This is a genomic window from Duganella aquatilis (assembly GCF_009674565.1).
Taxonomy (GTDB): Bacteria; Pseudomonadota; Gammaproteobacteria; order Burkholderiales; family Burkholderiaceae_D; genus Rugamonas; species Rugamonas aquatilis.
The window spans coordinates 1-54381 of the sequence record NZ_WKJL01000026.1; the positions used below are offsets into that span (position 1 = coordinate 1).

The 54381-nt window shown below is 63.3% G+C and carries 52 protein-coding genes, 3 tRNA genes and 2 pseudogenes (1 of these 57 only partly in view); 23 read left to right on the forward strand and 34 right to left on the reverse strand.

The window, feature by feature from the left end; all coding sequences use genetic code 11:
- The 4 genes and pseudogenes from GJ698_RS25045 to GJ698_RS25060 all read right to left on the reverse strand — a co-directional run.
- A pseudogene (locus GJ698_RS25045) lies at nucleotides 1-287 on the reverse strand (GGDEF domain-containing protein); the annotation flags it as partial.
- Nucleotides 288-340: 53 nt separating this feature from the next.
- Nucleotides 341-1252 (reverse strand): ribosome small subunit-dependent GTPase A, encoded by a 912-nt coding sequence (rsgA, locus tag GJ698_RS25050; protein ID WP_154360595.1) that lies wholly within the window; start codon nucleotides 1250-1252, stop codon nucleotides 341-343.
- Nucleotides 1249-1596: a 4a-hydroxytetrahydrobiopterin dehydratase gene (locus GJ698_RS25055; protein ID WP_154360596.1), complete on the reverse strand. Its 348-nt coding sequence runs from the start codon at nucleotides 1594-1596 to the stop codon at nucleotides 1249-1251. The genes rsgA and GJ698_RS25055 overlap by 4 nt, the downstream gene beginning before the upstream one ends.
- The gene (locus tag GJ698_RS25060; protein WP_154360597.1) at nucleotides 1593-2861 is read right to left on the reverse strand and encodes a M48 family metallopeptidase; all 1269 of its coding nucleotides are present in this window, start codon (nucleotides 2859-2861) and stop codon (nucleotides 1593-1595) included. Before GJ698_RS25060 ends, GJ698_RS25055 begins: the two co-directional genes overlap by 4 nt.
- A 56-nt stretch (nucleotides 2862-2917) precedes the next feature.
- Between GJ698_RS25060 and orn the strand changes: the two genes are divergently transcribed.
- The 3 genes from orn (at nucleotide 2918) to GJ698_RS25075 (ending at nucleotide 4727) form a co-directional block, all read left to right on the forward strand.
- Nucleotides 2918-3511, forward strand: a complete 594-nt coding sequence (gene orn, locus GJ698_RS25065) for an oligoribonuclease (RefSeq protein ID WP_208023443.1) — start codon at nucleotides 2918-2920, stop codon at nucleotides 3509-3511.
- An 87-nt stretch (nucleotides 3512-3598) separates the two neighbouring features.
- Nucleotides 3599-4465, forward strand: coding sequence for an alpha/beta hydrolase (locus GJ698_RS25070; protein ID WP_154360598.1), 867 nt, complete (start codon nucleotides 3599-3601; stop codon nucleotides 4463-4465).
- Nucleotides 4466-4481: 16 nt separating this feature from the next.
- Nucleotides 4482-4727, forward strand: coding sequence for a hypothetical protein (locus GJ698_RS25075; protein WP_154360599.1), 246 nt, complete (start codon nucleotides 4482-4484; stop codon nucleotides 4725-4727).
- On the opposite strand, the gene GJ698_RS25080 is transcribed toward GJ698_RS25075, so the two are convergent.
- Together GJ698_RS25080 and GJ698_RS25085 are read right to left on the reverse strand one after the other, a co-directional pair.
- The gene (locus tag GJ698_RS25080) at nucleotides 4716-5621 is read right to left on the reverse strand and encodes a cupin-like domain-containing protein (protein WP_154360600.1); all 906 of its coding nucleotides are present in this window, start codon (nucleotides 5619-5621) and stop codon (nucleotides 4716-4718) included. The two genes, GJ698_RS25075 and GJ698_RS25080, sit on opposite strands and share 12 nt — an antisense overlap.
- Nucleotides 5622-5633: 12 nt before the next feature.
- Nucleotides 5634-6029 carry a MerR family transcriptional regulator gene (locus GJ698_RS25085; RefSeq protein WP_154360601.1) on the reverse strand — a complete coding sequence of 132 codons (396 nt, stop codon included), beginning with the start codon at nucleotides 6027-6029 and terminating at the stop codon, nucleotides 5634-5636.
- Between the two features lie 62 nt (nucleotides 6030-6091).
- Between GJ698_RS25085 and GJ698_RS25090 the strand changes: the two genes are divergently transcribed.
- Nucleotides 6092-7033 (forward strand): aldo/keto reductase, encoded by a 942-nt coding sequence (locus tag GJ698_RS25090; RefSeq protein WP_154360602.1) that lies wholly within the window; start codon nucleotides 6092-6094, stop codon nucleotides 7031-7033.
- A gap of 6 nt (nucleotides 7034-7039) precedes the next feature.
- On the opposite strand, the gene GJ698_RS25095 is transcribed toward GJ698_RS25090, so the two are convergent.
- The gene (locus GJ698_RS25095; RefSeq protein ID WP_154360603.1) at nucleotides 7040-7462 is read right to left on the reverse strand and encodes an STY0301 family protein; all 423 of its coding nucleotides are present in this window, start codon (nucleotides 7460-7462) and stop codon (nucleotides 7040-7042) included.
- 91 nt (nucleotides 7463-7553) lie between these two features.
- Here GJ698_RS25095 and GJ698_RS25100 point away from each other — a divergent pair, with 91 nt between their 5' ends.
- Nucleotides 7554-8003: a CPBP family glutamic-type intramembrane protease gene (locus tag GJ698_RS25100; protein WP_154360604.1), complete on the forward strand. Its 450-nt coding sequence runs from the start codon at nucleotides 7554-7556 to the stop codon at nucleotides 8001-8003.
- Nucleotides 8004-8007: 4 nt separating this feature from the next.
- Here the strand turns inward: GJ698_RS25100 and GJ698_RS25105 are convergent, their stop codons facing one another.
- Nucleotides 8008-9336 carry an Nramp family divalent metal transporter gene (locus GJ698_RS25105; RefSeq protein ID WP_154360605.1) on the reverse strand — a complete coding sequence of 443 codons (1329 nt, stop codon included), beginning with the start codon at nucleotides 9334-9336 and terminating at the stop codon, nucleotides 8008-8010.
- 51 nt (nucleotides 9337-9387) lie between these two features.
- A complete protein-coding gene (locus GJ698_RS25110) occupies nucleotides 9388-10083 on the reverse strand; it encodes a UPF0149 family protein (RefSeq protein WP_154360606.1) in 696 nt (231 codons plus the stop codon).
- A 54-nt stretch (nucleotides 10084-10137) separates the two neighbouring features.
- Here GJ698_RS25110 and GJ698_RS25115 point away from each other — a divergent pair, with 54 nt between their 5' ends.
- Together GJ698_RS25115 and GJ698_RS25120 are read left to right on the forward strand one after the other, a co-directional pair.
- Complete coding sequence (locus GJ698_RS25115; RefSeq protein WP_154360607.1) at nucleotides 10138-11136, forward strand: serine/threonine protein kinase; 999 nt, start codon at nucleotides 10138-10140, stop codon at nucleotides 11134-11136.
- 103 nt (nucleotides 11137-11239) lie between these two features.
- Nucleotides 11240-13534, forward strand: a complete 2295-nt coding sequence (locus GJ698_RS25120; RefSeq protein ID WP_154360608.1) for a coiled-coil domain-containing protein — start codon at nucleotides 11240-11242, stop codon at nucleotides 13532-13534.
- Between the two features lie 98 nt (nucleotides 13535-13632).
- On the opposite strand, the gene GJ698_RS25125 is transcribed toward GJ698_RS25120, so the two are convergent.
- The 3 genes from GJ698_RS25125 to GJ698_RS25135 all read right to left on the reverse strand — a co-directional run bounded on the left by GJ698_RS25125 (nucleotide 13633) and on the right by GJ698_RS25135 (nucleotide 16142).
- Nucleotides 13633-14586, reverse strand: coding sequence for a hypothetical protein (locus GJ698_RS25125; protein ID WP_154360609.1), 954 nt, complete (start codon nucleotides 14584-14586; stop codon nucleotides 13633-13635).
- A 92-nt stretch (nucleotides 14587-14678) separates the two neighbouring features.
- Entirely contained in the window at nucleotides 14679-15050 is a 372-nt protein-coding gene (locus tag GJ698_RS25130; protein ID WP_154360610.1) for a DUF8785 domain-containing protein, read from the reverse strand.
- A gap of 33 nt (nucleotides 15051-15083) precedes the next feature.
- Nucleotides 15084-16142 (reverse strand): DUF475 domain-containing protein, encoded by a 1059-nt coding sequence (locus tag GJ698_RS25135; RefSeq protein ID WP_154360611.1) that lies wholly within the window; start codon nucleotides 16140-16142, stop codon nucleotides 15084-15086.
- A gap of 107 nt (nucleotides 16143-16249) precedes the next feature.
- Between GJ698_RS25135 and GJ698_RS25140 the strand changes: the two genes are divergently transcribed.
- The 4 genes from GJ698_RS25140 (at nucleotide 16250) to GJ698_RS25155 (ending at nucleotide 22922) form a co-directional block, all read left to right on the forward strand.
- Nucleotides 16250-16672, forward strand: a complete 423-nt coding sequence (locus GJ698_RS25140; protein WP_154360612.1) for a divergent PAP2 family protein — start codon at nucleotides 16250-16252, stop codon at nucleotides 16670-16672.
- Nucleotides 16673-16882: 210 nt separating this feature from the next.
- Entirely contained in the window at nucleotides 16883-18052 is a 1170-nt protein-coding gene (locus tag GJ698_RS25145) for an efflux RND transporter periplasmic adaptor subunit (protein ID WP_154360613.1), read from the forward strand.
- A gap of 14 nt (nucleotides 18053-18066) precedes the next feature.
- Nucleotides 18067-21294 (forward strand): efflux RND transporter permease subunit, encoded by a 3228-nt coding sequence (locus tag GJ698_RS25150; protein WP_154360614.1) that lies wholly within the window; start codon nucleotides 18067-18069, stop codon nucleotides 21292-21294.
- Nucleotides 21295-21500: 206 nt separating this feature from the next.
- A complete protein-coding gene (locus tag GJ698_RS25155; protein ID WP_154360615.1) occupies nucleotides 21501-22922 on the forward strand; it encodes an OmpP1/FadL family transporter in 1422 nt (473 codons plus the stop codon).
- Nucleotides 22923-22982: 60 nt separating this feature from the next.
- Here the strand turns inward: GJ698_RS25155 and GJ698_RS25160 are convergent, their stop codons facing one another.
- Entirely contained in the window at nucleotides 22983-23201 is a 219-nt protein-coding gene (locus GJ698_RS25160) for a hypothetical protein (RefSeq protein ID WP_154360616.1), read from the reverse strand.
- A 73-nt stretch (nucleotides 23202-23274) separates the two neighbouring features.
- Nucleotides 23275-24675, reverse strand: a complete 1401-nt coding sequence (locus GJ698_RS25165) for an L-cystine transporter (protein WP_154360617.1) — start codon at nucleotides 24673-24675, stop codon at nucleotides 23275-23277.
- 197 nt (nucleotides 24676-24872) lie between these two features.
- Between GJ698_RS25165 and GJ698_RS25170 the strand changes: the two genes are divergently transcribed.
- Nucleotides 24873-26606, forward strand: a complete 1734-nt coding sequence (locus tag GJ698_RS25170) for a methyl-accepting chemotaxis protein (protein WP_229260163.1) — start codon at nucleotides 24873-24875, stop codon at nucleotides 26604-26606.
- Between the two features lie 6 nt (nucleotides 26607-26612).
- Here GJ698_RS25170 and GJ698_RS25175 read toward each other — a convergent pair whose 3' ends face one another.
- From GJ698_RS25175 to GJ698_RS25200, 6 genes are read right to left on the reverse strand one after another with little or no spacing between them, the layout of a single operon-like run.
- Nucleotides 26613-27944, reverse strand: a complete 1332-nt coding sequence (locus tag GJ698_RS25175) for a sensor histidine kinase (protein WP_154360618.1) — start codon at nucleotides 27942-27944, stop codon at nucleotides 26613-26615.
- Entirely contained in the window at nucleotides 27941-29341 is a 1401-nt protein-coding gene (locus tag GJ698_RS25180) for a sigma-54-dependent transcriptional regulator (protein ID WP_154360619.1), read from the reverse strand. The genes GJ698_RS25175 and GJ698_RS25180 overlap by 4 nt, the downstream gene beginning before the upstream one ends.
- Before the next feature lie 3 nt (nucleotides 29342-29344).
- Nucleotides 29345-30541, reverse strand: coding sequence for an ABC transporter permease (locus tag GJ698_RS25185; protein WP_154360620.1), 1197 nt, complete (start codon nucleotides 30539-30541; stop codon nucleotides 29345-29347).
- The gene (locus GJ698_RS25190) at nucleotides 30541-31782 is read right to left on the reverse strand and encodes an ABC transporter permease (RefSeq protein WP_154360621.1); all 1242 of its coding nucleotides are present in this window, start codon (nucleotides 31780-31782) and stop codon (nucleotides 30541-30543) included. Before GJ698_RS25190 ends, GJ698_RS25185 begins: the two co-directional genes overlap by 1 nt.
- A gap of 9 nt (nucleotides 31783-31791) precedes the next feature.
- Nucleotides 31792-32454, reverse strand: coding sequence for an ABC transporter ATP-binding protein (locus GJ698_RS25195; protein WP_154360622.1), 663 nt, complete (start codon nucleotides 32452-32454; stop codon nucleotides 31792-31794).
- Nucleotides 32455-32466: 12 nt separating this feature from the next.
- Nucleotides 32467-33714, reverse strand: a complete 1248-nt coding sequence (locus GJ698_RS25200) for an efflux RND transporter periplasmic adaptor subunit (RefSeq protein ID WP_154360623.1) — start codon at nucleotides 33712-33714, stop codon at nucleotides 32467-32469.
- Nucleotides 33715-33951: 237 nt separating this feature from the next.
- Here GJ698_RS25200 and GJ698_RS25205 point away from each other — a divergent pair, with 237 nt between their 5' ends.
- Both GJ698_RS25205 and GJ698_RS31305 read left to right on the forward strand, forming a co-directional pair.
- Nucleotides 33952-34743 (forward strand): transporter, encoded by a 792-nt coding sequence (locus tag GJ698_RS25205; protein ID WP_154360624.1) that lies wholly within the window; start codon nucleotides 33952-33954, stop codon nucleotides 34741-34743.
- 12 nt (nucleotides 34744-34755) lie between these two features.
- On the forward strand, nucleotides 34756-36297 hold the full coding sequence (locus GJ698_RS31305) for a methyl-accepting chemotaxis protein (RefSeq protein ID WP_154360625.1): 1542 nt from the start codon (nucleotides 34756-34758) through the stop codon (nucleotides 36295-36297).
- 63 nt (nucleotides 36298-36360) lie between these two features.
- Here GJ698_RS31305 and GJ698_RS31310 read toward each other — a convergent pair whose 3' ends face one another.
- A complete protein-coding gene (locus GJ698_RS31310) occupies nucleotides 36361-38022 on the reverse strand; it encodes a methyl-accepting chemotaxis protein (protein ID WP_154360626.1) in 1662 nt (553 codons plus the stop codon).
- Between the two features lie 245 nt (nucleotides 38023-38267).
- Between GJ698_RS31310 and GJ698_RS25220 the strand changes: the two genes are divergently transcribed.
- A complete protein-coding gene (locus GJ698_RS25220; RefSeq protein ID WP_154360627.1) occupies nucleotides 38268-39425 on the forward strand; it encodes a DUF418 domain-containing protein in 1158 nt (385 codons plus the stop codon).
- Nucleotides 39426-39442: 17 nt separating this feature from the next.
- Here GJ698_RS25220 and GJ698_RS25225 read toward each other — a convergent pair whose 3' ends face one another.
- Nucleotides 39443-40051, reverse strand: coding sequence for an IMPACT family protein (locus GJ698_RS25225; protein ID WP_154360667.1), 609 nt, complete (start codon nucleotides 40049-40051; stop codon nucleotides 39443-39445).
- A gap of 137 nt (nucleotides 40052-40188) precedes the next feature.
- Here GJ698_RS25225 and GJ698_RS25230 point away from each other — a divergent pair, with 137 nt between their 5' ends.
- Both GJ698_RS25230 and GJ698_RS25235 read left to right on the forward strand, forming a co-directional pair.
- Complete coding sequence (locus GJ698_RS25230; RefSeq protein WP_154360628.1) at nucleotides 40189-42159, forward strand: helicase-related protein; 1971 nt, start codon at nucleotides 40189-40191, stop codon at nucleotides 42157-42159.
- 2 nt (nucleotides 42160-42161) lie between these two features.
- Nucleotides 42162-42452, forward strand: a complete 291-nt coding sequence (locus GJ698_RS25235; RefSeq protein ID WP_154360629.1) for a hypothetical protein — start codon at nucleotides 42162-42164, stop codon at nucleotides 42450-42452.
- A gap of 53 nt (nucleotides 42453-42505) precedes the next feature.
- Here the strand turns inward: GJ698_RS25235 and GJ698_RS25240 are convergent.
- Nucleotides 42506-42581 (reverse strand) — tRNA-Lys (locus GJ698_RS25240).
- 179 nt (nucleotides 42582-42760) lie between these two features.
- Between GJ698_RS25240 and GJ698_RS25245 the strand changes: the two genes are divergently transcribed.
- Nucleotides 42761-43930, forward strand: coding sequence for an acyltransferase family protein (locus tag GJ698_RS25245; RefSeq protein WP_154360630.1), 1170 nt, complete (start codon nucleotides 42761-42763; stop codon nucleotides 43928-43930).
- A gap of 65 nt (nucleotides 43931-43995) precedes the next feature.
- Here the strand turns inward: GJ698_RS25245 and GJ698_RS25250 are convergent, their stop codons facing one another.
- The gene (locus tag GJ698_RS25250) at nucleotides 43996-44466 is read right to left on the reverse strand and encodes a hypothetical protein (RefSeq protein WP_154360631.1); all 471 of its coding nucleotides are present in this window, start codon (nucleotides 44464-44466) and stop codon (nucleotides 43996-43998) included.
- Nucleotides 44467-44552: 86 nt separating this feature from the next.
- Here GJ698_RS25250 and GJ698_RS31455 point away from each other — a divergent pair.
- Nucleotides 44553-44675, forward strand: a pseudogene (locus GJ698_RS31455) (BPSL0067 family protein); the annotation flags it as partial.
- Nucleotides 44676-44682: 7 nt separating this feature from the next.
- Nucleotides 44683-44877, forward strand: coding sequence for a BPSL0067 family protein (locus GJ698_RS31460; protein ID WP_371865437.1), 195 nt, complete (start codon nucleotides 44683-44685; stop codon nucleotides 44875-44877).
- A gap of 105 nt (nucleotides 44878-44982) precedes the next feature.
- Here the strand turns inward: GJ698_RS31460 and GJ698_RS25260 are convergent, their stop codons facing one another.
- A complete protein-coding gene (locus GJ698_RS25260; protein WP_154360632.1) occupies nucleotides 44983-45240 on the reverse strand; it encodes a hypothetical protein in 258 nt (85 codons plus the stop codon).
- A gap of 86 nt (nucleotides 45241-45326) precedes the next feature.
- The gene (locus GJ698_RS25265) at nucleotides 45327-46232 is read right to left on the reverse strand and encodes a LysR family transcriptional regulator (protein ID WP_154360633.1); all 906 of its coding nucleotides are present in this window, start codon (nucleotides 46230-46232) and stop codon (nucleotides 45327-45329) included.
- Between the two features lie 143 nt (nucleotides 46233-46375).
- Here GJ698_RS25265 and GJ698_RS25270 point away from each other — a divergent pair, with 143 nt between their 5' ends.
- From GJ698_RS25270 to GJ698_RS25280, 3 genes are all read left to right on the forward strand, one after another.
- Complete coding sequence (locus tag GJ698_RS25270; protein WP_154360634.1) at nucleotides 46376-47125, forward strand: SDR family NAD(P)-dependent oxidoreductase; 750 nt, start codon at nucleotides 46376-46378, stop codon at nucleotides 47123-47125.
- Nucleotides 47126-47195: 70 nt separating this feature from the next.
- Complete coding sequence (locus tag GJ698_RS25275; protein ID WP_154360635.1) at nucleotides 47196-48617, forward strand: MFS transporter; 1422 nt, start codon at nucleotides 47196-47198, stop codon at nucleotides 48615-48617.
- Nucleotides 48614-49603 carry a quinone oxidoreductase family protein gene (locus tag GJ698_RS25280; protein ID WP_154360636.1) on the forward strand — a complete coding sequence of 330 codons (990 nt, stop codon included), beginning with the start codon at nucleotides 48614-48616 and terminating at the stop codon, nucleotides 49601-49603. The genes GJ698_RS25275 and GJ698_RS25280 overlap by 4 nt, the downstream gene beginning before the upstream one ends.
- Before the next feature lie 62 nt (nucleotides 49604-49665).
- Here GJ698_RS25280 and GJ698_RS25285 read toward each other — a convergent pair.
- From GJ698_RS25285 to tolQ, 8 genes are all read right to left on the reverse strand, one after another.
- Nucleotides 49666-49741: transfer RNA gene (locus tag GJ698_RS25285), tRNA-Lys, on the reverse strand.
- A 31-nt stretch (nucleotides 49742-49772) separates the two neighbouring features.
- Nucleotides 49773-49848 (reverse strand) — tRNA-Lys (locus GJ698_RS25290).
- A gap of 59 nt (nucleotides 49849-49907) precedes the next feature.
- Nucleotides 49908-50663 (reverse strand): tol-pal system protein YbgF, encoded by a 756-nt coding sequence (gene ybgF, locus GJ698_RS25295; protein ID WP_154360637.1) that lies wholly within the window; start codon nucleotides 50661-50663, stop codon nucleotides 49908-49910.
- Nucleotides 50664-50770: 107 nt separating this feature from the next.
- A complete protein-coding gene (gene pal, locus GJ698_RS25300) occupies nucleotides 50771-51301 on the reverse strand; it encodes a peptidoglycan-associated lipoprotein Pal (protein ID WP_154360638.1) in 531 nt (176 codons plus the stop codon).
- 27 nt (nucleotides 51302-51328) lie between these two features.
- On the reverse strand, nucleotides 51329-52594 hold the full coding sequence (gene tolB / locus GJ698_RS25305) for a Tol-Pal system beta propeller repeat protein TolB (protein ID WP_154360639.1): 1266 nt from the start codon (nucleotides 52592-52594) through the stop codon (nucleotides 51329-51331).
- A gap of 1 nt (nucleotide 52595) precedes the next feature.
- Entirely contained in the window at nucleotides 52596-53525 is a 930-nt protein-coding gene (gene tolA / locus GJ698_RS25310) for a cell envelope integrity protein TolA (RefSeq protein ID WP_154360640.1), read from the reverse strand.
- Between the two features lie 15 nt (nucleotides 53526-53540).
- The gene (locus GJ698_RS25315; protein WP_154360641.1) at nucleotides 53541-53978 is read right to left on the reverse strand and encodes an ExbD/TolR family protein; all 438 of its coding nucleotides are present in this window, start codon (nucleotides 53976-53978) and stop codon (nucleotides 53541-53543) included.
- 5 nt (nucleotides 53979-53983) lie between these two features.
- On the reverse strand, nucleotides 53984-54381 hold the 3' portion of the coding sequence (tolQ, locus tag GJ698_RS25320; RefSeq protein WP_154360642.1) for a protein TolQ. Its footprint extends 295 nt past the window's final position; 398 of the gene's 693 nt are visible here — the last part of the coding sequence; its start codon lies beyond the right edge, outside the window; it ends in the stop codon at nucleotides 53984-53986.

Sequence of the window (54381 nt, forward strand, 5' to 3'; positions counted from 1 at the left end):
GCCTGCAGTGCCAGCGCGTCGGCGGGCTGCAGCTGGCCGGACAGCCAGGCGGCTTCCGCCCGCACCAGTTGCAGGCGCACCGCGGCGGCGCCGGCGTCGTCAGGGGAGAGGGCGGCGGCCGGCAGCAGCGCTTCGGCTTCGTCCGCCAGTTGCAGCGCGCGGCCGGTGTCGCGCTGGCGCAGATGCCAGGCCAGCGGCAGCAGCAAGGGCAGGCGCGCAGCACCGCGCCGGGAGGGCAGGGCGGCCTCCCATTCGGCTAACGCGTCGTCCAGCGCAAACATGTCCATCACATTCCCCAGGAGACTTGCTCTTAGGCATTATAGACACAAATGCCTTGCTTTTAATACAGTGTTTGTGACGATTCGTGCAAGAGCTGTCCGTACAGGGTGTGGCGCATCCTGGCGATCTTGCCTTCTTCGACGGCAGCCAGTATCGCGCATTGCGGCTCGATCAGGTGGCGGCAGTTGTAGAACTTGCAGTGGCCGAGGTAAGGCTCGAATTCTACAAAGGCGCGCTCCAGCATGCCCTCGGTCAGATGGTAGAGGCCGAACTCCTGGAAACCCGGCGAATCGATGATCGACGATTCCGGTCCCAGGTCCGGCAGCGTGTACAGCCGGGTGAAGGTGGTGGTGTGCTTGCCGGTGTCGAGCGCGGCGGAGATTTCGCGCACGGCGATGTCGGCGTCCGGCACCAGCAGGTTGATCAGCGACGACTTGCCCATGCCGGACTGGCCGATCAGGATCGACGACTGGCCCGCCAGCAGCGGCCGCAGCGTGGCGACCGCGTGTTCCGGCTCGGCGGTGGCCGACACCTCGTGCACCGGATAGCCCAGGCTGGCGTACAGTTGCACCCGTTCGCGCGCGCGCGGCAGGGCGGCGGCGACGTCGGTCTTGTTGAGGATCAGGTGGGCCTTGATGCCGGCCGCTTCGGCCGCCACCAGCGAGCGCGACACCAGGTCGTCGGTGAAGCCCGGCTCGGTGGCGACCACGATGAACAGCTGCGTCAGGTTGGCCGCCAGCAGCTTGGACTTGTACTGGTCCGAGCGGTACAGCAGGGTCTTGCGTTCCTCGATCTTGTCGATCACGCCCTGGTCGGGCGAGGTCATGGTGATGCGCACGAAGTCGCCCACCGCCACATTGGTCTTCTTGCCGCGCGTGACGCATTGCAGCTTGACGCCGTCCGCTTCGGCCAGGTAGTGGCGGCCGTGGGCGGCGATGATGACGGCGCTGCGCTGTTCCGCTGCGCCGCTCATGCCGGCACCGCCGCTTGCTGGTACAGCGCGTCCGCCCTGGCGGCGCAGATGAAATCGTTGTCGGTCAGGCCGTGGGCGGAGTGGGTGTCGTAGTGCACGACGCAGGTGTTGTAAGTGACGGTCATTTCGGGGTGGTGGTCTTCATTGTGGCTTACGTATGCCAGGGCGTTGACGAAGGCCATGGTGCGATGATAATTCCTGAACGTGAAACTGCGGACCAGGCGGCCGTTGTCGATCGCCCAGTCCGGCAACAGCGCCAGCAGGCGCGCGGCCTCGCCGGCCTCCAGCGCGTCCTTGCGCGGACGGCAGCGGGCGGCCAGCAGGTCGGCGCGGGTGGCGATCATGAGGCCGCCAGCGTCAGTTGGCGGATGCGCACGCTGGCCGGCGGATGCGAGTCGTAGAAGGCCGAGTGCAGCGGGTCGGGCGTCAGGGTCGAGGCATTGTCCTCATACATCTTGACCAGCGCCGACACCAGGTCGCGGGCGTCGGTGTGCTGGGCGGCGAAGGCGTCCGCCTCGAATTCATGCTTGCGCGAGCCCAGCGAGGTCAGCGGAGCGAACAGGAAGGTGAACACCGGCAGCACCAGCATGAACAGCAGCAGCGCCATGGCGTCGTTGCCCTGGCCCGGCAGCAGTACCGGGTTGACGCCCAGGCCGTCGTAGAACCATGGCTGGGTCTTCAGGTAGCCGAGCAGGGCCAGGAAGCCCAGCGAGATGGCGAACATCATGCCGATGCGCTTGATGATGTGCTTGAGCTTGAAATGGCCCAGCTCGTGCGCCAGCACCGCCTCGATTTCCTGCGGCTGCAGGCGCGCCAGCAGCGTGTCGAAGAAGACGATGCGCTTGTTGGCGCCGAAGCCGGAGAAGTAGGCGTTGCCGTGGGCGCTGCGCTTGGAGCCGTCCATCACGAACAGGCCCTTGGAGGCGAAGCCGACGCGCTGCATCAGGCCTTCGATGCGGGATTTCAGCGACTGGTCTTCCAGCGGCGTGAACTTGTTGAACATCGGTGCGATCACGGTCGGGTACAGCACCATCATCAGCAGCTGGAAGCCGCTCCACACCACCCAGGTGTACAGCCACCACAGGTTGCCGGCCTGGTTCATCAGGGTCAGCACCAGCCACGCCAGCGGCAGGCCGATGGCCGCGCCCAGCAGCGCGCCTTTGATCATGTCGCCGAAGAACAGGCCCTTGGTCATCTTGTTAAAACCGAAACGTTGCTCCAGGCTGAATTGCTTGTAGTAGTCGAACGGCAGGTCGATGGCGCCGGAAATGGCGGCGAAGGCTGCCAGCAGCGCCAGCTGATAGGTCATGCCGGGGCCGGTGAGCTGGAAAATCTGCAGCGACAGCCATTGCAGGCCGCCCAGCAGCGTGAAGCCGACCAGCACGGCCGTGTTCACCAGCAGCGTCAGCAGGCCGTACTGGGTGCGCGCGATGGTGTAGTCGGCGGCTTTCTGGTGCGCGGCCAGCGGTATCTTTTCGGCAAATTCCGCCGGCACGGCGCTGCGGTGCGCCAGCACATGACGGAGTTGACGCGACGCCAGCCAAAAGCGGACCAGCAGCGTCAAAATGATGAAAGATACGAACAAAATCGAAAACGCGAGTGAATACATTCTATGCCTGTGAGAAAATGGCGGATTCGGATTAATTTAGCCAAGAGAAGAGAATTATGTCACAAGCTACTGATTTGCCAGAAGGTTCCGCAGTTCCCGCCGCGCCGCGCCAGAACGAATTCAACCTGGTGTGGGTCGATATGGAAATGACCGGCCTGGAGCCGGACACCGACCGCATCATCGAAGTGGCGATCGTGGTCACCGACATGCACCTGAACGTGCTGGCCGAAGGCCCGGTGTTCGCCATCCACCAGTCGGACGAAACGCTGGACAAGATGGACAACTGGAACAAGGGCACGCACGGCCGCTCGGGCCTGATCGACCGCGTCAAGGCGTCGACCGTGACCGAGGCGCAGGCCGAGGAAGAACTGATCAAGTTCATGAAGCTGTGGGTACCGAAGGGCAAGGCGCCGATGTGCGGCAACACCATCGGCCAGGACCGCCGCTTCATGGTGCGCTACATGCCGAAGCTGGAAGCCTATTTCCACTACCGGAATATCGATGTGTCGACGCTGAAAGAGCTGGGCAAGCGCTGGAAGCCGGAAATGGTCAGCGGCTTCAAAAAGGCCCAGATGCACACCGCGCTGGCCGACATTGTCGAGTCGATCGAGGAGCTGAAGTACTACCGCGAGCACTTCATCAAGCTGTAATGCCTCCCGCGCCGGCCCAGCCGGCGTTTTTTTTGGCCGTGCTGTGGCGCACGGTGCGCGCCGCGCAGGCGGGCTAGAGTGGCGGGCATGACACGTCCGACTCTCCTGCTGGCGGTAAGCGTACCGCTGTTGCTGCTGGCGCTGGCCGCCTGTTCGCCGCTGACGGCGCTGAACGCGCTGACGCCGGCCGGCGGCGCCGAACGCACGGCGGACCTGGCCTATGGCGACGGTCCGCGCCGCAAGCTCGACGTCTATCGTCCGCGCGACGCCCACGGGCAGGCGCCGGTGGTGGTGTTCTTCTACGGCGGCAACTGGGTGGCCGGCGAGCGCGCCGACTATGCCTTTGTCGGCCGGGCGCTGGCGTCGCGCGGCATCGTCGCCGTGATTGCCGATTACCGGCTGTATCCCGAAGTGCGCTATCCCGATTTCCTGAATGACGCGGCGCAGGCGGTGGCCTGGGCCCGGCGTGAGGCGCGCCGCTACGGCGGCGATCCGGCCCGGCTGTACGTGATGGGCCACAGCGCCGGCGCCTACAACGCCGCCATGATCGCGCTCGACGGCCGCTGGCTGGCGGCGCAGGGGCTGTCGCCGGCCGACCTGCGCGGCTGGATCGGCCTGGCCGGTCCGTATGACTTCCTGCCGATCGAAAATCCGACCACCAGGCCGGTGTTCCACTTCCCGGACACGCCGCCCGCCTCGCAGCCGATCAACCACGTCAGCGCGGCGGCGCCGGCGGCCTTGCTGATCGCCGCGCGCAAGGACGATCTGGTCGACCCGGCGCGCAACACCGGCGGGCTGGCCGCCGCGCTGCGCGCGCAACAGGTGCCGGTGCAGGAACTCTATTACGACAAGGTGCGCCACACCACGCTGGTGGCCACGTTGGCCGGACCGCTGCACTGGCTGGCGCCGGTGCTGGACCAGGTCGAGCTGTTCGTCGCCGATCCGCAACCATAATGGCCGGGGGACGCCTTTGGACGCTATCTTCACTACCGAGTACCTGGGCTGGGATATCGTCATCCATTGCATCTGCAGCGAGCAACGCTATACCGCCACCGCGCACGCCTCGCTCACCGTGCAAAGCGAAAGCGGCGAGCTGTGGATCGATGCGCGCACGCAGGTGGTCACGCTGGCCAACCGCCATTTTTCCTCCAGCCATGGATGCATCGATGCGCTGCTGGCCGACGTCAAGGAACTGATCGACGCGCTAAAGAAGTGACGCGGGCAGGATCGCCGGATCGCCTTGCAACGCCAGCGGCACCGCGCGCGCCCAGCGGTTGGACGACAGCGAGAAGGTCAGCGCGCGCACCTGGTGATACCAGCCGGCCGGCACATACAGCATGTCGCCCGGCTGGACGATGACCTCGATCATGGCGGCCTGGCGCGCCAGCGGGAATCGCTGGTAATCCGGCGCCTCCGGATCGAAGGGCGAGCCGAACAGGATGGCGTTGGCTTCCTTCGGATACAGGAATTCATCATGGTGGGCCGGCGACAGGAAAATCCGCTTGCTGCCCCAGATCTGGGCGAACACATTGTCGTCGTAGTCGCAATGCAGCGGCGTCACCGTGCCGGCCGGGCCGATCCAGAAGCGCGGCGGCCCCATCTTGTCGAAATAGGTGGGCCAGTGGCACATGCTGTTCAACTCGCGCAGTTCCAGGTTGCCAAGGTAGGGCGGCAGGCCCTCGGTGCGGTCGGCCAGTTCCAAGTAGTCGCGCATCGACATGTCCTGCATCGCGCGGTCCGGCGCGAAGGCGGTGTTGATGTAATCGCCGACGCGGGCGCGCACCGGCATGTGGCCGTGGCGTTCGCGCAGGATGTCCGGCGATTCCTTCGCCAGTGGCCAGCGGCCGACGATGCCTTCGATCAGGAACGGCAGGCCTTCGGCGGCGCGGGCGCGGAAGTCTGCGGGCGTCAGCCTGGCGACGCGTGGCACTTCGGTAATCGCCGGCAGCCGGCGCGAGGCCTGGCGGATAGCGTCGCGCATGGCCTGCACCGAGCTGACGCCGCGCACCTGCGCATCGCGCTGCTCGCGCGCCAGCCTGTTGGCGGCGGCCTGCTCCGGCGTTTCCTCCGCCAGCACGCGCGGCGGCAGGGTTTTTTGCTTTCTTAACATGGTCACAAACTTCTAGCAGTAATAGTCTTCAAGGTGGGGCGCATCGCTGGGCTTGCCATCTTCCACCCATTGTAGCTTGGCGCGCAGGAAGGCGAGGGCGGCGTCGATGTTTTGCTTCTTGTCGTCCAGCCGGGCGATCTGCTTGCGCAGCGCGGCGGCGGTGCGCGCGGCGGAACTGGCGCCGCTGCGGTATTCCTTGTTCAGCGCGGCAATCTCCGCCAGCGAGTAGCCGAGCGATTGCTGCAGGCGGATCATGCGCGCGGTGGTCAGGTCGGTGTCGTTGAACATCTGGTACGGCCGCGAGCCGCCCTTGGCGCTGCGCGTGGGCTTGAGCAGGCCTTTGTCGATGTAGAAGCGGACGGTGTCGACCGACAGGCCGGCGGCGCGGGCAAATTCGGATATCAGCATGGGAAACTCTTGACTATGGACTTAACTCCGCAGTTATAACATGGACTTTCAAGGAGAAGTCTATGAATGAGATCGATTGGGGCGTGCAGGGCCTGGGATGCATGGGCATGAGCGAGTTTTACGGCGACACCGATACGGCCGAAGCGCGCGCCACGCTGGAACTGGCGCTGGCCGGCGGCGTGCGCATGTTCGATACGGCCGATATGTACGGCCTGGGCGCCAACGAGACGTTTCTGGCGCCGTTTGTGCGCGCGCACCGCGAGCAGGTGGTGATCGCCACCAAGTTCGGCTACACGCGCACGGCTGGCAATCCGGATGACTGGAGCCTGGACAACCGGCCTGCGTACATTCGTGAGGCGGTGGAGCGCTCGCTTCGGCGACTGGATGTGGAGGTCATCGATCTGTATTACATGCACCGCCGCCAGCCGGATGTGCCGATCGAAGACGCGGTTGGGGCGATGGCGGATCTGGTCAAGGCCGGCAAGGTGAAGTCGCTGGGCTTGTGCGAGGTGAGCGCCGGGGAGTTGCGCGCGGCGCAGGCGGTGCATCCGATCGGCGCCTTGCAGTCGGAGTGGTCGGTGTTCAGCCGGCGGATTGAAGACGGCGTGCTGGATGCGGCGAGGGAGGGCGGCACTGTCATCGTGCCTTTTGCGCCGCTGGGCCGAGGGCTGTTGACCGGCAAGGCCTTTGCCGGCGAGTTGGGAGCGGACGACGCGCGCAATCACTTTCCGCGCTTCCAGCCGGAGAATCGCGCCGCCAATGTGCGGCTGGCCGGGCAGGTGGAACGTCTTGCCGCCGCGCGCGGTATCACTGCGGCGCAGATGGCGCTGGCGTGGCTCTATACACGGGCTGCCGCGTTGCAGGTGCGCGTGGTGCCGATTCCCGGCACGCGCCGCCGCAGCCGGCTTGCTGAGAACCTGGCGGCGGCAGCCATCCGGCTGACCGATGCCGAGATGACGGCCATGAACGCGCTGGCCGCCAGTGTGCAGGGTGGCGCCATGTGACCGGCGTCATTCGCAGACGAAGGCGATCACGCCGCTGGCCTGTTGCGCGTGCAGCGATTCGGTCAGACGGCATTGCATGGCGTCGGCCGGGATCGGCTTGGCCAGCAGGATGCGCGATTGCGTGTAGACGCAGGCCATCCAGTACGGCGCCGAGTCGGGCGGCAGGCGCCAGGTGGTGACCTGGCTCTGGTCGAACTTTTCGATGTGGTCGGGAACCAGGTTGCCGCCGTCGCTGGGATGCTGCGTGTACACCGCGATGGTCGCCAGCGACGCCGGCGGCAGATCGCTGTCGGCCACCAGTTGCCAGGTCTGGTCGACAGTGCGGGAAGTCTGTTCGATATCGATCACCCGCGGGCAATCAAAGATCACCGCCGCCGCGCCGGCGATCGGCAGGTACAGGCTGGCGGCCAGCAGGCATAGGTATCGCACGGCAGCTCCTTTTGGACGGCGGAGCTTCTGTTATATTGCCGAATCTGTTTCAATGCATTGACACAAATCCATAATCTGCCTCGCCACCTTGATGAAAAAAACCACCGCGGTATTGTACGGATGCGCATTCGGCGTGCTCACCGCCCTTGGTTCGACGGTCATCGAGGCCGGGCTCGATTATTTGAAGCTTTTTGTTGCCTCTGAGCCGCCGCCCAGCGGCGGCGAGTTGGCTGTTTATATCGTCGGCGCCATCTTCATCGGGCCGGCGCTGGAGACCTTGCTGTCCCAGATGGCGGTGGTGGAGGCGGTTATTTTTCGGTTCGGCCAGAAAAAGTGGCTGGCGATTGGGGCCAGCACGCTCGTCTTCGCGCTGATGCATTTGCCATCCGTGGCGCATGTGGCCAGGATGCTGTTTGTAGGAACGGCGTTCGGGTTGATTTATTACCAGTTCAGGCGCTACGCCAAATCGGTGGCGTTCACCGCGACGCTCACCACGCACACAGTCCATAACATACTGATTTCCGCCGCCTTGCTCATGTAAGGTATCAGGCGAACGCCTGCCACACCAGCCAGGCGTTGGCGGCGGAGATCACGGCAAACAGGAACCACGACAGTACCGTGGTCCACCAGGCGTTGACGAAGTTGCCCATGATGCGGCGCTGCGACGTCAAGCTCACCAGCGGATACATGGCGAACGGCAGCTGCATGCTTAGCACCACCTGGCTCAGCACCAGCAGCTTGCCCACCGAATGCTCGCCCAGCACGATCACGCCGATCATCGCCGGTATCAGCGCCAGCCCGCGCGTGATGGCGCGCCGCTGCCAGCACGGGATCCTCATCTTCAGGAAGCCTTCCATGATCACCTGGCCGGCGATGGTGCCGGTGAAGGTCGAACTCTGGCCGGACGCCAGCAGTGCCAGGCCGAACAGAATCGCTGCCATCGCCGTGCCGGCCACCGGCTCCAGCAGGCGGTAAGCGTCGTCGATATCCAGCACGCGGTCGTTGCCGGGCTGGTAGAAGGCGGCGGCCGCCAGCACCAGAATCGCGCCGTTGATCAACAAAGCCAGCAGCAGCGACACCACGGTATCGATGCGCGACAGGCCGATGGCCTGCTGCTTGGCGCTGTCGTTCTTGCCGACCACGCGCGTCTGCACCACGGACGAATGCAGGTAGAGGTTGTGCGGCATCACCGTGGCGCCGAGGATGCCGATGGCCAGGTACAGCGGCTCGCGCGACGACAGCGCACTGAGCGACGGCACCATGCCGGCCATGACCGCATGCCAGTCCGGCTTGACGAACACCAGCTCGGCGAACAGGCAGATCGCCACCGTCAGGATCAGCCCCAGCACGATGGCCTCGACCTGGCGAAAGCCTTTGCCCTTCAGGCCGAGAATGATCAGCGTATCGAGCGCGGTCAGCGCCACGCCGACCGGCAGCGACACGCCCAGCAGCAGCTTGAACGCCAGCGCGCAGCCCAGCACTTCGGCCAGGTCGCAGGCGATGATGGAAATCTCGGCGAAGCCCCACAAGGTCTTGCCGACCGCCGGCGAATACTGCTCGCGGCAATGCACCGCCAGATCCTTGCCGGTGACAATCCCCAGTCGCATGCTCAGGCACTGCAGCACAATCGCCGCCAGGCTGGACAGCACCACCACGAACAGCAGCTGATAGCCAAACTGCGAGCCGCCCTGGATCGCCGTGGCCCAGTTGCCCGGGTCCATATAGCCGACCGAGACCAGCAGGCCCGGTCCGGCGAAGCGGATGATTTTTTTCCAGAACGGATCGCCCTCGGGCACCGCGACGGTGCCGGCTACTTCGGAAGGACAGAACGGCGCGGTGGCCGTGGTGGGCAGCTTGAAGGGGAGGGAAAACATAGGCATCCTGAACAATGATGCCTAAATTTTACTTTAGAAACAGGGCGCCGGTTATTCGCCCTGTTCGGCGCCGTGGCACTTCTTGTACTTCTTGCCGCTGCCGCAAGGGCAGTCGTCGTTGCGGCCGACCTTCGGTTCGTCGCGCTTGACGGTTTCCACCGCGGCCTTGCGGCGCGGCAGCCAGAACTTGTAGATGTTCGGCAGATTGGCTTCCAGTTCCTGCGCCAGCTTGTGCGCCTTGACCGGATCTTCCACCAGCGGCAGTTCCTCTTCCTCGATCTCGTCGGCGCCCAGCAGGTAGACAGGACGCATCAGGTCGGCCACTTCCGAATCCCAGATCGGATCCCACGAGCCAGGGCGCAGCTCCATGCCTTCCCAGAAGCCCCAGCACCAGGCTTCGGCGTCGATCAGGGTCTGGCCCAGATGCTCGTGCTCGACGAACAGCGGTTCGAATTCCTTCGGCGCCACTTCAAACGTCACCAGCACTTCGTTCATGAAGCGCATGATCAGTTCGATGATGCGTTGTTCTTCCTTTTCGTGCTTGAACTGCGGCACGTCAGTTTCTTCCTTGCCCCATACCTTTTTCAGCCATTCGGCCGGCATGATGGTTTCCGGGCCGATGGCGATGGCGGTCAGGTAGCCGTGCAGCATGTCCATGGTCATGGCATCTTCAGGGCTGCGTTCGGACAGCAGGAAGCTGTCCAGTTCGTCGAATTCTTTTTCGCTCAGTGGCTGGTCGAGTTGCATAACTTGCTCTTTTTATTTGGGGAAGCGGACAGTATACACGCCGCGCCCCGTACAATGGCGCTTATGACTCAAGAACCTGCCCCACATCCGTATTCCGCGCTGAGCCCGGACTGCGTGCTCGACGCCCTCGACAGCATCGGCCTGCGCGGCGACGGCCGCCTGCTGGCGCTGAACAGCTATGAAAACCGCGTCTACCAGGTCGGCATCGAGGACGACAAGCCGCTGGTGGTGAAATTTTACCGTCCGGAGCGCTGGAGCGATGCGGCCATCCTCGAAGAACATGCGTTCACCGAGGAGCTGGCGGCGGCCGAAATCCCGGTGGTGCCGGCGCTGGCGCTGCAGGGCGGCACGCTGCACCATTTCCAGGGCTTCCGCTTTGCCGTGTTCACGCGCCACGGCGGCCGCGCGCCCGAGCTGGGCGACCCGGCGGTGCTGGAGTGGACCGGGCGCTTCATCGCGCGCATCCACGCGGTGGGCGGCGTCAAGCCCTTCCTGCACCGGCCGCCGCTGGACATCGACACCTTCGGCACCGAGCCGTGCGACTTCCTGCAAACCAAGGGCTTCATCCCGCCGGACCTGAAGGACGCCTACGCCACCATCGCCCGCCAGGCGCTGGACGGCGTGCGCCGCTGCTACGACCGCGCCGGCGAGCTGCCGCAGCTGCGCCTGCACGGCGATTGCCACGGCGGCAACGTGCTGTGGACCGACGCCGGCCCGCACTTCGTCGACTTCGACGACGCCCGCATGGGCCCGGCCATCCAGGATTTGTGGATGATGCTGTCCGGCGAGCGGGCGGAGCAGGTGCGCCAGATGAGCGACATCCTGGCCGGCTACGAGGATTTCTGCGAATTCAACCCGCGCCAGATGCATCTGGTGGAAGCGTTGCGCACCTTGCGGCTGATCCATTACTCGGCCTGGCTGGCGCGGCGCTGGGACGATCCGGCCTTCCCGGCGGCGTTTCCGTGGTTCAACACCCAGCGCTACTGGCAGGACCGGGTGCTGGAGCTGCGCGAGCAGGTCGCCTTGATGGATGAGCCGCCGCTGCCGGTCTGAGCAACCGGAGAAATGGCGGGGTTTTCCGCCTCTGCTTACGGTTAGGTTTGCTTGGTGGCTACATGATAATGAGAGCTCGGAAAATCCTCTTAGCGAGACTCTCATGCAAGCACAACTGGCCAAACAAGACGACGTCACCCTGCTGCCGCTGCCGATGGCAACCCTGCATGAGGCCGAGGAAGCAGCGCCGGCGCAGCAGCCGCGCGCCGCGATGGAAATGAAGGCCATCCAGGAAGCCATCGCCCGGGTGGAAGCCGAAGCCAAGGCCGCCTGCGCCGCCGAGAACCGCGCCCACGCCGAAGCCCGCGCCCGCGCGCTGGCCGAAGACCGCGCCGCCATGGACGCCGCCGCCGCCGCCGTCGCGCAGCAGAACGCGCAGGCCTCGGAAGATGCGATCGCCGCCAACAAGGAACGCCTGGAATCGCTGCGCGCCGCCGCCCAGGCCAGCGTGGCTCGCCTGGACGCCGTCAAGCAGGAAACCGCCGAACTGCGCGCCCGCGCCGAGGCCGACAACCAGATCCGCAAGGCCGCCGAGGAGCGCGCCAGGGCCGAAGAGGAAAGCCGCAAGCGCGCCCACGAGCAGGTCGCGGTCGAATCGGCCGCCGCCGAGCAAGCCTCGCGCGCCGCCGAAGAATTGCAGATCCAGACCGAACAGGCCCGCCTGCAAGCGGCCGAACGCGTCGCCGCCGTGCAGGCCGCCAAGGAAGAGGTGGTCGGCATCGCCTCGGCCGACGCCCGCGTCGCCACCCTGGCGCGCGAACGCGAGCGCCACGCCGCCGGCGCCCGCCAGGCCGCGCAACAGCTGGCCGAAGCGGAAGCCGACGCGCTGGAATTGACCAAGCAGCGCGAACGCGCCGACAAGATCGCGCTGGAAGCCGCATTCAAACGTTCGGCCGCCGAAGTGCGTGCACTGGAAGAGGCGCGCGCGCTGGCCCACCTGGAACAGGAACGCGAGCAGATCGCCCAGGCCAAGGCCGAGTCCGAACACAGCGCCGCGCAATCGCTGCGCCTGCGCCTGCAAACCGAAAAAGAAATCCGCGACGCCGCCATTCACCGCGAGCGCATCGAAGCCGTGGCCGCCGCCAGCGCGCAGGCGCGCCGCGAGGCCGACGCCCGCATCATCACCGCTACCGAAGCGCGGATCGAAGTCGACAACCAGCTGCGCGCCGTCGCGCTGGCCCGCGTGCAGGCTGAAGAGGAAGCCGAAATGGTCACCCTGGCCAAGGTCGAAGCGGAATCCGAAGCGCTGGACCAGGCCAAACTGCGCCAGGCCGCCGACGAAGCCGCCGCCGACGCCGCCCGCGCCGACAGCCTGGAACAGCAGCGCGCCGCCGATCTGGCAAAGGAACGCGCGGCGCTGTCGCGCGCCGCCACCGAACTGGCGGCCAGCCAGAACGCCGCCGAGCAGGCCGAAATCGCCACCCTGGCGCAGCAGGTCGAAGCGCAGAACGCCGCCAGCGCGCTGGCCACGCAGCGCGCCGAACAGGCCGCCGCGCTGCTGAAGGCCGAGCAGGAGCGTGCCGCCACCGAACAGCAAGCCATCGTCGCATTGAAAGAAAAACTGGATGCGGAACAGCGCGCCACGCTGGCCGCGCAACAACGCGTCGCCGCCGAGCGTGCGCAGACCGAAGCGTTCCGCCAGCAACAGGAAGCCGAGCAGCGCCTGGCCGACGCCGCCAATCAGGAAGCCGAGGCAGCGCGCGTGATGGCGGCGCAGGTATCGGCCGAAGCCGAACAGAAAGCCATCGCCGCCCAGGCGCTGGCCGCGCAAGCCAGCCTGGCGGTGGAACTGGGTGCGGTGCACGCCGAGCGCGCCCGCGTCGAACAGGAAAAGGCTGCCAAGGCGGAAGAATTGCTGCAAGCGGAACGCGAGTTCGTCGACACCGAACGCAAATCGCTGGCGCTGATCGACCAGAAGCTGACGCAGCAGCGCATCGCCACCGCGTCGGAAGTGCGCGCATCGCAAGCGATTGCCGGCCGCCTGGAAGCCGAGAAAAATGTCGCCGCCAGCGCCCGTCTGCGCGCCGACGAAGCGCAAGCCGAAGCGGAAGCGATGCAGCAGCGCGAGCAAGCCGAGCAGGCCGCCGTGCAAGCGCTGGCCGAAAAAGCCGCCGCCCAGAAACAGCTGCTGGAAACCGCGCAGGCGCACGCCGCCATGCAACGCAAAGTGGCGGACACCACCGCCGCGATGACCGCCACCAAGCAGAAACTGCTGGAACTGGAAACCCGCCGCCTGGCCGCCGCCCAAAAAGTGCTGGCCGCAGTGCAAGCGAAAGTCAGCGCGGAAGAAGCGCTGGCAGAAAACACCACCGTTGTCGCCACCCTGGACGACGCCCGTGCCCGCAAGGAAGCGGCCCGCCAGGCCGAAGCCGGCCAAGCCGTCTGGCGCGCCCGCTAAATCAACTCCGGGGTCAGGTCCTTCATTTCTACACGACCTCAACCGTAGCAAGCGCTACGGTTGAGGTCGTGTAGAAATGAAGGACCTGACCCCGGGTTTTAGAAGCTGTAGCCGAGGCCGACCAGGAGGAGGTCGGCGTCGCGGTGGTAGTCGGTGACCACGCGGTTCCACGAGGCTTCGGCGACGATGCGCTTGGCCAGGTGGTAGCGCGCCCCCATGCTGACCAGGCCGGCCTTGTGCGAGCGCTGGCCGTCCGCATCCGGCACCTTGACGTTGAAGTACGGCCCGGCGCCCATGCCGATCTCCACTTTCGGATTCAGCGAACGAATCAGCCACAGCTGCGTGGCGACGCCGTTGCGCTTGCTCTGCGGCGTGTTGCCTTCGTTGATGGCGGTAACCGTCCAGTCCACATAGCGGCCGACCGCGCGCCGGTATTCCAGCGCCGCGATGGTCGCGGTTTCCGAACTCAGGCTGTTGTTGATGCCCTGGCCGGCCATGAAGGTGATGGCTTCGTCCGTGGTCGGCCCGTCCAGGTGCAGCTTGTCGCCCTTGACGCCGTTGAACTGGTAGCCCACGCCCAGCATCAGCGAGGTGGTCGCGTCCTTGCCGCTCGGCGAGATGCGGTTGATCTGGACCTGGTTGTACCAGCGGCTGTCCTGGTAGTGGTAGGTCGCCTGGACGCTGTAAATCGCGGCCCAGCCGTGGTCGTTGGTGTATTTGGGGCCGCTGTCGTTGTGCAGGTCGGTGGTGTCGAAGTAGTAGTACTGGCCGGCGCCGGCCGCGAAGCTCCAGCCTGGCTGGTTGGGGCCGGTGCGCACCCAGACCTGGCCGGCCACGCCATCGCGGTGGTGGGCGATCGGATGGCCTTCATTCAGGTAGCTCAGGCTCAGGCCGAAGTGTTCACTGACGGGATGGGCGTACGACACGCCCGCGCTGAAAGTGTTCTCATGCGTTTCGTTGACGCGCAACGCTCCGGCGTAGGCGGTCAGTTCCTGGGCCGGGGCGGCGGCTGCGGCGGCGAGCGCCACGGCGCCCAGCAAAATTCGTTGCATAGAGTTTAATTGATGTCCGGCAAAGGGTTGAGTTTACCGGAAATCAAAAAATGTCGTTTTACAATACCGCAAAATGCGGCGTTGCCATTCTGTTATGGCTGCACCGCCACCTTGGTGATGTAATACTCGGTTTCGCCGAAACACTGGGTCGGCACGCCCTTGTGCTGGGCGTAGCTGAGGATGACGCGCTTGCCGGTGGCGGCGCTCAGATCCTTGGCCACTTGCGGGTCGCGCACGCTGAATTCGAACTTCTCGGGGATCGCGCCCGGCATCGAGGTCAGCAGGATTTCGCCTTCCCAGGTCTTGCATACCCAGCCGCGGGTGGAGAACTTTTGCAGGTAGCCGGCGCGCTCGCCATCGGAGTAGGAAATGTGCAGCATGGCCCAGGTGTAGGCAGCCAGCAGCAGCACGGCGGCGGCCAGCAGGCCGATGAGGGTCAGGATTACGCGTTTGGATGTGATCATGGTCAGCCTGGGTTATGCGATGGGGGGATGGTATCACGCAGCGTTCTGGCGCTTGTGGCGCACGGACGACCACAGCGAGACCGCAATGAAGGCCACGCCGGACAGGCCGGTGAACCATTCCGGGATGTGATATTTGACACTGGCCAGCATGATCAGTGCCAGGATGCCGATGGCGTAGTGGGCGCCGTGCTCCAGGTAGACGTATTCGTCCAGCGTGCCCTTGTGCACCAGGTAGACCGTCAGCGAGCGCACGAACATGGCGCCGATCGCCAGCCCCAGCATGATGATGACGACGTCGGTGGTGATGGCGAAGGCGCCGATCACGCCGTCGAAGCTGAACGAGGCGTCCAGCACTTCCAGGTACAGGAAGCCGCCGATGCTGCCCTTGGCCACGGCCGCCACCACCGGCGCCACGCCGGCCTCGGTGATGTCGTCGTCGTCCTCGGGCGGATCTTCCTCCAGCAGCGAGCTGATCCAGCCGACCGCCAGGTAGACGATGACGCCGACCACGCCGGCCGTCAGCACCTTGTATTGTTCGGCGTCGCCCACCAGCGACACGCAGGCGAACACCGCCGCCAGCGCCAGCAGCACGGCCAGGCTTTCGGTGCCGTGCTGGCCCAGCTTTTCCTCGATCCAGCCCAGCCAGTGCAGCTCCTTCTTGTCGTCGAACAGGAAGTTGAGGAACACCAGCAGCAGGAAGGCGCCGCCGAAGGCCGCCACCTCGGCGTGGGCGCCGGTCAGGTACTGGGAGTACAGCTCGGGCGTGGTGGTGGCCATGTGCCACACTTCCAGCAGGCCGAGGCCGGTTGCCATGGAGACGATCAGCAGCGGGAAGATCAGCCGCATGCCGAACACGGCGACCAGGATGCCGACCGTCAGGAACAGCTTGCGCCAGAATTCGTTCCAGTGGCGCAGCACCGAGGCGTTGACCACCGCGTTGTCGAACGACAGCGAGACTTCCATCACGCCCAGCACGGCGGCGACCCACAGGGCTTGCACCAGGCCGCTGGCGCCGCCATGGTTGTAGCCCCAGCAGCCGGCCAGGATCAGGAGGGCGACGGTGACGGCGATGGAAATCCGGAAGTGTTGCATGGTTGTCTTTATTGAAATGGGAGCAATGCTGGATTTTATATTACTTGCTTCCTCCGCTGTGTTGCCATCTGCCATAATGTCGGCACAAAAATGTTAAGGACATAACGATGGACATCGCTTATCTCGTCACGCCGCTGATTACCTGGGTCACGGTCGGACCGATCAAGTTTCTGATTAATAGCGCCAAGGCGCGCAAATGGGCGTTCAACCTGGTCGGCAACGGCGGTTTTCCGAGCAACCACAGCGCCGTGGTGTCCAGCATGGCGACGCTGATCGCGCTGCGCGAGGGCATCGGCCATCCGGCGTTCGGCGTGGCGGTGACGCTGTGCTTTATTGTCATCATCGACGCCAACAGCCTGCGCCAGCACGTCGGCAAGCAGGCGGCGGCCATCAACCGGCTGGCCAAGGAGGACGGCGGCCACAAGTGGCTGCGCGAGCGCATGGGCCATACCATCGTGGAAATCGCCGGCGGCTTGTGCACCGGCATCGCCATTGGTCATATCGTCAACGCCATTTTCGGCCGCGGTTAAGACCGTCCGTTTTACTGTCCGGCGGACCGTCCGCGTCCGCCGAGCGCTTACCGTTCATCCCCGTATTTGGCGTTTCAGCCACAAATTCTACCGTCCGTCGCACTGTGATTGACCTGACAAGGTCCGTCGAGGATACTCTGCGCCCTGTAGTCTGGCGAATATTCTAATAGCACCAATAAGCACCAATGTGCCACTTTCTCGGAGAACTTTATGTTGCGCAAAACCCTTCTAGCTATCGCTATTGCCTCGTCCCTGGTGGCATGCGGCAAATCAGCCAAGGAGCCTGAGAAAGCCGGAGCCAGCGCTTCGGCCTCAGCTACCGCAGCAAAAGACGACAAGAAAGTGACCCTGCTGATGTCGCCGGAAGACACGCTGACGATCCAGTCCGACGCGCTGGCCTCCGGCCCGATCATCACCGGGTCGATCCAGCCCGAGCGCCGCGCCGACCTGCGCGCGGAAGTCGGCGCCATCGTCCTCCAGGTGCTGAAGGAAAACGGCGAGGCGGTCAAGAAGGGCGACGTGCTGCTGCGCCTGGACGAAACCTCGATCCGCGACAGCCTGACCTCGGCCGAGGAAGCCACCCGCGCCGCCGAACAGACGCTGGCCCAGACCCAGCGCATGTACGAGCGCCAGAAAACCCTGCTGTCGTCCGGCATGGTGTCCACCACCGCGATGGAAGACGCCGAAGTGCGCCGCAACAACGCCCAGAGCGACCTGGCGGCGGCCAAGTCGCGTTCGGTCGCGGCGCGCCAGCAGCTGACCCGCACCCAGGTGCGCGCGCCGTTCGACGGCATCGTCAGCGAGCGCAAGGTGTCCAACGGCGACACCGCGCAGGTGGGCAAGGAACTGATCAAGGTGATCGACCCGTCCAGCATGCGCTTCGAAGGCATGGTTTCGGCCGACAAGATCGGCGTGGTCAAGGTCGGCCAGCCGGTGCTGTTCCGCGTTAACGGCTACGGCGAGAAGCAGTTCAACGGCAAGGTCAAGCGCGTCGATCCGGCCGCCAACGCCGTCACGCGCCAGGTCGAGGTGCTGGTCGACTTCGCCGACGCCGTGCGTCCGGGCGTGTCCGGCCTGTATGCCGAAGGCCGCGTCGAGTCGCAGACCTCGTCCTCGCTGATGATCCCGCCGACGGCGGTGGTGCAGGCCGGCGACAGCAACTTCGCCTGGCGTATCAAGGGCGGCACGCTGGCCAAGGTGCCGCTGACCATCGGCACCCGCGACGAGCGCACCGGCCGTTGGGAAGTGCTGAGTGGCCTGCAATCGGGCGACATGGTGGTGCGCGTGCCGACCTCCGGCTTCAAGGACGGCCAGAAGGTGGAACTGAGCACGCCGAAAGCGGTGGCCTCGGCCTCGACCTCGAAAGTGTCGGAAAAATAAAAGGATAAACAGCCATGTTCTTATCGGATTTTAGTGTGAAGAAGCCCATCGCGACGATCGTCATGATCGTCGCGATGATGTGCTTGGGCTTGATGGCGCTGAACAAGCTGCGCGTCAACCAGAACCCGGACGTGGAAGTCCCGTTCATCGTGGTCAACATCCCGTATCCGGGCGCCTCGCCGGAGACGGTCGAACGCGAGATCATCAACCGCCTGGAAAAGTCGCTGAACTCGATCACCGGCGTGACCGAGATTAACAGCACGGCGCAGGAAAGCTCGGCCAGCATCTTCATCAAGTTCACCTTTACCAAGAACCTGATCGAAGCGTCGGACGAGATCCGCAACGCCATCGCGGCGGTGCGCTACAAGCTGCCGACCGAGATGCGCGAGCCCATCCTGCAACGGATCGACCCGTCGGCGCAGCCGGTGATGCAGCTGGCGCTGTCGTCCAGCAGCCAGAGCCACGCGGTGATTTCGCGCCTGGCCGAGGACAAGCTGGCCGACCGCTTCCGCAGCATCGACGGCGTTGCCTCGGTCAACATCGACGGTTCGCTGAAGCGCGAGCTGAGCGTGCTGCTGAAGGCCGAGAAGCTGCGCGAGTACAACGTCTCGGTCGGCGACGTGGTCAACGCGCTGCGCAACCAGAACACCAACGCGCCGGTGGGCAAGGTGCGCGGCGACCTGGACGAGAAGAGCATCCGCCTGGTCGGCCGCATCGAGCGTCCGGAAGAGTTCCAGCAGGTGGTGGTCAAGCGCAACGGCGACGAGCTGGTGCGCCTGTCGCAGGTGGCGACGATTGAAGACGGCTTTGCCGAGGTCAACAGCCTGAGCGTGCGTTCCGGCAAACCGAACGTGGGGATTTCCATCACCCGCTCGCGCGATGCGTCGACCGTGACGGTGGCCAAGAAAATCCGCAAGATGTCGGAGGAAATGCAGAAGGAAATGCCGGCCGGCACCAAGCTGGAAGTGACCGAGGATGACGGCGAAAACGCCGAAAGCAGCCTGAACAACGTGATCGAATCGCTGGTGTTCGGCGCCGGCCTGACCATTTTCGTGGTGTACGCCTTCCTGAATTCGTGGCGCTCGACCCTGATCACCGCGCTGTCGCTGCCGACCTCGGTGCTGGCGGCCTTCATCGGCGTCTGGCTGTGCGGCTTCACGCTGAACTTCATGACCTTGCTGGGCCTGTCGCTGGCGATCGGCGTGCTGATCGATGACGCCATCGTGGTGCGGGAAAACATCGTGCGCCACATGCAGCTGGGCGCCGACCGCCGCACCGCCGCGCTGAAAGGCACGGCCGAGATCGGCATGGCGGTGGCCGCCACCACCTTCTCGATCATGGCGGTGTTCATTCCAGTGGCCTTCATGCCGGGCATCACCGGCGAATGGTTCCGTCCGTTCGCGCTGACCGTGACCTGCTCGGTGGCGGTGTCGCTGGTGATTTCGTTCACGCTCGACCCGATGCTGTCGGCCTTCTGGGGCGACCCGCCGGATCACCATGACGCGCCACGCCGCGGCATCGAGAAGTATTTCGCCAAGTTCAACCACTGGTTCGACCACCAGGCCGACCGCTACGGCTACGTCATCGAGTGGGCGCTGCATCACCGCCGCTCGATGGGCGTGATCGCCCTGGCCACCTTTGTCGGCGCGATCTACCTGCAGGTGCAGTTCGGCGGCGCCAGCTTCGTGCCGGCGTCCGACTGGGGCACCATCGCCATCGATGTGCGCACGCCGTCGTCGTCGTCGCTGGAATACTCGCGCCTGAAACTGGAAAAGGCTGCCGTGATCGCCCGCGGCATCAAGGAAACCAAGGAAACCAATAGCTACGTCAACCTCAGCGGCGGCCGCATCTATGTCGACATCGGCAAGAAAACCGAGCGCAAGCGCGGCGCCATCGAAGTCGCCAAGGAACTGCGCGAGAAGCTGGCCGGCCTGGTCGGCGCCGAGTACACCGTGCTGGACGACCTGAGCAACGGCGCCCGCAAGCCGGTGCAGATCGAATTCACCGGCACCGATTCGCGCAAGCTGATGGAAATCACCAACGGCTTCATGGACCGCCTGCGCCGCGTGCCGGGCGCGGTGGACGTCGGCCTGTCGGAGATGGATCCGAAGGATGAGCTGCAAATCGTGCTGAACCGCGGCCTGGCCAACTCGATGGGCATTGCCGCCGGCGACGCGGCGCAAGCGCTGCGCGTGGCCTTTGCCGGCCTGGAAGTGGGCGACTGGGTCGACCCGACCGGCGAGTCGCGCGACGTTGCCGTGCGCCTGGCGCCGGAAGACCGCACCAGCGCCGAGAACATCGAGCGCCTGCCGATCGCCGTTACCGGCACCAACCAGATGGTGCCGCTGGACCAGATCGCTGAAGTGACGATGGGCAAAGGTCCGTCGACCATCAAGCACAAGGACGGCAAGCGCGTGATCACCGTCACCGCCAACGTCGAAGGCCGCTCGCCGGGCGAAGTGACCACCGACGCCATGAAGCTGGTGAAGGACATCGACTTCCCGCCGGGCTACGGTCTGGCGCTGGGCGGCGCCGGCAAGGACATGCAGGAAGTGTTTGGCGCGATGGGCATCGCGCTGGTGGCCGGCGTCGGCCTGATGTACCTGATCCTGGTGATGCAGTTCGGTTCGTTCACGGCGCCGATCGCGGTGATGCTGTCGCTGCCGCTGTCGCTGATCGGCGTGGTGCTGGGCCTGCTGGCCACCGGCAGCACCATCAATCTGATGAGCCTGATCGGCGTGATCATGCTGATGGGCCTGGTGGCGAAGAACGCGATTCTGCTGCTGGACGCGGCGCGCAAGCGCCAGGAAGAGGGCTTCAGCCGCGAGGATTCGCTGATGTACGCCGGCCGCATGCGTCTGCGTCCTATCCTGATGACCACCTTCGCGCTGATCGCCGGCATGTTCCCGGTGGCGCTGGGGCTGGGCGAGGGCGGTGAGTTCTACCGGCCGATGGCGATCGCCATCATCGGCGGCACCATCACCTCGACGCTGCTGACCCTGCTGATGGTGCCGACCTTCTACGACAGTATCGAGATCAAGAAGGACAGCGCGATCGCCAAGCTGCACCTGCGCGCAGCGCGCTTCGGCATGGTGCCGGCGGTGCTGTCGATCGTGGTCGAAGCGATATTGTTCCTGCTGCTGGTGCGTTTCGTGTTCCGTTCGATCATGTGGGTGGTGTTCCGTAAGCGCAACAAAACGCCGCCGGCGCCACCGGTGGAAGAAGAACGGAAAATTGCTTAAATTAAATATTATTTAGTTAAAGGAAAGGGTCTGCGGGCCCTTTCTTTTTGCCTGAATGCAGAGCAGGCGCTCGGTTTCAAGGCTTTAATTAGTGCTCTCCCTCTAACGTCTTGCCTTTTGAGTTGTTTTATTTGTGTAGTAAGCTGCTGGCCTTCCCGTACCATTTGGCTATGGGACAAAAAAACCATTCATAAAGCGAGACTGCCATGCAACAAAAATACCTCCCCCTGATCATTGCTGCCGCCCTGAGCGCCCTGTCCGTGAGCGCCCAGGCGTCCGGCTACCGTTTCGGTTCGCAAAGCATTTCCGGTCAGGGCACGGCCGACGCCAACAGCGCCGAAGCCGTCGATGCATCGACCATCTTCTACAATCCGGCCGGCCTGACCCGCCTGGACGGCACCCAGATCAGCGCCGGCGCCACCGTGGTCGTGCCGCACTCGACCTTCAACGACACCGGCTCGACCCACTTCACCGGCGCGCCGACCGGCGGCACCGCCGCCAACGACTACGCGCCGAATTCGGTCACCGCGCCATCGCTGTACGTCAGCAAGAAGCTGAACGACCAGTGGGCGGTCGGTTTCGGCCTGTTCGTGCCATACGGCGCGAAACTGGACTACGGTAACACCTGGACCGGCCGTTACGCACTGTCCAACATCAAGCTGGAAGCGGTCAACCTGAATCCGTCGGTGGCGTGGAAGATGAACGAACACCATTCCTTCGGTTTCGGCATCGACGCCGAGTACATGAAGGCCGAACTGGGCCAGGCCGTCGACGTGCCAGGCTCGATCGCCGCGCTGTCGTCCGGCGCCGGTGCTGCGCAAGGCGCGGCCCTGATCAAGCAGATCGCCGCACTGGGCGGCAATCCAGCGCTGCTGCGCACCGCTGGCGACGCCCACGGTTCGAACGACGGCAAGGACTGGGGCTGGGGCTTCAACCTGGGCTATATGTTCACGCTGGACGAGAACACCCGCTTCGGCCTGGCGTACCGCTCGTCGATCTCGCACCAGCTGCGCGGCAGCACCGTGTGGGACTTCTCGAAAGTCACCTCCGACCCGATCGTCAACCAGGTGCTGGCTGCCGCTTCGCACAAGACCAACTCGGCGGCACTGGTTGCCCTGCGCACGCCTGAAACCCTGTCGGCCAACGTGTTCCACCAGTTCGATTCGAAATGGGCCGGCATGGCGGACGTGACCTTCACCCGCAACAACCGCATGGGCGACCTGGACATCCAGTTCCCAGGCACCACCGAAGGCAACGAAGTGATCCGCCAGCAGTGGAAAAACACCGTGCGCGTGTCGGTGGGCGGCAACTATGCCTACAGCGAAAACCTGACCCTGCGCGCCGGTATCGCGCATGACCAGTCGCCGGTGAAAAGCGCCGAGCTGACCCACCCGGCGCTGCCGGACAGCGACCGCATGCAGTATTCGGTCGGCGCCAACTGGAAGCTGAGCCCACGCTCGTCGATCGACTTCGCGTACAGCTTCCTGGACTTCAAGGATGCCAACATCAACTACACCAACCAGTGCAACCCACTGGCCACCAGCTGCACCGGCAACGGCGAAACCACCCGCGGCGTGTACCAGACCCATATGTCGCTGATCGGCTTGTCGTATAACTACAAGTTCTGATTCAGCAGCACGCAGCACAACACAGAAAGGGCCTTCGGGCCCTTTTTTCATGCCTGTGCTCTATTGCTGTTTGGCCGGCGGCGGATTGTCGGCCTGGCTGGGCGGCGTGGCCGGTGGCGGCGTACCGTCTGCCGGCGCTGGCGTGGCGGGTGTGGCGGCGGGCGCCGGCGTGGTGGTTTCCGGCGTGACCGGCTGGTCGGTGGGGCGCTTGTTGCAGCCGCCGAGCAGCGCGGCCAGTACGGCCGCGCCCAGTGCGATGCGGAGGGGGAGTGTGGTCATGATGGTCCTTTCAATTCAATGAATTCAATGGAATTGATTAGACCGCGCCGGCGCGCCGGCGGTTCCGTTCAGGTCAGGCGGCTTTGCGCTCGCTGTCGATGGCGGGTTCGGCGTCGCTGTTGAACACCGCCATGTCGGTTTCGCCCAGCACGCGGCTGGCTACCGCGCCGGCGGTGATCGAGCCGCTGACGTTGAGCGCGGTGCGGCCCATGTCGATCAGCGGTTCGATCGAGATCAGCAGGCCGGCCAGCGCCACCGGCAGATTCATCGACGACAGCACGATCAGCGCGGCGAAGGTGGCGCCGCCGCCGACGCCGGCCACGCCCACCGAACCGATGGTGATGATGGCCAGCAGCGGCGCGATGAAGCTGAGGGTGAACGGATCGATGCCGACGGTCGGCGCGATCATCACCGCCAGCATGGCCGGATAAATGCCGGCGCAGCCGTTCTGGCCGATGGTGGCGCCGAACGAGGCGGCGAAGTTGGCGATGCCTTCCGGTGTGCCCAGGCGCTGGCTTTGCGTCTGCACGCTCATCGGAATCGCGCCGGCGCTGCTGCGCGAGGTGAAGGCGAAGGTCAGCACCGGCAGAATCTTCCGGGTCCAGCGTAGCGGATTGAGGCCGAGGCCGGAAACGATCAGCAGGTGCACCAGGAACATCAGGAACAGCGCGCTGTACGAGGCCAGCACGAAGTCGATCAGGTGCAGGATGTCGGTGTAGCTGGAGGTCGAGACCACCTGCGCCATCAGCGCGAACACCCCGTAGGGCGTCAGGCGCAGCACCAGGGTGACGATGCGCATCACGATGGCGTGCGCCACCTGGATGAAGCGTTCGAACGAGGCGAAGATGTCCGGCTTCTTGTCATGGATGCCGGTGGCGGCGATGCCGATGAACACCGAGAAGATCACCACCGCGATGGTGGAGGTCTTGCGGCCGCCCGTCAGGTCGAGGAAGGGATTGGCCGGAATAAAGCTCAGCAGCATGCTCGGCAGCGAAATGGCCTGCGCCGTTTCAACCTTGCCTTGCAGGTAGACGCCGCGCGCGATGTCGGCGGCGGAGGCGGTCAGGCCGACCGCGCTCAGGTGGAACACCTTGGCCATCAGGATGCCGAGGGAGGCCGCCACCAGCGTGGTGATCATCAGCGTGCCGATGGTCAGCGCGCTGATCTTGCCCAGCGAATTAATGCCCTTCAGCTTGAGAATGGCGGAAATGATCGACACCATAATCAGCGGCATGATAATCATCTGCAGCAGCTTGACGTAGCCGGAGCCGACGATGTCCAGATAATCGCTGGTGGTCTTCAGCTCGGCCGAGCCGGCGCCATAGATCGCTTGCAACGCCGCGCCCAGCAGCACGCCCAGCCCCATGCCGGTGAATACGCGCACCGAAAAAGAACCATGTTTGCGCTGCTGCGCGTACAGCAGGCCGATCAGGGCCAGCGCCGCCAGCAGATTGAGGATCACGTTTATCGCCATTGCTTGTCCTTTGCTACCTTATTGTCACCGATCGTGCATTTTATATGCGCTTAAAACTCGGTTAGCGAATATTTGGCTATATAACTATTCAAATTCTGTATATAGGCTGTTGTAAATTGTTTTCCGTCGGAAATTAAATAAAACTACATGAAGCGTGTAACGTACAATTTATTTAATTATTCTGAAGGAGGTTAAGCATGGCAATCGCAAATATGAAAGTCGGTACCCGGCTCGGCTTGGGCTTTGGCCTGGTGCTGGTATTGCTGTCGCTGGTCGCGGTATTGGGCGTGTTCAACATGAGCACGATTCATGCCAAGCTTGACCGCATCGTCAACGAAAACGCGGTCAAGACCGAGCTGGTGAGCCAGATGTCGAGCGCGGTGCACGTCGTGGCGCGCTTGTCGCGTTCGGTGGTGCTGTTGAACGATGACGCCGCCATCCGCACGGAACTGGAAAAGGTCACCAAGGAGCGCGCCAACTACAACGCCGCGCTGGAACAGCTGGGCAAGATGCCGGCCACGCCGAAAGGGCTGGAAATCCGCGAGCGCATCGTAGGCCTGCAAAAGATCGCCCGTCCGTTCAACGACCAGGTGTTTGAGCTGGCGCTGGCCAACAAGGACGACCAGGCCACCGAGATCCTGATGAAGCAGGCCGGGCCGGCCACCCAGCGCTGGCAGGAGGCGATGGACGAATACGCGGCCCTGCAAAAAGCCACCAACCACAGCGACGCGGCCGAGGCCGGCGCCGCCTACCAGCGCGCCCGCACGCTGATGCTGATTTTGAGCGGCCTGGCGATTGTGGTCGGCGCGGTGGCGGCGGCGCGCATCGCCCGCAGCCTGCTGCGCCAGCTGGGCGGCGAACCGGATTACGCGGCGGCCATTGCCGGCCGCATCGCCGCCGGCGATCTGACGGTGGTGGTCGATACCAACAGCAACGACAGCCACAGTATGCTGCACGCAATGAAGATGATGCGCGATGCGCTGGCCAAGATTGTTGCTGAAGTACGCGTCGGCACCGAGACCATCGCTTCGGCATCGACCGAGATTGCCAGCGGCAACCAGGATCTGTCGGCCCGCACCGAACAGCAGGCCAGTTCGCTGGAAGAGACGGCATCGTCGATGGAGGAGCTGACCAGCGCGGTGCGCGCCAACAACGACAACGCGCGCCAGGCCAATCAGCTGGCGCAGTCGGCGTCGGCGGTGGCGCTGCAGGGCGGCGAGGTGGTGTCGCAGGTGGTCGATACCATGGGCGCGATCAACGATTCGTCGCGCAAGATTGTCGACATCATTGCGGTCATCGACGGCATTGCGTTCCAGACCAATATCCTGGCGCTGAATGCAGCGGTGGAAGCGGCGCGTGCCGGCGAGCAGGGCCGCGGCTTTGCCGTGGTGGCGTCCGAGGTGCGCACGCTGGCCCAACGTTCGGCCTCGGCCGCTAAGGAGATCAAGGAGCTGATCGGCGATTCGGTGGAGAAGGTGGAGATCGGCAGCAAGCTGGTCGAGCAGGCCGGCCAGACCATGGAGCAGGTGGTGACCAGCGTGCGCCGCGTGACCGACATCATGTCCGAGATTTCCACCGCCGGCGACGAGCAAAGCGCCGGCATCGAGCAGATCAACCAGGCCGTCAGCGAGATGGATACGGTGACGCAGCAGAACGCGGCGCTGGTGGAGGAGGCCGCTGCTGCCGCCGAGGCCATGCAGCAGCAGGCCGCCAACCTGGAACGCGTGGTCAGCGTGTTCCGGCTGGATGGCATGCAGCGGGCGACGGCGCCTGTGGCCGCCAAGCCAGCCGGCAAGGCGGCAGCCGCCAAGCCGGCGCTGAAGCCTGCGCCGAAGCCGGCCCAGCCTGCCGCGCCGCGTCCGGTCGTCAGCGCCCAGCCGCAGAAACGGCTGACGACCTCCGCCGGCAGCGATGACTGGGAAGAGTTCTAAGCAAGCCTAGGCGGCCAGCCAGATGTCGAAGCTGGTCGCGCCATCGCCGGTGGCGGCCAGCCGGTAGGCGAAGCCATGCCGGTTCAGCACTTCGCGCACGAATAGCAGGCCGATGCCCTGGCCGCCTTTCTTGGTGGTGAAGAAGGGCGTGAACAGCTGCCGCGCCGGCACCTCGCCCAGCAGGTTGCCGCTGTCGATCACCGACAGCCGCACGCCGCTTTCCTCTTTGGCCAGCACGAAGCCGATGCTGCGCTCCTCGCCGTGACCGGCTTCCGCCGCCTCCATCGCATTCTTGACCACGTTGAGCAGCGCCTGCTCCATCAGGTGGCGGTCCATGGCGATGGCCGGCACCTCGTCGCAGCGCTGCCAGGCGATGCTGATGCCGCGGCTGCGGCACTGTTCGCGGTACAGGTAGAGGATGTCGTCCATGATGTCGCGCACGGCGTTGGGACGCAGCTCCGGCGCCGGCATCTTGACCACGCGCGTGAAGCGCTCGATGAACTCGCCCAGGCTGGCGTTGCGGCGTTGCACGGCCAGGATGGCGGTGCTGAAATCGTCGCTGTCGCGCTCAGCCAGCTGGCTGCGGTAGTACAGCAGCGAGTCGAGCACCGAGCCGGTGGCGGCGACGGTGTTGTTGACCTCGTGCGCCAGGACGCGTATCAGCTTTTCGTAGGTGGCTTTTTCCGAGCTCTCCAGTTCCTCGGTCAGTTCTTCCACCAGCAGGAAGTGGCGGGCGAAGCCGCGGTCGTAGAAGTGGCCGCGCTGGCCACGGTAGCGGCGGCCGTCGGCGTCGGTCAGCAGTTGCGAATCGCCCAGCGGCAGTGCGTCCAGCTGCGCCAGCAGGCTCAGACCGCTGTCGTCCGGCAGGCAGTCGCGCAGCGCCTTGCCTTTGGCGTCGGCCAGGCCGCGCAGCGCCTGCGCGCTGGCATTCAGCAGGCTGATGCGGCTGTCGAAATCGAACACGATGACGGCGCTCGGCGTCGCTTCCAGCAGGCGGTCGAGAAAGCCTTGCTGTTCGCCGATCTGCAGGCGTTCCTGGTACAGCGCATTCAGCATGGTGTTGAACAGCTTGACCAGCTCGTTCAGTTCCTTGTCCTTGCTGTGTTGCAGGCGGGCGGCATAATGCTGGTCCTGCAGCAGGTCGTGGAAGTGGCGGGTGTAGCCCAGCGGCTCCAGCGCGCGGCGGATCAGGTGCACGCCCAGCGCCAGACTCAGCAGCACCAGCGCTTCCAGCCCCAGCATCAGCGCTGGTTCGGTGCGGAACAGCACCACGGTGACGCCGAGGAACAGCAGGTGCGCGACGATCAGGTAGGCGTGCAGGCGCCAGCGCAGGCTCATGGCAGGGTTTCGCTGTCCGGCGCCGCGCCGAGACCGTGGCGTTCAAGGCGGCGGTACAGCGCGGTGCGGCTCAGTCCCAGCGCCTTGGCCACGCGCGAGATATTGCCTTGATGCTGCTCCAGCGCGTGGGCGATCATGTGGCGTTCCACCTGCTCCAGCGTCATGCCGTCGACGCCGAGGCGCTGCGTGCCCAGCGCACCGCCGTGTTCATGCTGCTCGGCGGCGACAAAGTCGGCCTGCCGCAATTCGCTGCGGCCGACCAGCAGCAGCGTGCGTTCCAGCGTCTGCTTCAGCTGGCGGATATTGCCCGGCCATGGCTGCGCGCTGAGCCATTCCAGCGCCTGCGGCGCAATCGTGGTCGTCGGCAGGCCGTAGCCGGCCGCCACGTCGCTGATGATGTGGCGCGCCAGCAGCGGAATGTCGCTGCGCCGCTCGCGCAACGGCGGCAGGCGGATGGTGATCAGGTTCAGGCGGTAGAACAGGTCTTCGCGGAACTCGCCGCTGGCGACCAGCTCGGCCAGCTCGCGGTTGGTGGCCGACACCACGCGCACGTCGGCCTTCTCGCTGCGGCTGGCGCCGACCGGCTGGTAGGTCTGGTCCTGCAGCACGCGCAGCAGCTTGACCTGGTCGGAGCGATTCAGTTCGCCGATCTCGTCCAGGAACAGCGTGCCTTCGTTGGCGCTGGCGACGTGGCCCTTGCGGTCGGTCCTGGCGTCGGTGAAGGCGCCGCGCACGTGGCCGAACATTTCGCTTTCAAACAGGGTGGGCGTGATCGCGCCCATGTTGATCTTGACGATGGCCTTGCCGGCGCGCTGGCTGTTGCGGTGCAGGGCGTCGGCGATCAGCTCCTTGCCGCTGCCGCTTTCGCCGAGGATCAGCACCGGCGCGCGCGTGTTGGCGACCTGGCCGATGGTGGTCAGCACCTTCAACAGGCGCGGATGCTCGCCGACGATGCCGCTGAAATCGAATTGCGCATCGAGCGCCTGGCGCGAAGCACGTTCCGCCGGCGTCGCCGCCTCCAGCGTGGTGCGTATCAGTTCCGCCAGCTGGGTGTTGTCCCACGGCTTGGTGAAGAAGTTGGCGGCGCCGGCCTGCATGCCGCGCACCGCCAGCGCGATCGAGCCCCAGGCCGTCATCAGCAGCACCGGCAGGTCCGGCTGCGCCTGACGCAGCGCGGCCAGCAGCTGCAAGCCTTCCTCGCCGCTGGTGTGCAGCGAGAAGTTCATGTCCTGCAAGACCAAATCGATAGGCTGCTGCGCCAGCGCGTCCAGCGCCTGCCTGGGGCCGTCGGCGCACACGGCGTCGTAGCCGGCCTGCTTGAGCAGCAGGGCCAGCGATACCTGGACCGCGCTGTCGTCGTCGACAATGAGAATGCGTTGCTTGCGAGTAGAGTCCATTATTTATTCATAGTGCAGCGCTTGCGTCGGACTCAGGCGCGCGGCGCGCCAGCCGGGATACAGCGAACATAGCAAGGATAGCAGATAGATCACACTGGCCGATAGCACCGCCGCCGCGCCGAACACCACCCAGTTCAGGCTCTCGCCCAGCACGCCGGTCAGCGGCAGCTGGATCAACAGCACCAGGGCGATCAGCATGGCGCCGGAACTCAGCAGCAGTTGCTCGACGATGATTTGCCGGTAGATGCTGCCGGCGTCCGCCCCCATGGCGCGGCGCAGGCCGATTTCCGGTATGCGCTGGGTGGTGTTCTGCCACAGCACGCCGAACAGGCCGAACGCCACCATCACCAGCAGGAAGGCGGCGATCACGCCCAGGATGATCAGCGGGATCATCTGCGTCTTGAGCATGGACTTGCGCGCTTCGGATTGCGGCGTGATCAGATAGTTCCAGTCGCTGCGCACCTGTTTCAGCCTGGCGTTGAGCTTGGCCTCGAACAGGCGCGGCGTGCCCGGCTTCAGCTTGAGCACGATGTTGTAGGCCGCCTCCTGGCCGACGCCGGGCACATAGCGCTGCAGCATGAAGTAGGACGGGTCCATGAATTCACCCTGCGAGCGGAACTGCTCCACCACCGCTGCCACGCGGAAGCGCTGCGGCGTGCTCTTGCCGTGGGTTTGCTCGATGTACAGCTGGCCCACGGCGTCCTTGCCGGCGAACATTTTGTCGGCCAGGCGGCGGTTGATGACCACCGGCGTGGCGTCGGCGCCGTCGTCGGCCCTGGAGAACCAGTGGCCGGCCAGCGGCGTCATTTCCATCGTCTTGAAATAATCGTCGCTGACGGTCAGGCCGTCGATGTTCAGTTCGCCGCTGCCGTCGGGCAGCGTGTACTCGCCGGTCCAGCGCGACATCTCGTAGGCGCCGAACTTGGCGAACGCCACCGATTCCACTTCCGGCAACGCCAGCAGGGCGCGCTTCAGGCTGTCGTAGAGCGCCGCATCGTTGCCGATATCGCCGGGCGTGCGGATGTTGATCGACCATTGATTGCGCCAGGCGTGGCCGGTGGGCAGCTGGTATAGCTGGTAATAGCGCAGGCCGAAGGCGGCGATCGCGAACACCACCAGGAAGGCCAGCAGGATTTCCAGACTCAGCATCATGTTGCGGGACTTGCGTTTCCAGATCAGCTTCAACAGGTGGCGCAGCATTATGCGGTTCCTTTCAGCGCGTGGACCGGGTCCAGGCGCGACATTTTCCAGGCCGGGATCACGCCCGACAGCACGCCGAACACCAGCGTGATCAGCAGGCCGTAGCCGAACACGGCCAGATTCAATTGCACTTTCAGATAGGGAATCAGGCCGGAGCCTTCCAGCCACCACAGCACGCCGGCCGCGCAGGCCAGGCCGATGGCGCCGCCGATCAGGCACAGCAGCACGTTCTCCAGCACCAGTTGCGCGACCAGCTGGCGGCTGGTGGCGCCGAAGGCCTTGCGCACGCCGATCTCGCTGCTGCGTTCCATGATGCGGCCGACGTTCAGGTTGATCAGGTTCAGCGCCGGCAGTGCCATGAACAGCAGCATCAGCACGATGACGCCGCCGATCAGCTTGCCGGTGCCGCCGTCCTCTTCCTGGCTGCTCAGCAGCATGCGCGAGAACAGCTGCAGTTTGGAGTCGCCCCAGAATTTGGTGACGTTGAAGGCGGTCGGATCGTCATACTGCACGGTTTTGGCGACCGCCATGATTTCCTTCCTGAGCGCGGGCAGGTCGTCCGGCGTGCGCGCCATCATCAGGGCGCCGTACATGCCGAACAGGCTGTTCTTGTAGTCGCTGGAGGGCTGGGCGCTGATCGGCGTCCAGATATCGGCGTAGGCGTTCATGTGCATTTCGTCGCGCACCACGCCGATCACGGTGAAGATCTGGCCGTTGGCGCTGAACTTCTGGCCCAGGTAGGGCTGGCCCGGAAACAGCTTGCGCGCGCTCGATTCATTCAGCACCGCCACCATGCGGCCTTGGGCGACATCGTCGGCATTGATGACGCGGCCTTGCAGCACCGTGAAATCGAGGATCTTCCAGTATTCGGCGTCGGACAGCCGCATGTCGAGGCTGCTGACCTGGCCTTCCTGGTAGACCGAGACGGCTTGCGCGATGCTGCTGGTGATCGATACCAGCTCGGCATTCTTCAGCGGCTTGAGGTATTTGTCGATCAGCTTGTAACCCAGCGTGCCGCGGCGCGTTCCGCCCTTGTCCGTATGGGACGACTCCATCATCACCATTTGCACGAAGCGGTCGCTCTTGCCTTCCACGCCGGTCGGATAGAAGGCGTTTTGCAGCAGGGCCGTGGCGACCAGCAGCACCACCAGCGTCAGCACGATGCACAGCAGGTTGATGGCGGTGAACAGCTTGCGGCGCATGAAGACTTTCCACGCGGTCAGCAGATAATTCCTGAACATGTGCGCCCCTTACGCGACCAGCTGGCCGTCGAACACGCGCACGATGCGCGAGGCCATCTTGGCCTCCTGCTCGTTGTGGGTGACCATGACCACGGTCGTGCCTTCGCTGTGCAGCTTGAGCAGGATGTCCATCACTTCCTGGCCCATCTTGCTGTCCAGGTTGCCGGTCGGCTCGTCGGCCAGCAGCACCTGCGGCTGGCCGACAATCGCGCGGGCGATCGCCACGCGCTGCTGCTGGCCGCCGGACAGCTGGTTCGGATAATGGTCCATGCGCGCGCCGAGGCCGACTTTTTCCAGCGCCTCGCGCGCCAGCCGCTGGCGCTTCTTGGCGGACATGGCGCGGTACAGCAGCGGCAGCTCGACGTTGTCGATCACGCGCAGGTCGTTAATCAGGTGGAAGCTCTGGAAGATGAAGCCGAAGGTGGCGTTGCGCAGCTTGGCCACGTGCTTGTCCTTGTAGGAGGCCACCGGCGAGCCGGCCACCTCGATGGCGCCGCTGCCGGGCTTGTCGAGCAGGCCGATCAGGTTCAGCAAGGTGCTCTTGCCGCAGCCGCTGGGGCCCATGATGCTGACGAATTCGGCTTTGGCGACGTGCAGATCGATGTCTTTCAACGCCAGCGTTTCGACCTTGTCGGTCTGGTAGGTTTTGCTGACTTTGTTCAGGCGTATCATTGTTTTTCCCCTTTATTGGGCCACGCGGACGCTGTCGCGGTCCTTGTAGCGGCTGGTATCTGACGTGATGAGACGGTCTCCGGCGCGCACGCCGGAAAGGATTTCGACGGACTTGCCATCGCTGGCGCCGATGTTGAGCGTGGTCTTGCGGGCGACGCCGTCGCGCACCACGAAGATGTCCTGCGGGCCGCGGCCGTTGAAGGCGGGGCCGCTGTCGGCCAGCAGGGCGTTCTGTTTCTGCTCAGTGACGATGTTGACTTCCACCCGCAGCTTGTTGCGCAGCATGGCGTGGTGCGGCTCGGCCAGCGTGACCAGCAGCTTGACGGTGCCGTTCTGGATTTCCGGCAGCACGGTCTGCACTTCGCCGTTGAGCCTGACGTTGCCCTGTTCGACCAGCACCTTCTGGCCGGCGTTCAGTGCGCGCGCGTGGAAGTCGGACAGCGAGGCTTCGACCTTGTAGTTGTTCAGTTCGGAGACCTTGGCGACCAGCTGGCCGACGGCGACGCTGGCGCCTTCCTCGGCCATCAGCCAGGTCAGCATGCCGGCGAACGGCGCGCGTACCTGGCTTTGCGCCAGCAGTTGTTGCTGTTCCTGCATCTGCTTTTGCAGGATGCTTTTCTGCAGGCGCGCGCCTTCGATATTGCTGTTGGTGACCAGCTTGTTGTCGGCCAGCTGCTCGTGGTGCTGGCGCAGCTGGATCTCGTTGCGCTTGACGTTCAGTTCGGCTGTCAGCAGGTCTTCGGCCGAGGCGCCGCCGGCCTTGCGCAGCGTCTGGTAGCGGCCGAGGCGGACGCGGGTGGCTTCCAGGTCGAGTTGCAGCAGTTCGATTGCGCTGGTGAGCTGCTTGCGTTTCTGCTCCATCTCCAGCGTCAGCGCGACGATGCGGTTTTCCTGTTGTGCCAGCTGTTCCTTGAGCGAGTCGATGGCCAGCAGGATGGTGCGGCTGTCGAGTTCCAGCAGCAGCTCGCCGGCCTGCACCTGCTGGCCCAGCTTGGCGTGCACCTTGGCGACGCGGGTCTGGATCGGACTCGACACCAGTTCCTCGTGCACCGGAATCACGATGCCGGAGGCGTTGATGGTGTTGGCGATATTGCCGATGCGGACAGTGGCGATGCTGACGTCATCCACCCCCACGCTGGGGCTGACGACGCGGTTGATGGCCCAGGCGGCGACGCTCAGCGAAGCGAGCAGGGCGGCGACCGCCAGCAAAGTCTTGCGCTTGCGGCGGGCGATGATGTCGGGAGTGATGAGGGTATCCATACCCGTCCTAGTGCAAGCCCCGTGCCACATGCTTGATAAAAGGACAAAGCCAGGTAAATCAAGGCTTTAAGCTGCAATGCCGGCCACAGTCCGCGCTGCGCCATTGCCCGCCTCCGCCCACCACCGTCCGTAAGCGGACAGCTGCTCACCCCGATTTGATGTGGGAAATTACCAACAAATTGATCTATACCAATGTGATAGGGTGGTGTCCACAGTTGCTTCCGTGATGGTGGAGACATGCCTATTAAAACAATTGTCGCACTGCTGCTGGGATTGCCCCTGCTGGCCCAGGCCGGCGAAGAAAAAGACCAGATCGCCACCGACCGTCCCGACTTTGTCGAGTCGAGCAACGTGGTCGGCGCCGGCCGCTTCCAGATCGAGACCAGCGTCGCGCTGGAGCGCAACAAGGCCAACGGCATCAAGGAACGCACGTACGCCACGCCCACCTTGCTGCGCTTCGGCATCGGCGACACGCTGGAAGCCCGTATCGAAACCGATGGCCGCATGCGCGTCGTCACCGACGATCTCGGCGCTGGCACCCGCACCACCGACAACGGCTATGCCGACGTCTCGCTCGGCGTCAAATGGCATGTGGCCGATGCGCAAGGCGCGCGGCCGTCGATGGGCGTGCTGGCCCATGTCGATCTCGACAGCGGCTCCAGCGCCTTCCGCGCCAAGGGCAAGGGCGGCTCGCTGCGCCTGGCCGCCGAATGGGACTTGCCGGACGACTTCGGCCTCGGCGTCATGCCCGGCATCGCCTGGCAGCATGACGATAATGGCGAGCGCTACACCAGCGGCATCTTCGGCATCGTGCTGGGCAAGGAGTTGAACGAGCGCAGCCGCGTCTTTGTCGAATACTCGGCGCCGCAGATCGCGCGCGGCCGTCATGGCGGTTCGCAAACCACCTTCGACGTTGGCGTCTCCTACCTGCTGACCGACCTGGTACAGGTGGACACGGCCCTGTCGCGCGGCCTCAACAAGAACACGCCGGACTGGAGCTGGACCGCTGGCCTGTCCATCAAATTCTAAGCAGGAGACTTCATGCGATTGACGATCAAGCAGCGCTTGTTACTGATTAACCTGGCGACGCTGGCGTTCGTCAGCCTGGTGGGCGGCGTGGGCTATTACGCGGTGCATGTGCTGGACGTGTCGATGGACGCGATCAGCACCAACAGTTCGGCGATGAAGGACCAGCTGCAAGCCGACCAGGCCCACGACGCCTTGCGCGCCGACGTGCTGGCCGCGCGCCTGGCGGCGGAGAAGAGCGATCCGGCCGAGATCAAGGAAGTGCGCCAGGATACGGCCGATCACATCGCGCTGTTCCGCAAGCTGATCAAGGAAATGGATGCGGCCGCCACCGACGCCGAAGTCCACCGCGCCATGGAGCAGGTGCGGCCCGATGTCGAGCGTTATCTGAAAAGCGCCGAGGAGATGGTGGAGCTGTCGCTGAGCAATCCGCCAGCCGCGCAGGTGAAGTTCCCGGCGTTTATGGACACTTTCCGCGTGCTGGAAAAGAGCATGGCCGCGCTGAGCGATCTGATCGAGAAGAATTCGGAGTCGACCAAGGCGGTGGGTGATGAAGCGGTGGTCAAGTCGCGTGTCCACATCATCGGTTTCGGCTTGCTGGCGGTGGTGGTATCGCTGGTGGTGGGGCAGATGATTTCGCGCTCCATCCTGCGTCCGCTGGACGAGGCCGTGGGCTTTGCATCGCGCGTGGCGCATGGCGACTTGTCGTCGCAGATTGCGGTGGAGGATGAAGACATCACCGAGACCGGTCGCCTGAAGCGCGCCTTGCGCGAGATGAATGGCAGCCTGCACGGCATCGTCAGCCAGGTGCGCAGCGGCACGGATGCGATAGCGCTGGCGTCGGGCGAAATCGCGGCGGGCAATCTGGACTTGTCGTCGCGCACGGAATCGCAGGCCAGCTCGCTGGAAGAGACCGCATCGTCGATGGAAGAGATGACCTCGGCCGTGCGCCAGAACTCCTCGAACGCGGGCGAAGCCAACCAGTTGGCCTCATCGGCGGCGCAGGTGGCCACGCGCGGCGGCGAAGTGATGACGCAGGTGGTGGCGACCATGGGCGGCATCAACGCCTCGTCGCAGAAAATCGTCGACATCATCGCGGTGATTGAAGGGATAGCGTTCCAGACCAACATCCTGGCCCTGAACGCGGCGGTGGAAGCCGCGCGCGCCGGCGAGCAGGGGCGCGGCTTTGCCGTGGTGGCGTCAGAGGTGCGCAGCCTGGCACATCGCTCGGACGCGGCGGCCAAGGAAGTGCGGCAACTGATCGAAGCCTCCGCCGCGCAGGTGGGCGAGGGCAGCGCGCTGGTTGGCCAGGCCGGCGGCACGATGGAAGAAATCGTCACCAGCATCCAGCGCGTGACGGCCATCGTCGGCGAAATCGCCGCCGCCAGCCGCGAGCAGGAAATGGGCATTGACCAGGTCAACCAGGCCATCGGCACCATCGACAGCGCCACGCAGCAGAACGCCGCGCTGGTGGAGCAAGCCGCCGCCGCCGCCGGCGCCCTGCAAGAGCAGGCCGGCCGGCTGGCGGAAGCAGTCAAGGTGTTCCGCCTCGCCTGAATCCGGGGTCAGTTCTGCCATTGGTACATGAGCTCGTGTGCGATTGGCAGAACTGACCCCGGATTATGCGGCGGCGAAGCGGTTGGCGTGGCGGGGGGCGGGGGCGGCCAGCGCCAGACGCTGCGGTTTGCGCTGGCTGACTGGGACGGCGGCGGCTTGGTGGCTGCTGTCGGCGGCGAGCTTGAAGACGCCGACCAGCTGCACCAGCTGATTCGCCTGGTCTTGCTGCGCTTCCGCGGCGGCGGCGGCTTCTTCGACCAGCGCGGCGTTTTGCTGCGTGACGGTGTCCATCTCGGCAATCGCGTGGTTGATCTGCTCGATGCCGGCTTCCTGTTCGTTGTTGGCGGTGCTGATCTCGCCCATGATGGCGGTGACCGATTGCACGGCGGCGACGATTTTTTCCATCGTCGCGCCAGCTTCGCCCACCAGCTGCGTGCCGGCGCCGACCTTGCTGACGGAGTCGTCGATCAGTTCCTTGATTTCCTTGGCCGCCGAGGCCGAACGGTGCGCCAGCACGCGCACTTCCTGCGCCACCACGGCAAAGCCGCGGCCTTGTTCGCCGGCGCGGGCTGCTTCCACTGCCGCATTCAAGGCCAGGATGTTGGTCTGGAAGGCGATGCCGTCAATCACGCTGATGATGTCGACGATTTTCTTCGCCGATTCGTTGATCGCTTCCATGGTGTGCACCACGTCCGCCACCACCACGCCGCCTTGCACGGCGATCTCCGAGGCGCTGCGCGCCAGCGTGTTGGCCTGGCGGGTGTTTTCAGTGTTCTGCTTGACGGTGGCGGTCAGTTCTTCCATCGACGAGGCGGTTTCTTCCAGCGAGCCGGCTTGCTGCTCGGTGCGCGAGGACAGGTCCATATTGCCCGAGGCGATTTCGGTCGCGGCCGTGACGATGGAGTCGGCGCCGCTGCGTACCTGGCCGACGATGTCCGCCAGGCTGTCGCGCATGCCCTGGATCGCAAACAGCAGGCTGGTCTGGTCGCCGCTGCGCAGCGCGATCGGCACCGCCAGGTCGCCGCCAGCGATCTTGCCAGCGATGCTGGCAACGTCGGTCGGCTCGCCGCCCAGTTGACGCAGCAGCTGGCGCGAAATCAGCCAGGCCAGGGCCGCGCCCAGCGCCAGCGATACCAGGCCCAGCACGATCGCCAGGTTGCGCGATTGGTTGAAGGTGTTTTCCGCGTCCAGGCGCGCGTTTTCCATGTTGGCGCTCTGGTGCGCGATCAGCGCGTCGATGGCGTCCATATAGGTCAGCTGCAGGGCGCGCATCTTGCCCAGCATTTCATCGACGGCGCCGTCGACATTGCCTTCGCGGCGCAGGCGCAGCACGTCGTCCAGCGAGGCGTTGAACGGCGCATTCGCCGCTTGCACCGCCATGAACAGGTCGCGGCCTTTGCCGGACTTGACCATGCCGTCCAGCTTGACCATCGCTTCCTCGATTTCCTTGCGCTTGTCCGCCACCACCGCCATTTCCTTGGCAGCCTTTTTCTCGTCGCGGATCAGCAGCGCATTGCGCAGCGAGCGGGCGATCTTGTTGTTGTGGTTCATGATCAGCTGCGCCTGCAGCACTTTCGGGTAGCTGACGGTGACGATGTCGTCCGTATTGTTGGCCAGCTGGCTCAGGCTGTAGATGCTCAGGCCGCTCATAATCGCCAGCATCAGCAGGACCGCGCCAAATCCCAGCGCCAGGCGGCTGCCGACCTTGAGGTTTTTGATTTCCATGATGGTATTCCGTTCGTCGAAGATGACTCGCGTTCCGTGCGGAACGTTGGCGGGAATAAGGCCGGAGAGGGAAGGCGATCGCGGGAAGTTAGGCGACCAATAGTGCGTTGAATAGTCACCAATATACGCGTCAAATTCCCGTGTGGCAATTTAATTGGCGTTTATGCAGCCGTTAAACCACATTCATGCTGACTGGGATCGATTCCATATAAACTTGGCATTTTGTTCACGGTAGGTGGAGACGCATGACAACAATAAATACTTCCCGGCTGGACGTGATCGATGCACTGCGTGGCTTTGCCATCGTGTCGATCATGCTGCTGCATAACATCGAGCATTTCGACTTCTATTTTTCGCCGGCGGGCCTGCCGGCCTGGCTCAAGATGGTGGACAAGCTGATCTGGGACAGCCTGTTCTTCCTGTTCGGCGGCAAGTCGTATGCGATTTTTGCGCTGCTGTTTGGCGTGACGTTCTACATCCAGTATCACAACCGGGAGCTGCGGGGAGAGGACTTCCGCGCGCGGTTCGCCTGGCGGCTGGCGCTGCTGCTGGCGTTTGGCGTGTTTAATTCCATGTTTTATCACGGCGATATTCTGAGTATTTATGCCGTACTGGGATTGGCGTTGATTCCCGTCGCGCGCCTGAATGATCGTTGGGTGCTGGCGATTGCGGTGGTTTTATTGCTTCAGCCGTATGCGTGGATGGAAGTATTTCAGGCATTGCCGAATCCGAATCAAAAACTGCCTGATCCCGCATCGTGGGCATATTTTGGCCGCGCCAACGGCTATTTTGCGCATGGCTCGGCATTGCAGGTTTGGAGCGGTAATCTGACTAATGGAAAAATCGGCGTAATACGCTGGAGCTGGGAAAATGGGCGAATATTCCAGATTCCGGCGTTATTCATGCTGGGTATGCTGGCCGGCCGTAAAGGCTTATTTAAAGACCAGGCATTCTGGCGTAGGGCGTTGGTGCTTGCTACGCTGGCTTTTATTCCGTTTTATACGCTGAAAACCTGGCCTGAGATAATGGGATTGGGGGAAGCTGTCAGCCGTCCGCTGCTGGTGATTATTACTTCTTGGTCCAATGTGGCGTTTATGGTGGTGCTGGTATCGGTATTTGTGCTGCTGTTTTATTCGCAGCGCTGGCTGGCGGTGTTTTCACCCTTGGGACGGATGAGTTTAACCAGCTATGTTATTCAGTCGATTGTTGGAACGTCGATTTATTATGGCTTTGGACTCGGCATGTATCAGTACACCGGCGCCAGCTTTGCCTTGGGGATCGGCATCACGCTGGCGCTGCTGCAGCGGCAGTTCAGCGTGTGGTGGCTGGTGCACCACCCGCAGGGACCGCTTGAAACCGTGTGGCACAGATTGACCTGGCTTGGAGCTCGTGCCAAGAATTAGCACGAAGACACCAAAAATCAGCTTGCTTCGGCTGCCTCGTCCGGATTGATCCAGGTGATGCGGCCGCTGCCAGATTCGCTCAGATGGGTTATCAGCGCATCGGCGATATTATCGGGCAGGTTGAATTCGAACTGAACCTCGTCCGTATGCAGGACATTATTCAGGCTGGCGCCGGCGATTTCAATTTCACGCCGGATCAGGCCTTCCATGGAATAAGGCGCGCGGCAAATCAGGAAGCGCTGCTTGATAATGGCGATTTTCTCGGCTTTTAATAATGCTTGTGCCACGCTGTCGGTATAAGCGCGCACCAGGCCGCCGGCGCCCAATTTAACGCCGCCGAAATATCGCACTACAGTGGCTAATACGCCCTCCAGATCCTGGTGGCGTAATACATCAAGCATGGGGCGGCCGGCGGTGCCGCTTGGTTCGCCGTCGTCGACTGCGGCGGATTGGCCGCCGGCTAATAACGCCCAGCAGACATGGGCGGCGCCGGGATGCTGTTGCCATAATTCCGCCACGATTTTCTGCGCGCTGGCGCGATCGGTCATCGGCTGAACGCAGGCAATAAAGCGGCTTTTTTTAATCAGCAGTTCATGATGAACGGCTGTATCGATTGTTTGGGGCATGGGGGAGATTTCTGGCAATGCGCTGAGATAAAACCGGCATATGGTGCCAGAAATCATACGCGAACGCCACGCCGGCTGACGGGACCATGCCGCCCGGCGCGTTATAATCCGGGCCGAGTCCACCTATTTGATACGCCATGACACTACCTTCCCATCCTGCTACCGACGGCGATCCGGCGGAAGATGACGACCTGATGCGTCAACTCGGCCTGACGGCGCGCGGCGTCGCGCTGGCCAAGGCCGAGGGCAGGGTGTTCCTGCGCATCAGCGGCGAGGTCGAGTATGGCGGCCGGCGCGTGCCGTACGACCTGGTGCCGGCGCAGGGCATCCTGGCCAAATCGTCCAAATGGCGAAAAATGGATGGCGACGCCCGCTCCGCGCTGCTGCGCGAACGCGCCAGCGAAGCGGTGGCGGACGAGCTGCACGGCTACGTCGAGGCCTTTGCGCAGGAATTGATCGACGCCTGCGACGATTGCGACATGGGCGCCGAGCCCTTCCTGCTGGCCCTGAACGAGATGCAGATCGCCGAGCCGGCCGGCATGGTGTTCGACCGCATCCGCCAGCGGCTGGAGCACGCGGTCGAGCGCGACATGGAGGAGCAGCACGCCGAGCGCACGCGCCAGAGCATCAACCTGGCCGAGTATCCGGCCTCGTTCGATGTTGCACGCCGCATCAAGCGCAAGTTCATCGCAGTGTTGGGCCCGACCAATTCCGGCAAGACCCACCAGGCCATCGAGGCGCTGGCCAAGGCGCCAAGCGGGGTCTACCTGGCGCCGCTGCGTCTGCTGGCGCTGGAGAACTATGAGCGCCTGCAGGAAATGGAACAGCACGGCCAGCCGCTGAAAGTCAGCCTGGTCACCGGCGAGGAGCGCCGTCTGGTGGCGGGCGCGACCCACGTCGCCAGCACGGTGGAGATGCTGGATACGCACACGCCGGTCGATGTGGCCGTGATCGATGAAATCCAGATGCTGGCGGACCGCGACCGCGGCGCCGCCTGGACCGCCGCCGTGTGCGGCGCGCCGGCGCGCATCGTCTACCTGGTCGGCGCACCGGAAGCGCGGCGCGCCATCGAGGTGCTGGCGGCGCGCCTGGAATGCGAGCTGGAAGTGCATATTCTCAAGCGCAAGGGACCGCTGTCGGTGGAACCGACCGCCGTGCGCAAGTTGAGCAATCTGCGGCGCGGCGACGCGGTGATCTGCTTCTCGCGCCGCGAAGTGCTGATGTGGCGCGACATGGTGACCGAGATGGGCCTGTCGGTGGCCACCGTGTACGGCAATCTGTCGCCAGAGGTGCGGCGCGCGCAGGCCCAGCGTTTCCGCGAAGGTGCGGCCGATGTGGTGGTGGGCACCGACGCCATCGCCATGGGCCTGAACATGCCGATCGCGCGCGTGGTGATGACCACCACCGTCAAGTACAACGGCTATGAGGAGGAAGAGATTCCGGCCGCGCTGGCGCGCCAGATCGCCGGCCGGGCAGGGCGCTTCGGCGTGCACGAGGAAGGCCTGGTGGCCGGCTACGACAACGAGACGCACAACGTGATGCGTTCGCTGCTGCGCGAGAAGCCGGTGCCGCTGAAGACCACCGGCTTTGCCGTGGCGCCCACCCTCGAGCATCTGCACCGCATTTCGTCGGTGACGCATGAGCATGCGCTGGCCAAGCTGCTGAAGCGCTTCGTCCATAATATTGACGTGCCGGATGGTTTCTTCTATCCGCGCATTACCGAGGACCAGTTCGAGCGCGCGGCCTGGCTCGATACGCTGGAACTGACGGTGGCGGAGAAGTTTGCGCTGTCGCTGGTGCCGATTTCGTCCAAGGTGCCGTCGCTGCAGCATGCGTGGGAAAGCTGGGCCAAATCGCTGGCGCACAAGAAGGTCACGCAGCTGAAGTCCGGCGACCGGCCGCTGCACTACATGAATCTGCAGGAGGTGGAGGACGCGTGCCGGCTGTACTCGGCCTACGCCTGGCTGGCCTACCGCCAGCCGGAATTCTTCCCTGACACCGAACTGGCGCAGCGCCTGTCGCGCGAAGCGTCGGAGCGCGTGGATGCGATCCTGCAGGAGCAGAACTCGGCGGCGCGCAAACGCCAGCCGCGCAAGTTCCGCCGCTAGCCATGGACGAGGAACGCTGCCCCTTGTGCGGCCGAGTGCTGGGCACGGTCAATATTGACCGGCATCACCTGGTGCCGAAGACTTTCAAGGGCAGGGAGCAGTTTCCGATCCATAAAATCTGCCACCGCAAGATCCACTCGGTGTTCACCGAGCGCGAACTGCTGCAGCACTTCCATACCTGGGAGGCGCTGCGCGCGCATCCCGATATCCAGACTTTTATCGCCTGGGTGGCCAGCAAACCGCCGGGATTTTACGTGCGCACCGACACGTCCGCGCGCAAAAAGTTCCATTGAATGGACGAAAAAAAGCCCACGAACCGCAATGCGTGGGCTTTTTTGAGCAATCTTGGTAGGCCGTGCGGGATTCGAACCTGCGACCAACGGATTAAAAGTCCGCTGCTCTACCAGCTGAGCTAACGACCCAAGGGCCGGAATTGTACTGGTTGCCGCCGCGAAATTCAAGAGCCAGATGGCCAATCCGGCCATGTTTACCGTCGATCAATTTTGTTTAGTGCGACACTAAACAAGCAACCTCAGCTATCATATCGGCCTGCCATAAAAATAAGCCGTTTTAAAGCGGAAATTGCGAGCAAGGAAGAGTAATGAAAGTAGTTACAGGCCCGACGCATGGCACGGAAAAACCGGCCCCGTCGCAGTTTGGTTTGATTAATCTGTTGAAAGCAGGCGCAGCGCAGCTGATCGTCTTGCACCATCTGGCCTTCTATGGCCCGATGTCCGATCACGTGCGGACGGTGTTTCCGTCGCTGATCGATTGGCTCAGCAACAGCGCGCGCATCGCCGTCCAGGTGTTCCTGGTGATCGGCGGCTTTCTTGCGGCCAAGTCGCTGGCGCCGTCCGGCCACGCCGGCTATGACAATCCGCTGCGCGCCGTCTGGCGCCGCTACGCCAAGCTGGCGCCGCCATTCTTTGTCGCCACACTGATCGCCGCCGTCGCGTCCTCCTGGGCCGCCGAGTGGATGACCCACGATTCGATTTCCGCCCCTGTCACGCTGAGCCAGTTGAGCGCACACGTGTTGCTGCTGCACGGCGTGCTGGGCTACGCGTCGGTATCGGCCGGCGCCTGGTATGTCGCCATCGATTTCCAGCTGTACGTGCTGATGGTGGCGCTGCTGTGGACGGCGGGCCGCTTTGCCGGCAGCCGTCGGGTATTGTGGCTGATGCCGGTGGTGATTGCGGCCGGCATCACGCTGTCGGTGCTGTACTTCAATCTCGATGCGGACTGGGACAACTGGGCGCCGTACTTCTTCGGCAGCTACGGTCTCGGCCTGATGGCCTGGTGGGCCAGCGATCCGCGCCGCAAGCAGGGCGTTGCCGTGATGCTGATGATGATGGCGCTGCTGCCGGCGGTGGCCGGCCTGCTGCTGGAATTCCGCAGCCGCATCGCGCTGGCGGCGGTGGTGGCGTGCGCGCTGTTCCTGTTCGGCCGCATCAAGACCACGTCCGATGGTCGCGCCTGGAGCGCGATCCACGGCATGGGCAAGATTTCGTACTCCGTGTTCCTGATTCACTTCCCGGTGTGTCTGCTGGTGAACGCCGGCTTTACCCGCTTTGCGCCGGCGGAACCGGCGTGGCAGTTGCTGGGCATGCTGGTCGCCTGGTCCGCCAGCCTGATCGCCGGCGCCGCCTTCCATCGCTGGGTGGAAGTGCCGCTGGGCCGCATGATCCATTTCGTCGGCGAACAACTCGCCGTGCGCGATGTACACATGCCACGACCGTTGCCTGTGCGCACTAACGCGGTGTCGCTGCGTTAAAAGAAGGCCGCTGAGTTTGTCATTTTCGTGCCGGCCGCAGTCATACCGACTCGCCGACTCGCGTTCTAATCGGTGTTCAACGAAGGCTGGTTGGATATTCGGAATCTGCGATGAAATTTGAATGGACGGCTCACGGCCCATGGATCCGAGATTACCGGCAATGCGAAGGCCGGCTCGGGAAGCAGCGTGAGCGTCCAATCGAGATCCGCGAAAAAACGGAAGCTTACTGCGTCCGGTTCGCTCAAATCTAGATCTGAAAATATACCGGTTGCGTAGATCCACATTATTTGCGCGGAGTCCATCACGTTGAATTTCTCGTCGAGCAGGTAAATTCTCAGTGCATCTTCAAATGGAATGTCGTCGGTGAGGAAAAGCAGCGTGTACGCATGCCACTTCAACGCCGCCTCCAGAATGGCGCCTTCGAGGACTGTTCCTGTTGGCGCGCCATTCAGCATGACTTCACACTGCGGATTTGTTTCGTCGTTCGGTGGCGTGACAAGTCGAACGGTGTAGTCTGACGTGCTGATCAATTTCATGGCAGCCTCTGTTGATCGCTCATGCCTTGATTTTTAACACACCGGTTGCTGTCAGGGCCTGAGCATCAGCAAGAGGACATCACCGGCGCGTCACCTTAATTCGCCATTACACCAGTGCGCCACCAGCCAGAATGTGGCGACAAGGAGCGAAGGTACTTGGGAATAAGGATCTCTTGCCAGGGACAGTGATTGCCAACTTTGAGCATGGTCGCTGGCATGGGCCGAAGCAGGGTGGCCCATGCCGCCTTCTACCTTGGACAAGTATCGGACGGAATTTTCATCGTCGACCAGTGCCCTGGTTCGGGGAAGGAGAAAATTTCGATTCGCTTCATTCGAAAGCAGCGCCAGAATCCTGATGGCACTTACGCCAATCCGAGCGACAATGCAGAGGCGTTCTGGGTAATTGAATAGGTTGGTGGTATGCCGCGATACGCAAAATCTTGTACCGCTCACCTCAGCAAAGGTGAAAAAGCCGGGCAACGGTCCGTGCAGATCACCTGCCGCTAACAGCTTCGCTCAGGGCGCTTTTTTCTTTTGCACCTGGCGCTGTTGCTGCTTGCGCTGGGTCTCGTTCTTGTTTTGCTTGGCTTGATAGATGGCGGCGGCGTCCAGCTTGGCTTGGGCGACCGTGCGCATCTCTTCTTTGTCGTCGTGTATGACGAAGTAGTCGGCAGCTTGGGCGTCAACCACCAGCTTGATCGCGGCTTCGTCTTCAAGATCGTACATTTCGGTGAGGAGCGTCGTTACCTCATCAAGGAATTCTTCGTAAGTCATGGTGCTGCTTTCATTTGTAGAAGTTGGCGCCTCGGAAGCGGGCGCCGCAGGCGTCATTGTAGCCGGTTGAGCCCAAAACAAAATATCTAAAGATAATCAGCCTTCTGGAAGAGTTCCACCATCCAGTCGACGAAGACGCGCACGCGGGCACTCAAATGCCGATTCGGTAAATAAACAATGCTGATTTGATTGGGCGGGCTGCTCCACTCCTGCAGAATTGGCACCAGGCGGCCTGCATCGATATGCGGTTGCGCCATGAAAGCAAGCGTATGCAGAACGCCCAGCCCCGCCAGTCCCGCCGCCAGATAGGCGTTGCTGTCATTGACTGCCAAGAACTGCCGCCCTTGCACGAGTATGCGCTCGTCGCCTTTTGTATATTCAATCGGCGCCTTGCGGCCGGAACCGGCATAGAAATATCGCACCAGCACATGGTCCTCCTGTAGATCCGATGGATGGGAAGGCGTACCGTGCCTGCTGAGATATTCCGGCGTTGCGCAAGTCACGAAGCGCAGTGCGCCGATATGGCGTGCGATGAGTGACTGATCAGCAATCTCGCCGCCGCGGACAACGCAATCCACGCGATCGTGCACCAGATTCACTGGCCGATCGCTGATGCCTATGTCCAACTGCAAGTCGGGGTATTTGCGCCGGAAGTCGGGAAGCGCCGGTATGACCAGGATCGAGGCCATGGTGGTTCCCATGTCGACGCGAAGCTTGCCGCGCGGCGCGGAGTGCGCATCCGTCAAGTCGGCTTCCGCTTCATGCCATTCATCCAGGACACGCGACATACGCTCGTAGTAGGCAGCACCGTCATTGGTCAAGGACACGCGCCGCGTGGTGCGATGAAAAAGCTTGACGCGTAAATGCGCTTCCAGTGCCTGAATCAATTTGGTCACCGTGTTACGCGGCAAATCCAGCATCGCGGCTGTTTTGACGAAGCTGCCGGTTTCCGCCACGCTCACAAACGCCTTTGCTGCAAGAAAATAATCCATTGGCTCTCCTTATTATCACCAAAATAGGAACACTGGTGACTATATTCGATACTTTATCACTTTAATCGGTGCATATATATTGAGTTCATCGATGACCTTGACCAAGCAATTCCTGCTGGATGGTCGTCACCAAGGAGAAAATCATGAATCAAGTGCTCAAAGGTAAAGTGGCCCTGGTAACTGGTGGTTCGCGCGGCATCGGTGCGGCTATCGTCGAACGCCTGGCTGCCGAAGGCGCGCACGTGGCCTTCAGCTACGCGAACTCGGCGGACCGCGCAAAGGCGGTAGCGGCCAGCATTGAAAGCAAGGGCGTACGCGCCTTGCCAATTCAAGCGGATCAAGGCGATGCGGAACAAGTTACCGCCCTGGTTCGCCAGGTGCACCAGCATTTCGGACGCCTGGATATCCTGGTGAACAGCGCTGGCGTGTTCGTTACGGGCCCCGTTGACGACCCGCTGGCGGACATTGCGGCGTTCGAACGTCAGCATGCTGTCAACGTTACCGGTGTCACCACCGCCGTGCGCGCTGCTGCCCCGCTGCTGTCCGAAGGCGGTCGTATCGTCTCGATCGGCACCACCGGCGCCCTGCGTGCTCCCTTCCCGGGCATTGGCGACTATGTTGCGACCAAAGCCGCGATCGCTGCCTACAGCCGCGCCTGGGCGCGCGACCTGGGCGCCCGCAAGATCACGGTCAACGTGGTGCACCCTGGGGCCATCAATACCGAAATGAATCCGGAGACCGCGGATCACGCACCGGGCCTGGCTCAAATGACCGCGCTGGGCCACCACGGCCAACCGGAGGACATTGCCGGCGCCGTCGCCTTCCTCGTGGGCCCGGATGCAGGCTATATCACCGGGACGGCCATCACCGTCGATGGCGGTCAACTCACCTGATCTTCGTTGCTCCATCCCGGAGCAGTATTGATGACTGTTCCGGGCCTCCCATTTTCATCGGAATACAATCATGCCCTCTGTCGCTCTTCATTCCCCCTCACTATCTGGCCGGGCAGGGTGGAGCCTGTTCCTGCTGGCCTTCGCCCATCTGATCCTGGCCATCGACTTCACCATTGTCTACATTGCGCTCCCGGAAATTGGCAGCCAGATGGGATTTTCTGGCCATAACCTTCAATGGGTAATCCACGGCTACACCGTGGCGTTTGGCGGCTTTCTGCTGCTCGGCGGACGCGCTTCGGATCTGCTCGGCCGACGGCGCGTATTCGTCGCTGCCCTGGTGCTTTTCGGCGTTGCCTCGTTACTGGGCGGCTTTGCATCGCACCCGACAACAATGGTTCTGGCCCGCGCGCTGCAAGGGATTGGGGCGGCCTTCATTTTCCCATCGACGCTGGCACTGATCAATTCGCTGTTTGCGGAGGGCAGCGAACGCGTAAAGGCGCTTTCTGTATGGAGCTTATTTGGCTCCAGCGGATTGGCGCTGGGTTCGCTGTTGGGCGGCGTGCTCGTTAGCGCCTTTGGCTGGACATCGGTATTTTTAGTCAATGTGCCGCTGACCATACTCACCGCAATTGGTGCGATGGTGACCATGCCTGCCGACAAACCGCGCACCGGTAGCCGCAGTTTCGATGCGGCTGGCGCTGCCACGGTCACCATTGGCGTGACGCTGCTGGTCACCGCTCTGGTTGAAGGGCCGGCTTTGGGATGGACCAGCAATCTGGTGTTGAGCGCGGCTGGCTTGTCTCTCCTTGCACTCATCGCATTTGTGCTGATTGAATCGCGTGGCAAGGCGCCGCTGATGCCGCTGACCCTCTTGCGTAGTCGCAATCTCCAGATCGCCATGGTGTTGACTGCGATTTTTATGGGGACGTTCATGGCGATGCCTTACTTTGAGACACTGCTGTTCCAGCAAGTGTTCGGATATAGTCCGCTCACCACCGGACTCGCATTTCTCGTGCCCTGCCTGGCCCAGGCGGCAGGAACGCAACTGGGGGCGCGAATGACGCAATCGCTGGGCATGCGTCGGACCGTCGTCAGCGGCTTCGTCATTGGCGCAGTGGGCACGGCGGCGATTGGCTTCGGAATTTGGCCTGGCCTGGGTTATTTGGCAATATTGCCCGGCTTGATTATCGCCAGTATCGGCCAGGGCATCGCATGGGGACCGATCTGGATTGCGGTAGCGACAGGCGTGGAGGAACACCAGCAAGGCGTGGCATCCGCAATCGCCTCGACAACCTTCCAGGTCGGCGGCGCGATAGGATTGGCGCTGCTGGTAGGCGTTGCCACCAGTGCGGCAACCACAACGCCAGCCAGCGCGGAAATGATCCAGGTCGGCACCAGGCTGGCCACGTATGCGGCCACAATCGGTATTACCATCGGCGCGCTGCTGGCAATGCTGCTGCAATCGCCCGCCACTCAAGGGGAACAGTCATGACTCACCATCGCGTCAGAATTTATGAACAAGGGCCGCCATCAGTTATGTGGCATGAAGAAGTTCTGAATCCGCTACCGGCACCGGCTAACGGACAAGTTCTCATCAAGCAGGAAGCAATCGGGGTCAACTTCGTCGATACCATGTTTCGGGACGGGACCTTTAATGTTCCGCTCCCATTTGACATGGGCGTCGAAGCGGCGGGCGTCGTGACGGCAATTGGCCCTGACGTGAAGGACTTTCGCGTGGGTGACCGCGTCGCTTATTTCTTTGCGCCAGGGGCGTATACGGATGCGCGACTGATTTCCACATCGGCGTTGGTGATGCTGCCAGATAGTGTTCCCGCCCGCCAGGCCGCCGCCATTTTATCCAAGGGGCTTACCGCGTGGATGGCGGTACGGCGAGCGCATGTCGTGAAAGCAGGCCAACTGGTCTACGTCAGCGGAGCATCTGGCGCCGTCGGATCGCTGATTGCAAAGTGGGCTGTCGCCTTGGGCGCAACCGTGATCGCAGCAGTAGGATCGGAGCAAAAGGCGTTGCAGGCGCGTGACGCCGGCCTGAGCAACGTCGTGGTAACCAGTGCCCCTGATTTTGCGGAACAGGTCGACAAAATCGTCGCCGGCAGAGCGATTGATGTTGTGTACGAGTTAGTCGGACGGGCTACGTTTGAACAATCAGCGGCCCTGCTGGGCGCCGGTGGCAGTCTTATTCATATAGGAAATGCATCGGGCGCAGCCTCCGTAGACCTGGCAAAACTCGCCGCACGTTCGATTCGCTACCTGCAGCCATCCACGCCTCAATACGTGAAGCTGCAGCACGGTGTAGGTGAAGCGACCGAGGAGTTGTTCGAAGCGTTGAGAAGTGGAGTCTTCGGCGACATCGCCATCAGTGAATATGCATTGGAAGACGCCGTGCGAGCGCACAACGACATTGCCCAGCGTCGCATACAGGGATTCCCGATACTGATTCCCGCTTTCGACGCAGTCTGATATCCGAATCAGACACAAAAAAGCCCACGAACCGAAATTCGTGGGCTTTTTTGATGAAATCTTGGTAGGCCGTGCGGGATTCGAACCTGCGACCAACGGATTAAAAGTCCGCTGCTCTACCAGCTGAGCTAACGACCCATAGGTTGTGAAACCTTGGTACTCTTTCAAGTGGTAGGCCGTGCGGGATTCGAACCTGCGACCAACGGATTAAAAGTCCGCTGCTCTACCAGCTGAGCTAACGACCCCTCGAAAGAAGCGAGATTATAGGGGATCTATGGCCCAGCTGTCAAATACCCACCGGTAATTATTTGGCGCTCAGGCGCTGCTTGGCGGTCTCGGCGGCCGTCGAGTCCGGATATTGCTTGATCAGGTCCTGCAGCGTCTTCTTGGCGGCCTTGTCCTTCAGCTCGGTCTGGCAGCTGGCGATGTTCAGCATGGCGTCCGGGGCTTTCGGGCTGTCGGCGTAGTTCTTCAGCACCACCAGTTGGGCCGCGATGGCGCTCTTGCAGTCGCGCTGGGCGAAGTAGGAGTTGCCGAGCCAGTATTGCGCGTTGGGCGCGTAGCTGGAGCCTGGGTAGCGCTGCACGAACTCCTGCAGGGCGGTGGCGGCAGCCTTGTAGTCGCCGCCGGTGAACAGCTTGGTGGCCGCTTCATAGCTGCGCTGCTCGCCCGGGTCGACCTGCGAGGTCTTGCCGTCGATGGTCACTTCGCGCGGTTCCAGCTTGCGCAGGCGCGCGTCCAGGTCGACGTAGAAGTCCTTCTGGCGCTTCTGGGTGTTGGCGATGTCGTTGGCCAGCACTTCGATCTGGCCGCGCAGCTGCGAGATCTGCTGTTGCAGCTGCTCGTTCTGCGAGATCATGTCCAGCGTGCTGGTCTTGTCGGATTTGGTGTCGATGCGGGCGTTCAGTTCGGTACGCATGGCTTCGACCTTGGCGCGCAGGTCGAGCAGGGCTTTACGGGCTTCGTCGTCGTCGAACAGGCCGGCATGGGCTTGCAGCGGCAGCCAGATCGTCGCGGCCAGCAGGGCGGCGCTCAGGCCGGTTTTGGTCAGTTTCTTCATGTCGGGCGCTTTCACACAAATCTAAATGGAAACGGGGCAGGGCGCGGAATACTCCGCGCGCCGCCCCGTATTATGCCTGTGACCCGGCAAAAGGGTAGTGCTTTTGATTACTTGTAGACGATGTCAGCACGACGGTTTTGTGCCCATGCTTCTTCGTTCGAACCGGTGGCCTTTGGTTTTTCTTTGCCCAGCGACACGGCTTCGATCTGCGATTCCGGCACGCCCAGGGCGGTCATCGACTTGCGCACGGCTTCAGCGCGCTTCTGGCCCAGGGCCAGGTTGTACTCGGCGCCACCGCGTTCATCGGTGTTACCTTGGATCAGGATCGAGCGGGCTTTGTTTTTGACCAGGTAGGCCGAGTGGTTTTCCACCACCGATTTGCCATCGGCGCGCACGGCGTAGCTGTCGAAGTCAAAGTACACGCTGCGCTGGGCCAGCACGCCTTTTGGATCGTCCAGCGGATCCAGCGATTTGGTTTCCACTGGGGCGACGGTACGGGTGTCGGCTTGCGGGGTGACGGCTTTTTCAACTGGACGCTCCACCACTGGTGCTGGCTCCGACACTTTGACTGGGGTCGAGCAAGCGGACAGGATGGCGGCGGTGGTAACGGCAAAAGCTAAGCTGCTGAGTTTACGCATAATGATTCTCCTGGTAGTGAAACGCAATTACTGCATGAACGGACCCCAGGTGGGCTCCTTGATATTGCCCGCCTGAGTCGTCAGGCGTTGCTTTACACGTCCGTCGACCGAAACCACGGCCAGCGACTTGCGGCTGCCTGATTGGGTGGCGTACATGATGTATTTGCCGTTGGGGGCAAAGCTTGGTGATTCGTCGCTGGTGGTGTCGGACAGGCGCTGCTCCTGGCCGCTGGCCAGGTCCAGCACGTACAGCTGGAAGTTGCCGTCGCGGCGAGAGATGTAGGCCAGGGTCTTGCCGTCGGCCGAGATGCGCGGGCTGATGTTGTAGCTGCCGCCGAAGGTGACGCGCTTGGCATCGCCACCGTCCGGATTCATGCGGTAGATTTGCGGGCCGCCGCTGCGGTCACTGGTGAAGTAGATGCTCTGGCCGTCGGCCGACCATTGCGGTTCGGTGTCGATGCCGACGCTGTTGGACGCGCGGCGCAGGCCGCTGCCGTCGGCGTTGACGGTGTAGATCTGGGTATGGCCGTCTTTCGACAGCGCCACCGCCAGCTTGTTGCCGCCCGGCGCCCAGGCCGGCGCCGAGTTGCTGCCTTTTTCGTTGGCCACCACGGTGCGCGCGCGGGTGATCAGGTTCTGCACGTAGACCACCGGCTTTTTCTGTTCAAACGACACGTAGGCCACCTTGGTGCCGTCCGGCGACCACGACGGCGAGATGATCGGCTCGTTCGAGCGCAGCGCCAGCTGTTCGCTTTCGCCGTCGGCGTCGGCCACCATCAGCTGGTAGTTGCGGCCTTCCTGTTTGACGTAGGCGATGCGGGTCGAGAACGCGCCCTTGATGCCGGTCAGCTGGAAGTAGACGTCGTCGGCGATCAGGTGCGCCGACAGGCGGGTGAACTGGGCGGTGACGGCCTTGTCCAGGTTGGAGATCTTGGCCTGCTTGACGGTGTCGAGCAGCTTGTAGCGCACGTCGTAGCGGCCATCGGCCAGGGCGTCGACGGTGCCGACCACCAGCGCATCGGCGCCCTTGGCTTTCCAGCCGCTGTAGTCGATGTTGTTGACGTCGGTGATCACGCCGGCGTCGATCACCTTGAAGGCGCCGCTGCGCTCCAGGTCGGCCTTGATGATTTCCGAGATTTTTTGCGGCGACACGCCTTCGTTGGCGAAGCCGGCCACGGCCACCGGGATCTGGTTGCTGCCGACGCCGGAAATTTCAATCCGCATCTGGGCCTGCGCGCTGCCCATGGTGGCGGCGATGACCAGGCCGGTGTAGAGCATGTTCAGTTTTTTCATATCAGTGCATATCCTTCAGCTTGAAGTCCAGGTTAATTTCGCGCTCTACCGTACCATCTTTCTTCTTGGGTAGTGGTGACGATTTGGCAATCGCGTTTTCAATCGCATTATCATAGGCGGTCGAGCCGCTGCCCTTCACCTTGCGCGTGCCGATGATTTCGCCGGTCGGCAACTGGGTAATCACGTAGCTGGCGGTCAGGCTGTCGTCCTCGGAGCCGTACACCAGGTTGCTCTTGATCTTGGCCTTGATCGCGGCCGCGTAGCCGCCGTCGACCCGGCCGCCGGTCGATTGGGCGGCGGTGCCGGTGGTGCCTTTGGCGGCGGAACCGGTGATGCGGCTCATCTCGGCGGCGAAGGCCTTGTCCTTGGCGGCCTTGTCGGCTTTTTCCTTGGCCAGTTTTTCAGCGGCGGCTTTTTTCTTCTCTTTCTCGGCCAGGGCTTTTTCCTTGGCTTCTTCCTCGGCCTTGTCCTTGGCGGCTTGCTCTTCCTTGGCTTTCTGGTCAGCCTTTTTCTTGGCTTCCAGCTTGGCCAGCTTCTCGTCGGCTTCCTTCTTCAGGCGTGCCTGTTCCAGCTTCTCCAGACGCTCTTCTTCCTTCTTCTGGGCCTTGATGCGTTCCAGGGCGATTTCCGGATCGATCTTCGGCACCGGCGGCGCTTCCACCGGTGGCGGCGGGGCTTTCTCGACCGGCTGCGGCGGTTCAGGTTCCGGCTCGGGCGCCGGGTCCGGCGTTGGCGCCGGTGGCGCCGCGTCCTGCACCTTCATGTCCCAGATTTCGGCCTGGACTTCGGTCGGTTCATTGTTTTGCCAGCTCACGCCCACCCACAGGAACAGCAACAACAGCGCGTGCATCGCCACGGCCAGCAGGCCGGAGCGGAAGCCATTGTGTTGTCGCGGAACCTTGTACGGACCGCCTGCGGTTGCGGGTTTCATCGTTTGCACAGTGGTTTACTTGGTGGACAGGCCTACGCGGGTGATGCCCATTTTCTTTGCTTCGGAAATCAGCTGGATCACGTCGTCGTACTTGCTTTCCTTGTCGCCGGCGATCAGCACCGGATAGTCGGGATGGTCGTTGTGGATGGTGCGCAGCTTCTTGACCAGGGCGTCGCGGTTGGGCGCGGTTTCCGGCGCGTCTTCATCCTTGCCCTTGACGCCGATCGACAGCGCGCCGTTCGGCTTGAGCACGATCTGCACGTAGTCGCTAGGCGGCTTGGTCGATTTTTCCGCGCGCGGCAGGTCGACCACGCTTGGGTCGTTAGCCGATGGCATGACCATGAAAATAATCAGCAGCACCAGCATGACGTCGATGTACGGCACGACGTTGATCTCGGACTTGAGTTTGCGGGTGCGGCCGCTGCGCATGCCGCCGGAGAAGGAGGAAGCCATGATGATTAACGCGATTGACGTTGCAGAATGTTGGAGAACTCTTCGACAAAGCTCTCAAAACGGATCGCCAGGCGGTCCACATCGTACGAGAAACGGTTGTAGGCGACAAACGCCGGAATCGCTGCGAACAGGCCGATGGCGGTGGCGATCAGCGCTTCGGCAATGCCGGGCGCGACGGCGGCCAGGGTGGCCTGCTGCACGTTGGCCAGGCCGCGGAAGGCGTTCATGATGCCCCACACGGTGCCCAGCAGGCCGATGTACGGCGACACGGAGCCGACCGACGCCAGGAAGGCCAGGTGCGCTTCCAGCGCATCCATCTCGCGCTGGAAGGCGGCGCGCATGGCGCGGCGGGCGCTGTCGAGGATGGCGCCGGTGTCCATGGTTTCGCGGCTAGCGGTGTAGG

Bases quoted from the DNA above. Each gene is read 5' to 3' on its own strand.
- GJ698_RS31305 (WP_154360625.1), top strand. From the start codon at position 34,756: ATGCGATTGACGATCAAGCAGCGCTTGTTACTGATTAACCTGGCGACG.
- GJ698_RS31310 (WP_154360626.1), bottom strand. From the start codon at position 38,022: ATGGAAATCAAAAACCTCAAGGTCGGCAGCCGCCTGGCGCTGGGATTT.
- GJ698_RS25245 (WP_154360630.1), top strand. From the start codon at position 42,761: ATGAAAGTAGTTACAGGCCCGACGCATGGCACGGAAAAACCGGCCCCG.
- GJ698_RS25165 (WP_154360617.1), bottom strand. From the start codon at position 24,675: ATGGCGATAAACGTGATCCTCAATCTGCTGGCGGCGCTGGCCCTGATC.
- GJ698_RS25145 (WP_154360613.1), top strand. From the start codon at position 16,883: ATGTTGCGCAAAACCCTTCTAGCTATCGCTATTGCCTCGTCCCTGGTG.
- GJ698_RS25070 (WP_154360598.1), top strand. From the start codon at position 3,599: ATGACACGTCCGACTCTCCTGCTGGCGGTAAGCGTACCGCTGTTGCTG.
- GJ698_RS25280 (WP_154360636.1), top strand. From the start codon at position 48,614: ATGACTCACCATCGCGTCAGAATTTATGAACAAGGGCCGCCATCAGTT.
- GJ698_RS25140 (WP_154360612.1), top strand. From the start codon at position 16,250: ATGGACATCGCTTATCTCGTCACGCCGCTGATTACCTGGGTCACGGTC.
- GJ698_RS25155 (WP_154360615.1), top strand. From the start codon at position 21,501: ATGCAACAAAAATACCTCCCCCTGATCATTGCTGCCGCCCTGAGCGCC.
- GJ698_RS25230 (WP_154360628.1), top strand. From the start codon at position 40,189: ATGACACTACCTTCCCATCCTGCTACCGACGGCGATCCGGCGGAAGAT.
- GJ698_RS25220 (WP_154360627.1), top strand. From the start codon at position 38,268: ATGACAACAATAAATACTTCCCGGCTGGACGTGATCGATGCACTGCGT.
- GJ698_RS25110 (WP_154360606.1), bottom strand. From the start codon at position 10,083: ATGCAACTCGACCAGCCACTGAGCGAAAAAGAATTCGACGAACTGGAC.
- GJ698_RS25120 (WP_154360608.1), top strand. From the start codon at position 11,240: ATGCAAGCACAACTGGCCAAACAAGACGACGTCACCCTGCTGCCGCTG.
- GJ698_RS25055 (WP_154360596.1), bottom strand. From the start codon at position 1,596: ATGATCGCCACCCGCGCCGACCTGCTGGCCGCCCGCTGCCGTCCGCGC.
- GJ698_RS25130 (WP_154360610.1), bottom strand. From the start codon at position 15,050: ATGATCACATCCAAACGCGTAATCCTGACCCTCATCGGCCTGCTGGCC.
- GJ698_RS25190 (WP_154360621.1), bottom strand. From the start codon at position 31,782: ATGTTCAGGAATTATCTGCTGACCGCGTGGAAAGTCTTCATGCGCCGC.
- orn (WP_208023443.1), top strand. From the start codon at position 2,918: ATGTCACAAGCTACTGATTTGCCAGAAGGTTCCGCAGTTCCCGCCGCG.
- rsgA (WP_154360595.1), bottom strand. From the start codon at position 1,252: ATGAGCGGCGCAGCGGAACAGCGCAGCGCCGTCATCATCGCCGCCCAC.
- GJ698_RS25250 (WP_154360631.1), bottom strand. From the start codon at position 44,466: ATGAAATTGATCAGCACGTCAGACTACACCGTTCGACTTGTCACGCCA.
- GJ698_RS25150 (WP_154360614.1), top strand. From the start codon at position 18,067: ATGTTCTTATCGGATTTTAGTGTGAAGAAGCCCATCGCGACGATCGTC.
- GJ698_RS25225 (WP_154360667.1), bottom strand. From the start codon at position 40,051: ATGCCCCAAACAATCGATACAGCCGTTCATCATGAACTGCTGATTAAA.
- GJ698_RS25265 (WP_154360633.1), bottom strand. From the start codon at position 46,232: ATGGATTATTTTCTTGCAGCAAAGGCGTTTGTGAGCGTGGCGGAAACC.
- GJ698_RS25180 (WP_154360619.1), bottom strand. From the start codon at position 29,341: ATGGACTCTACTCGCAAGCAACGCATTCTCATTGTCGACGACGACAGC.
- GJ698_RS25270 (WP_154360634.1), top strand. From the start codon at position 46,376: ATGAATCAAGTGCTCAAAGGTAAAGTGGCCCTGGTAACTGGTGGTTCG.
- ybgF (WP_154360637.1), bottom strand. From the start codon at position 50,663: ATGAAGAAACTGACCAAAACCGGCCTGAGCGCCGCCCTGCTGGCCGCG.
- GJ698_RS31460 (WP_371865437.1), top strand. From the start codon at position 44,683: ATGGGCCGAAGCAGGGTGGCCCATGCCGCCTTCTACCTTGGACAAGTA.
- GJ698_RS25060 (WP_154360597.1), bottom strand. From the start codon at position 2,861: ATGTATTCACTCGCGTTTTCGATTTTGTTCGTATCTTTCATCATTTTG.
- GJ698_RS25200 (WP_154360623.1), bottom strand. From the start codon at position 33,714: ATGGATACCCTCATCACTCCCGACATCATCGCCCGCCGCAAGCGCAAG.
- GJ698_RS25195 (WP_154360622.1), bottom strand. From the start codon at position 32,454: ATGATACGCCTGAACAAAGTCAGCAAAACCTACCAGACCGACAAGGTC.
- GJ698_RS25100 (WP_154360604.1), top strand. From the start codon at position 7,554: ATGAAAAAAACCACCGCGGTATTGTACGGATGCGCATTCGGCGTGCTC.
- GJ698_RS25185 (WP_154360620.1), bottom strand. From the start codon at position 30,541: ATGCTGCGCCACCTGTTGAAGCTGATCTGGAAACGCAAGTCCCGCAAC.
- GJ698_RS25170 (WP_229260163.1), top strand. From the start codon at position 24,873: ATGGCAATCGCAAATATGAAAGTCGGTACCCGGCTCGGCTTGGGCTTT.
- GJ698_RS25205 (WP_154360624.1), top strand. From the start codon at position 33,952: ATGCCTATTAAAACAATTGTCGCACTGCTGCTGGGATTGCCCCTGCTG.
- tolA (WP_154360640.1), bottom strand. From the start codon at position 53,525: ATGAAACCCGCAACCGCAGGCGGTCCGTACAAGGTTCCGCGACAACAC.
- GJ698_RS25105 (WP_154360605.1), bottom strand. From the start codon at position 9,336: ATGTTTTCCCTCCCCTTCAAGCTGCCCACCACGGCCACCGCGCCGTTC.
- tolB (WP_154360639.1), bottom strand. From the start codon at position 52,594: ATGAAAAAACTGAACATGCTCTACACCGGCCTGGTCATCGCCGCCACC.
- GJ698_RS25260 (WP_154360632.1), bottom strand. From the start codon at position 45,240: ATGACTTACGAAGAATTCCTTGATGAGGTAACGACGCTCCTCACCGAA.
- GJ698_RS25315 (WP_154360641.1), bottom strand. From the start codon at position 53,978: ATGGCTTCCTCCTTCTCCGGCGGCATGCGCAGCGGCCGCACCCGCAAA.
- GJ698_RS25085 (WP_154360601.1), bottom strand. From the start codon at position 6,029: ATGCTGATATCCGAATTTGCCCGCGCCGCCGGCCTGTCGGTCGACACC.
- GJ698_RS25175 (WP_154360618.1), bottom strand. From the start codon at position 27,944: ATGAGCCTGCGCTGGCGCCTGCACGCCTACCTGATCGTCGCGCACCTG.
- GJ698_RS25090 (WP_154360602.1), top strand. From the start codon at position 6,092: ATGAATGAGATCGATTGGGGCGTGCAGGGCCTGGGATGCATGGGCATG.
- GJ698_RS25125 (WP_154360609.1), bottom strand. From the start codon at position 14,586: ATGCAACGAATTTTGCTGGGCGCCGTGGCGCTCGCCGCCGCAGCCGCC.
- GJ698_RS25235 (WP_154360629.1), top strand. From the start codon at position 42,162: ATGGACGAGGAACGCTGCCCCTTGTGCGGCCGAGTGCTGGGCACGGTC.
- pal (WP_154360638.1), bottom strand. From the start codon at position 51,301: ATGCGTAAACTCAGCAGCTTAGCTTTTGCCGTTACCACCGCCGCCATC.
- GJ698_RS25135 (WP_154360611.1), bottom strand. From the start codon at position 16,142: ATGCAACACTTCCGGATTTCCATCGCCGTCACCGTCGCCCTCCTGATC.
- GJ698_RS25275 (WP_154360635.1), top strand. From the start codon at position 47,196: ATGCCCTCTGTCGCTCTTCATTCCCCCTCACTATCTGGCCGGGCAGGG.
- GJ698_RS25160 (WP_154360616.1), bottom strand. From the start codon at position 23,201: ATGACCACACTCCCCCTCCGCATCGCACTGGGCGCGGCCGTACTGGCC.
- GJ698_RS25080 (WP_154360600.1), bottom strand. From the start codon at position 5,621: ATGTTAAGAAAGCAAAAAACCCTGCCGCCGCGCGTGCTGGCGGAGGAA.
- GJ698_RS25115 (WP_154360607.1), top strand. From the start codon at position 10,138: ATGGCGCTTATGACTCAAGAACCTGCCCCACATCCGTATTCCGCGCTG.